Genomic DNA, 57,671 nt, shown 5'->3' on the forward strand with positions numbered 1-57,671 from the left:
ATCGCCGACCACATGAGCGCCCGCCATGGACAGGTCGTCGCTGAAAATCACGCCATCGAACTGCAACTCGCCGCGCAGGATGTCCTGCAACCAGCGACGGGAGAAGCCAGCGGGCTGGGAATCGACTTGTGGATAAATAACGTGGGCCGGCATGACCGCAGCCAGTTGCTTGCTCAGTTTGGCGAACGGCACCAGGTCGTTGGCGCGGATCTCATCGAGAGTGCGCTCATCATTCGGGATCGCCACATGAGAATCCGCTTCAGCCCAGCCGTGGCCGGGGAAATGCTTTCCGGTCGCCGCCATGCCCGCGCTGTTCATCCCGCGAATGAATGCACCGGCCAACAGGGCGGCACGCTCCGGATCACCCTCGAACGAACGGGTACCCACCACGGCGCTGCGCTGGTAATCGAGATCGAGCACCGGGGCGAAGCTCAGGTCCAGGCCAACGGCCAGTACTTCGGTCGCCATGATCCAGCCGCACTGTTCGGCCAGGTACTCGGCATTCGGGTTGTCGGCAATGGCGCGCATGGCGGGCAAGCGCACGAAGCCCTGGCGCAGGCGCTGCACGCGACCGCCCTCCTGATCCACAGCCAGCAACAAATCGGGACGGATGGCGCGAATGGCTGCACTCAGCTCGCGCACCTGCCGAGGATGCTCGATATTGCGAGCAAAGATGATCAAGCCGCCCACTTCGGGCTGGCGCAACAATTGGCGATCTTCAGCCGTCAGCCAGGTACCGGCGACGTCCACCATCAACGAGCCTTGCAAGCCAGCAGTCATAAGAATTCCTTGATAACAGAAAACCCGACCCACACGAATTCGCCGCCAAGGGCATGGCCCGGCAGATTGGCGAGTTCGATGGGGAACGGGTTCAGAACGAGAGTCGGCATGGGCGGCTAGCTTAGCGGATGTCGGCTGCCGCGCCCACCTGTGCGTGGTTAAACCTTGGCGGCAACCGGCGTCGATTTGCTGCGTGGACGCAACTGAGCCGTGGCCATGGCCGGATCAGTCACACCGGACTCGGCGCGCATGCCGGCAGCCAGGAACGGCACCATCAGGCGCATGACCTGCTCGATCGAGGTGTTCACGCCGAAGTCGGTTTCCGCAATTGCACGCAAGGCCTTGATACCGGACATGCTGAACGCCGCGGCACCGAGCATGAAGTGCACGCGCCAGAACAGCTCGATGGGAGGAATGCGTGGTGCCGCTTCGTTGACCAGCATCATGTAGCGGCGGAATACCTTGCCGTACATGTCTTCCAGATAACGACGCAGGTGCCCCTGGCTCTGACTGAACGCCAGTCCCAGCAAACGCATGAAGATAGACAGGTCGTTGCCACTGCGCGGCTGCACCACCAGGGCCTGCTCGACGAGGATCTCCAACAGCTCTTCGAGCGTCGGCCTGATTTCAGGCTTGGCCTGACGCCGCTCCAGCTCTTTATCGAGACTGAGGCAGAACGGTCCGAGGAACCGGGAGAAAACCGCCTGGATCAACGCCTTCTTCGAACCGAAGTGATAGTTCACCGCCGCCAGATTGACACCGGCCTTGCTGGTGATCAGGCGCAATGAGGTTTCGGCGAAACCTTTTTCCGCGAACAACTGCTCGGCTGCATCAAGAATGCGTTCAACGGTTTCCGACTGGGCCATGGCTACTCCGCCTGACAAACACTTGTTTGAAACATACGTTTCAACCTGTGCCTTGTCAAGTCTGGCAGTTCGTTTCGGGAATGGTCGGTCAGACATTTAACCACACAACGGCGAAGCTTCAATCCACTGACTGAATGACCGTCCGGCGGCCTTCGAAAAATGGAGCATTGCCAAGACCGCCTCACTGTATATAATCCCAGTCACTGTATAAAAAAACAGAGCGATCAACATGCTAAAACTGACGCCACGCCAAGCCGAGATTCTGGCCTTCATCAAACGCTGCCTGGAAGACAACGGCTACCCGCCGACCCGTGCGGAAATCGCTCAGGAGCTGGGATTCAAGTCGCCCAACGCCGCCGAAGAACACCTCAAGGCCCTGGCACGCAAGGGTGCAATCGAGATGACGCCGGGCGCCTCCCGTGGCATTCGCATCCCGGGCCTCGAAGCCAAGGCCGACGACTCCACCCTGCCGATCATTGGCCGGGTCGCAGCCGGCGCCCCGATTCTTGCTCAGCAGCACATCGAAGAGTCCTGCAACATCAACCCGGCATTCTTCCATCCGCGCGCCGACTACCTGCTGCGCGTCCACGGGATGAGCATGAAGGATATCGGCATTTTCGACGGCGACTTGCTGGCGGTCCACACCACCCGCGAGGCCCGCAACGGCCAGATCGTGGTGGCGCGAATCGGCGACGAAGTGACCGTCAAGCGCTTCAAGCGTGATGGCAGCAAAGTCTGGCTGATCGCCGAGAACCCCGAGTTCGCCCCTATTGAAGTGAACCTTCAAGACCAGGAACTGGTGATCGAAGGCTTGAGTGTCGGCGTCATTCGCCGCTAAAGGAGGCACCATGCAGTTCCCGCAGACATCACCACAGCAAACCCAACTGCCGTTGTTCGAAGCGTTCATGGCTCAGCCATTGGCGCCGATTCTGAAAGACGTGGTCGAGTCTCCCTGGAGCGCCGAACCCGACGTTTTCAGCGAGCTGTCACTGCGTGGTGCAGCCGGGAACTGCCTGAACCTTCTGGCGCCGATCCTCAGGGAATTGAGCCAGGACCAGGACGCACGCTGGCTGACACTGATCGCACCGCCCGCCAGCCTGACCCAAGCCTGGTTGCGAGATGCCGGCCTCAACCGCGAACGCATTCTGCTGCTGCAGCCGAGAGGCACCCAGAGTGCCCAGCAACTGACCTGCGAAGCCCTGCGCCTGGGCCGCAGCCACACTGTAGTCAGCTGGATCAATCTGCTGAGCCCCCAATCGCGACAACAACTGATCAGCGCCGCCCGGACCGGGGACGCTCAGAGCCTGAATATTCGCTTGGGCTAACTGACAGACAGGGCGCGAGCTTCACCCCGCGAGGCTTCTCCAAGGGCAGAGAAGCCGATGTGTAGCGAAAACGACGAACGGGGATCAATGAAGAACCCGCGTCCCCTCTTCCTTGTCGAATTCGCCTTCGACCAGGCGTCCCGCCATCTGAACACCAACACTCAACATTGCCTTGGCGACTTCCACGTGCTGCCCTTGCAGGAACGCTTTGGCGTCCTCGGAGAAATCCAAAGTAACCAGAGAACCCTCGTCCTCGGCCCTGCGCAGCTCGATACGGCCGTCTGGTAACTCGACAATTTCTAGAAAGGACGTTGGCATAAAGGACTGTTCTCCACGAAAGGCGGGGGATTATATAGGCATCGTTCGGGTTTCGCTTGGGATCTTGACCAGATGTCATGACCCAATCGCTTGTATCAGCACTCGTTCAACCCTTCACGAAACCGGATCGCCAGCGCTTTCAGGTTCTGACGCCAGCTCTCCAGCTCCTCCAGGCTCAGTTCCTCCGGCGCCTCTTCTTCATCCAGATTGACAGCCTGAATCAGCGGCTGGGTCACGTCCCCTTTCGGCTTGTGCGGCGCGCGAGGCGGCTGAAACAGCGCAGCATGAGCGGCCAATAGCTTGGCCAGCCAGGTTTCCGGGTTACTGGCCAGTTCGATCAGCTCAGCCATTTCCGGAATGGCGATGGTTTCCAGCACTTCGCGCGTCAGCAACAACTCTGCACGGGGCGCATTGGCCTGAGGCAGGCGATAGAAGCCAGCGATTTCATGACACAAGCCCAACAACGCACCATACAAGTGAAACAGCGCGGATTCGCGTCCGGCCTGGATCAGCGCCAGCGAATTCATCGCCCGCCCCTCTTCAGTACGGGCCAGGGCTTCCAGCGACAAGCCGGCGAAGTAAATCTTCTGATTGGTACGGGTATAAAGTTCGTGGGCCATAACGGCAGCCTCCACAACGAAATGATTGCTTCATGCAGGTTGGACAGTGTCGTGGATGAGCCGATCCGGTCGCAAGCCCAGCCACCCCCTGTAGGAGCGAGTTTACTCCGGGCGGCGCTCCGACGATGGTCGTTAACGATTACGCGGGATACCTGGTTTCCAGCGGCGCTCTCACGACCATCGCGAGTAAACTCGCTCCTACAGGTCAGTTAATCGCAAACACAAAAAAGGCCGCATGGTTGCATGCGGCCTTTTCGTTACAGTTAAGGCTTCGCGCCGGGGCGCTTGTCTTCGACCACCCACTTGCCGCCGTCGTAGAACGCTTTCCAGCCAGTCGGCTTACCATCGACTTCGGTCTGCACGTACTGCTCCTTGGTCTTGCGACTGTAACGAATCACAGCCGGGAGGCCATCGGGATCTTTCTTCGGCGCTTCGCAGAGGAAGTGATACTTCGGATCGATCTCATCCTTGTGCGGGATGATTTCCATCACCAGCGGAGCACGGGTCTCGCGGTTCTTCGGAAACTGGCTGGCCGCCAGGAACAGGCCGGAGGCACCATCGCGCAGGATGTAGGTGTCGTTGACCTTTTCGCATTTCAGCTCAGGCATCTTCACCGGATCCATCTTCGGCGGTGCTGCGTCACCGCTCTTGAGCAGCTTGCGAGTGTTCTTGCAGGTGGCATTGGTGCAACCGAAGAACTTGCCAAAACGACCCGTCTTGAGTTGCATCTCGCTGCCACACTTGTCGCACTCCAGGCTCGGACCTTCATAGCCCTTGATGCGATAAGTGCCCTCTTCGATTTCGTAGCCATCACAATCGGGGTTGTTCCCGCAGATATGCAACTTGCGCTTCTCATCGAGCAGGTAGGCATCCATCGCCGTGCTGCAGATCGGGCAGCGATGCTTGCCGCGCAGTACCAGCGATTCCGATTCACCCTCGTCATCCGCGGCGATTTCATCGCCCGGCACCAGGTTGACGGTGGCCTTGCAGCGCTCTTTCGGCGGCAGACTGTAGCCCGAGCAACCGAGGAACACGCCGGTCGACGCCGTACGGATCTGCATTGGACGACCGCAGGTGGTGCACGGAATGTCGGTCATCACCGGCTGGTTGGCACGCATGCCGCTTTCCGGGCTTTCGGCTACTTCGAGTTTGTTCTTGAAGTCGCCGTAGAACTCATCGAGCACGTTTTTCCAGTCGCGCTCGCCCTGGGCCACATCATCGAGATGCTCTTCCATGCCGGCGGTGAAGCCGTAGTCCATCAGGTTGGAAAAGCTTTCCGCCAGACGCTCGGTGACAATGTCACCCATCTTTTCCGAATAGAAACGACGGTTGTGCAGCGCCACGTAGCCGCGGTCCTGGATGGTCGAAATGATCGCTGCGTAGGTCGAAGGACGACCGATGCCGCGTTTTTCCATTTCTTTTACCAGGCTGGCTTCCGAGTAACGCGCCGGCGGCTTGGTGAAGTGCTGGGTCGGATCAAGCTTGATCAGCTTCATCGCGTCGCCCTGGGCCATGTCCGGCAGCACATCGTCGTCGCCTGGCTTGGCGATTTGCGGCATGACACGGGTATAACCGTCGAACTTCAGGATGCGGCCCTTGGCGCGCAGCTCGAAGTCACCAGCGCCCACAGTGACGGTCGTCGACAGGTATTGCGCCGGCAGCATCTGGCAAGCCAGGAACTGGCGCCAGATCAGCTCGTAGAGGCGCTCAGCGTCACGCTCCATGCCCGACAGCTTGCTTGGCTCGGTATTGGCATCGGACGGACGAATCGCTTCGTGGGCCTCTTGTGCGCCTTCCTTGCTGCTGTAGACGTTCGGCGTTTCCGGCAGGTACTTCTTGCCGAACTCGCTTTCAATATAAGTGCGTGCCATCGCTACGGCATCGACCGAGAGGTTGGTCGAGTCGGTACGCATGTAAGTGATGTAGCCGGCTTCGTACAGACGCTGGGCCATCATCATGGTTTTCTTCACACCGAAGCCCAGGCGGTTGCTCGCAGCCTGCTGCAGGGTGGAGGTGATGAACGGTGCCGACGGCTTGCTGCTGGTCGGTTTGTCTTCGCGCTTGACGATGCTGTAGCTGGAAGCCTTGAGCTTTTCCAGCGCGGCCATGGCCTGGGCTTCGTTGAGCGGCTTGAAGGCTTCGCCTTTTTCACGAGCGACGTCGAAACGCACGGCCGCGCCTTTTGCGGTGCCGAGGTCGGCGTGCACTTCCCAGTACTCTTCCGGGATGAATGCGCGGATTTCACGTTCGCGCTCAACCACCAGCTTCACGGCAACCGATTGCACGCGACCGGCGGACAAACCGCGAGCGATCTTCGCCCACAACAGCGGTGAAACCATGTAGCCCACGACGCGGTCGAGGAAGCGGCGCGCCTGTTGGGCATTGACGCGGTCGATGTCCAGCTCGCCCGGCTGGGAGAAAGCTTCCTGAATCGCCTTCTTGGTGATTTCGTTGAACACCACGCGCTTGTAGCGGCTGTCGTCGCCACCGATGGCTTCGCGCAGGTGCCAGGCAATGGCTTCCCCCTCGCGGTCCAAGTCGGTTGCGAGATAGATGGTGTCAGCATCCTTGGCGAGCCGGCGCAGCTCTTCGATGACTTTTTCCTTGCCCGGGAGGATCTCGTACTTGGCTTTCCAGCCATGATCCGGATCGACCCCCATGCGCGCGACCAGTTGCTTGCGCGCTTTTTCTTTCGGCGACAGTGCCGGCGCTTCACCCGCAGCAGCCTTGCCGCGCTTGGCGGCTGGCTCTTTGCTGGCGCTCGCCGAACCGCTGGTGGGCAGGTCTCGGATATGGCCGATACTCGACTTCACCACGTATTCGTTGCCCAAATACTTGTTGATGGTCTTGGCCTTAGCCGGGGATTCCACAATGACCAGCGATTTGCCCATGGATCGGAAAATTCCTGAATTCGAGAAGTGAAAGGCGATTGGCGCCTGACGCGGCACCGCTATATATAGTGGCAACAAGGTGAGGTCAAGCGCAGGGTATTGCGCGGACTCAGCTTATGGCTTCTTGAAAAGACTCTCTTCGGCCTGCACCAAAGCAAAGCGTGGCACCTGTTCGCCGTCAACCTCGACGGACTCCAGGAACATGCTCAAGGGACGCACCCAAAAGCCGTAATCGCCATACAGGGCTTGATAGAAGACCACTTCTTCTTCGGTTTCCGAATGCCGCGCGACACTGAATACGCGGTACTGCGGACCTTTGTAATGTTGGTAGAGCCCAGGTTGTATCGGCATGCTTTGGCCCTCGCTCAAATTTTTTAAAACAAAAAAGAAAATAAATCCGGAAAAACAAAAACCGGGGCACTTGGCCCCGGCTTCCATCGACGAGACGCTTAAACGCGTTCGAAGACGGTGGAGATGCCTTGGCCGAGACCAATGCACATGGTGGCCACCCCGAAGGTGCCGCCATTTTGCTTCATCACATTGAGCAAAGTGCCGGAGATACGTGCACCGGAGCAACCGAACGGGTGACCCAGGGCGATCGCGCCACCGTGCAGGTTAACCTTCTCGTTCATCTTGTCGAGCACTTTCAGATCTTTCAGCACTGGCAGGGCCTGTGCGGCGAAAGCTTCGTTGAGCTCGAAGAAGTCGATGTCGGAGATACCCAGACCCGCGCGCTTCAGTGCTTTTTGTGTGGCCGGTACTGGACCATAGCCCATGATTGCCGGATCCACACCTGCCACTGCCATCGAGCGAATCACCGCCATAGGCTGGATACCCAGGTCCTGTGCGCGTTGCGCCGACATCACGATCATGCACGAAGCACCGTCGGTGATCTGCGACGAGGTACCGGCTGTCACGGTGCCGCCCTTTGGATTGAACGCTGGCTTGAGTGCCGCCAGGCTTTCCAGGGTGGTTTCCGGACGAATGGTTTCGTCGTAGTCGAAGGTTTTCAGGAAACCGTTCTCGTCGTAGCCCTGCATCGGGATGATTTCGTCTTTGAACTTGCCTTCCACGGTCGCCTTGTGGGCGAGTTGGTGGGAGCGCAGGCCGAAAGCGTCCTGTTGTTCGCGGGTGATGCCGTGCATTTTGCCCAGCATTTCCGCGGTCAGGCCCATCATGCCCGAGGCTTTCGCCGCGTACAGCGACATGTGCGGGTTCGGATCGACACCGTGCATCATGCTCACGTGACCCATATGCTCGACGCCACCAACGACGAAAACGTCACCGTTGCCGGTCATGATTGCTTGCGCAGCGGTGTGCAGGGCGCTCATGGACGAACCGCAGAGACGGCTGACAGTCTGGCCGGCCGACGTGTGCGGGATCTGGGTCATCAGCGACGCCATGCGCGCGATGTTCCAGCCCTGCTCTAGGGTCTGGTTCACACAGCCCCAGATCACGTCTTCGACTTCGTTCGGGTCGACCTTGACGTTGCGTTCCAGCAGTTTGCTGATCAGGTGCGCCGACATGTCTTCAGCGCGGGTGTTGCGGTGCATGCCGCCCTTGGAGCGGCCCATCGGAGTACGACCGAAGTCGACAATCACGACGTCTCTAGGATTCAAGCTCATAAGTTCACTCTCACTCTGGTTGGGGGCGCTTAACCGAAGAAGCTCTGGCCATTTTTGGCCATTTCGCGCAGCTTCGCGGTCGGGTGGTACAGCGCGCCCAAATCAGCGTACTGGTCAGCCAGGGCAACGAACGCTGCCACACCGATCGAATCGATGTAGCGCAGTGCGCCGCCGCGGAATGGAGGGAAACCAATACCGTAGACCAGACCCATGTCGGCTTCGGCAGCGGTTTCGACGATGCCGTCTTCCAGGCAACGCACGGTCTCCAGGCACAGCGGGATCATCATCCAGTTGATGATGTCCTCGTCGGTGACTTCGCGCTGCTCGTAAACGATCGGCTTGAGCACTTCCAGCACCGAAGGATCGGCGACTTTCTTCTGCTTGCCCTTCTTGTCGGCCTCGTAGGCGTAGAAACCCTTGCCGTTCTTCTGGCCCAGGCGCTTGGCTTCGTAGAGCACGTCGACGGCCGAACGACGGTCGTCCTTCATGCGGTCCGGGAAGCCCTCGGCCATCACGTCACGACCATGGTGACCGGTGTCGATACCAACCACGTCCATCAGGTACGCCGGGCCCATCGGCCAGCCGAATTTCTCCATGACCTTGTCGATACGGACGAAGTCCACACCGGCGCTGACCAGCTTGGCGAAACCGCCGAAGTACGGGAACAGCACGCGGTTGACCAGGAAGCCCGGGCAGTCGTTGACGACGATCGGGTTCTTGCCCATTTTCTTGGCGTAGGCAACGGTGGTGGCTACCGCCAGCTCGCTGGACTTCTCGCCTCGGATCACTTCCACCAGCGGCATCATGTGCACCGGGTTGAAGAAGTGCATGCCGACGAAGTTTTCCGGATGCTTGAGGGCCTTGGCCAGCAAGGTGATGGAAATGGTCGAGGTGTTGGAGGCGAGGATAGTGCCCTCTTTGACCTGGGCTTCGACTTCGGCGAGTACGGCCTGCTTGACCTTCGGGTTCTCGACTACGGCTTCAACCACCAGGTCCACGTGACCGAAATCACCGTACGACAGGGTCGGACGAATGCCGTTGAGCACTTCAGCCATTTTCGCGGCGGTCATGCGGCCTTTATCGACGCGGCCAACCAGCAGTTTGGCGGCTTCGGCCAGCCCCTGCTCGATACCGTGCTCGTTGATGTCCTTCATCAGGATCGGCGTGCCTTTGGAAGCCGACTGGTAGGCGATACCGCCACCCATGATGCCGGCGCCCAGTACGGCGGCCTGCTTCACGTCCTTGGCGATTTCATCGTAGGCCTTGGCCTTTTTCTTCAGTTCCTGATCGTTCAGGAACAGGCCGACCAGGCTCTGCGCGGCAGAGGTCTTGGCCAACTTGACGAAACCGGCCGCTTCGATTTCCAGCGCCTTGTCGCGACCGAAGTTCGCAGCTTTCTGGATGGTCTTGATCGCTTCGACCGGCGCCGGGTAGTTCGGGCCAGCCTGGCCTGCCACGAAACCTTTGGCGGTTTCGAAAGCCATCATTTGTTCGATAGCGTTCAGCTTCAGCTTTTCCAGCTTCGGCTGGCGCTTGGCCTTGTAGTCGAACTCACCGGAAATGGCGCGCTTGATCAGTTCCAGCGCGGCCTCTTGCAACTTCTCTGGAGCAACCACTGCGTCGACAGCGCCGACTTTCAGCGCGTCTTCAGGACGGTTTTCCTTGCCCGCGGCGATCCACTCGATGGCATTGTCGGTACCGATCAGGCGCGGCAGGCGCACTGTACCGCCGAAGCCCGGGTAGATGCCCAGCTTGACTTCCGGCAGGCCGATCTTGGCATTGGTGGACATGACGCGGTAGTCCGCAGCCAGGCACATTTCCAGACCGCCACCCAATGCGATGCCGTTGATCGCGGCTACGGTCGGGACATTGAGGTCTTCGAAATCGCTGAAAATCCTGTTGGCTTCGAGATTGCCAGCAACCAGCTCGGCATCCGGCAGCTTGAAGTTGTCGACAAATTCGGTGATGTCGGCGCCGACGATGAATACGTCCTTGCCACTGCTGACGATCACGCCCTTGATCGAAGCATCTGCCTTGATGGTGTCTACGGCCTGACGCAGTTCGTTCAGGGTTAGACGGTTGAACTTGTTGACGGACTCACCCTTGAGGTCGAACTTCAGTTCGACGATGCCACTTTCAAGAGCCTTAACCGTGATGGCTTTACCTTCGTAAATCATCAACTGATCTCCACGATATGGAAGCTGAACAGTACACGTCGGACGCAGGCGATGGCTTGGCAGGGACGTTGATCGTCAATGCTACGCCTATCCACCCGGCACACCCGCCAACGCGATAGTCGGGATTCTGTAGGAGCGGTCTGAAATACAAACGCTCAATTCATACGCCCGTTTGATTTGGGTACGTCACCTTCACGGAATTTCCGACAATTGTCAATCGCCCAAAATGCGGGGTGAAACGCGACTTTGCGGTCATTTCTGTAGGACAACGACCTGAAACATGCGTTTGCATGCAGTGACATTCATAGGATCAATCATTAGAAAAGTCGCCCTAATTCGCTGCAGCCTTTGTTTGACAAGCTACGCTGGCGAAACCTCAGGGGAAATTTGAACGCTGCTGGCGAGCGCCAGGTGTGAGAGGACACAAAATCGAATTACCGGCCTGCCTGGCCATCCCGCCCGATGATGTTGTCGGGCTTTTTATTTGCTCAACCTGTAGGAGCGAGCATGCTCGCGATGGTCGTCAACGATGACGCGGGACGCCTGACACCCAGCGGTGTTCTTGCGTCCATCGCGAGCATGCCGCAAGCGGGCACCCGCTCCTACAGGGAACGGGGATCAGGCGAGCGCCTTGAGGGTGACATCGATTTGTTGGAGCACGTCGGCCTCGCCCTTTTCGCCCCAATACAAGGCGATCATTTGCTTGTCAGCCTCAACCTTGTAGACATTGCCCGGCAATTTTTCGAAATGATTGAGCAGCACCCGATCTTCACAGAGTTCCTGCCATTGGTTCACCCAGATACCCGGTGATTTTTGCCAGTAACTCCAGCACGCCGCCTGATTGCCACGCCGCGGGCGATGGTACTGGGCGCAAGGGTTAGGCGGCTCCTGGCTCAGCCAGTGCGGCCACTCCTGGGGTGCCAGTTGCATGGCCAGGCCAATGCGCCGGGCCTCCATCCGCAGGGCGATGCGCCCACTCTGGGCACGTGACGGGCGCAACCATGCCAGCGGGCTGAGTACCACCAGCAGGATTGACACCACTATCCAGACCGTCATATCTGTACTCCCGATTCTTGATGAGCCCATTGTGTCACTTTGGAACCAATGCGCTTGAAACCAGCCATACTTACCAATATTGCAACCCTCAGGAGGAGCACCTCATGCCCTACAACCATATTCTGGTCGCTGTAGATCTGACCGAAGAGTGCGACCCTGTCATCCACCGCGCTCGCGAACTGTCGGTGAGCAACGGCGCGAAATTGTCACTGGTGCACATTGTCGAACCGATGGCGATGGCCTTCGGCGGTGACGTGCCGATGGACCTGTCACAACTGCAACAGCAGCAGTTCGATCAGGCCAAGGAGCGCCTGGAGCGCCTCAAGCACAAATACGCCGAACTCGAAGGCGCCAACTGCCACCTGACCTACGGCCAGCCACGCCAGGAAATCCACCACCTGGCCAAGGAGCAAACCTGCGACCTGATCGTGGTGGGCAGCCATGGCCGGCATGGCCTGGCACTGCTGCTGGGTTCCACCGCCAATGACGTGCTGCATGGCGCGCCTTGTGATGTGCTGGCGGTGCGCCTGCAAAACAAAAGCTAAACGCTACCCCTGTAGGAGCGGGTGCCCGCTTGCGGCACGCTCGCGATGGACAACAGGGCACCGCGGGGTGTCAGGCATCCAGCGTCATCGTTGACGACCATCGCGAGCCTGCTCGCTCCTACAGGTCCAGGCCACGCATTCAAACGTGAAAAAGCCCGGCGCTCATCACTGAGCGCCGGGCTTTTTATTGCCAGATCAATCAGGCATCCAGCTCGGCCCAACGCTCGACCATCACGTCGAGCTCAGCCTGCAACTGCGACAGCTGGGCGATCACCGCAGTGGTTTCGGCAGCAGGACGCAGGTAGAAACCGGCATCCGCCATCTGCGCTTCAACAGCAGCGATCTGCTGCTCCATGTCGTCGATCTGCCCTGGCAACGCTTCCAGCTCACGCTGCAACTTGTAGCTGAGCTTCTTCTTCGCCGCCGGCGCTTCGACGACTGGCGCGACCGGTGCCGGCTCGGCCTTGACGATCGCGGAGTTCAGGTCGGCCTTGCCGGACTTGCTCTCGGTCACGCCCAGCAGACGCGGCGAGCCGCCCTGACGCAGCCAGTCCTGGTAACCGCCGACGTATTCGCGAACCTTGCCTTCACCTTCGAAAACCAGGGTACTGGTGACCACGTTGTCGAGGAATGCCCGGTCGTGGCTGACCATCAGTACGGTGCCGCTGAAGGTCAGTAGGACCTCTTCGAGCAGCTCGAGGGTTTCAACGTCAAGGTCGTTGGTCGGCTCATCGAGCACCAGCAGGTTCGCCGGCTTGCTGAACAGCCTGGCCAGCAACAGACGGGCACGCTCACCACCGGACAGCGCCTTGACCGGCGTGCGGGCACGCTGCGGGCTGAACAGGAAGTCGCCGAGGTAGCTCAGCACATGACGACTCTGGCCGTCGATTTCGATGAAGTCGCGACCTTCGGCCACGTTGTCGATCACGGTTTTTTCCAGATCCAGCTGGTGGCGCAACTGATCGAAGTAGGCAACGTCGATCTTCGTGCCCTCTTCCACCTTGCCGCTGGTCGGTTGCAGACCGCCGAGCATCAGCTTCAACAACGTGGTCTTGCCCGTACCGTTGGCGCCGAGCAGACCGATACGGTCGCCGCGCTGCAACACCATGGAGAAGTCCTTGATCAGGAACGGCCCGCCCGGGTGAGCGAAACTCACGTCCTCGAGCACCATCACCTGCTTGCCGGACTTTTCGGCGGTTTCCAGCTGAATATTGGCCTTGCCGGTACGCTCACGGCGTTCGCTGCGTTCGACACGCAAGGCTTTGAGCGCACGTACGCGGCCTTCGTTACGGGTGCGACGGGCCTTGATGCCCTGGCGAATCCACACTTCTTCCTGGGCCAGGCGCTTGTCGAACAGTGCGTTGGCGGTTTCTTCGGCTGCCAGCACGGCTTCCTTGTGGACGAGGAAGCTGGCGTAGTCGCCGTTCCAGTCGATCAGGCCGCCGCGATCAAGTTCAAGGATGCGGGTGGCCAGGTTCTGCAGGAAAGAACGGTCGTGCGTGATGAACAGCACGGCGCCCTGGAAATCCTTCAGCGCTTCTTCGAGCCAGGCGATAGCACCGATGTCCAGGTGGTTGGTCGGTTCGTCGAGCAGCAACAGGTCCGGCTCGGACACCAGAGCCTGGGCCAGCAGGACACGACGACGCCAGCCGCCGGACAACTCGGCCAGGGTCTTGTCGGCCGGCAGTTGCAGGCGGCTCAGGGTGCTGTCGACCAAGGTCTGCAGGCGCCAGCCATCGCGGGCTTCGAGGTCGTGCTGGACATGCATCAGCTTTTCCAGATCGGCGTCAGTGACGATGTTCTGGCTCAGGTGGTGATATTCGGCGAGCAACGCACCAACGCCGTCCAGGCCTTCGGCCACTACGTCGAAAACTGTCCGCTCGTCGGCCACCGGCAATTCTTGCGGCAATTCGCCGATCTTGAGCCCGGGTGCGCGCCAAACGGAGCCGTCATCGGGCTTCTGGTCGCCCTTGACGAGCTTCATCATGCTGGACTTGCCAGTGCCGTTGCGGCCGATGATGCACACCCGCTCTCCACGGGCGATCTGCCAGGACACCTTGTCCAACAACGGCATGGCGCCGAAAGCAAGGGACACATCGCTGAATTTGAGCAGGGTCATGAGCTTCTCCAAAAACCGGGCGCGCATTCTACCCGACTTGAGGCTTCAGGAGGCCGGCAATTTCACTGTCTCAGCACTCTGAACGACAAATGTTGCGAACTGATGCGGGAAGATCCGCAAAGCTTTCGCCGGCTGCTGGCAAAAGGCTAAGCTACAGACAATTCAGTGCGGGCCGTGGCCCGCACTTGTCATGATTTCTCTGCACGGATGTCTCATGCGCAGTCGCCTTTTCAATCTTTTGTCTGCTTTTTTACTGTCTGCCGCTGCCGTTCAATCCGCCCAGGCGGTGGACCTGTCCACCCAACGCCAGTATTACGATGAAGCCAAACGCGCACTGGCCAAAGGCGATAGCGGCCCGTACTTCCGTTACAGCCAGGCCCTTGCCGATTATCCGCTGGAACCCTACCTGGCTTATGACGAACTGACCGCACGCCTGAAATCCGCGAGCAACGCCGAAATCGAGAAATTCCTCGCCGAACACGGCGACCTGCCCCAGGCCAACTGGATGAAACTGCGCTGGTTGCGCTGGTTGGCGGATCGGGGCGACTGGGCGACCTTCGTCAGATATTACGACCCGAAGATGAACTTTACCGAACTGGATTGCCTGAATGCGCAGTACCAGATCAGCCACAACCTCAAATCCGAAGGTTACGCCAACGCCGAAAAGCTCTGGCTGACCGGCAAGTCCCAACCCGACGCCTGCGACGCCCTGTTCGGCATGTGGGCCGCCGATGGCCAGTTGACCGAGCAAAAACGCTGGCAGCGCGCCAAACTCGCCGCCCAGGCGCGCAACTACCCGCTGGCCAACAGCCTGGTCAACAGCATGACCACCCTCGCCCCTCGTGGCCGCTTGCTGGTGGACGTGGCACAGAAACCGGAACTGCTCAACCAGCCGTCACGCTTCACCCCGGCCGACGAGGCCATGGCCGACGTGGTCAGCCTCGGCCTGCGCCGCCTGGCCCGCCAGGACCCGGACAAGGCCATGGCCCTGCTCGACGGTTACGCCAACAGCATGCATTTCTCCCGGGATGAGAAAGTGGCGATCGCCCGGGAAATCGGCCTGACCCTCGCACGACGTTTCGACAGCCGCGCGCTGGACGTCATGACCAAATACGACCCGGAGCTGCGCGACAACACCGTTTCCGAATGGCGCCTGCGCCTGCTTCTGCGCCTGGCGCGCTGGGATGATGCCTATCAGTTGACCCGCCGCCTGCCCCAGGACCTGGCCACCACCAACCGCTGGCGCTACTGGCAGGCCCGTAGCCTGGAACTGGCGCAACCGCAGAACCCGGAAGCGCAGACGCTCTATAAAAACCTGGCCCGCGAACGCGACTTCTACGGTTTCCTCGCCGCCGATCGCTCACAGTCGCCCTACTCTTTGCTCAACAAGCCGCTGGTACTCAGCCAGGCCACCATCAACAAGGTGCGCAACACGCCTGGCGTGCGCCGCGCCCTGGAGCTGCACGCCCGCGGGCAGATCATCGATGGCCGGCGTGAGTGGTACTACGTCAGCCGTCACTTCAGTCGCGACGAAATGGTCGCCCAGGCCAAACTGGCCTACGACCTGAAATGGTACTTCCCGGCGATCCGCACCATCAGCCAGGCGCAGTACTGGGACGATCTGGACATCCGCTTCCCGATGGCTCACCGCAATACTCTGGTGCGTGAGGCGAAGAATCGCGGCTTGCACCCGAGCTGGGCGTTCGCCATCACCCGCCAGGAAAGCGCATTCATGGACGACGCCCGCTCCGGGGTCGGCGCTTCGGGCCTGATGCAACTGATGCCGGCCACCGCCAAGGAAACCGCACGCAAGTTCAGCATTCCCTATAGCTCGCCACAGCAATTGCTGGATCCGGACAAGAACATCCAGCTCGGTGCCGCCTACCTGAGCCAGGTGCACAGCCAGTTCAACGGCAACCGCGTCCTCGCCTCCGCCGCCTACAACGCCGGCCCCGGTCGCGTCCGCCAATGGCTGCGCGGTGCCGACCACCTGAGTTTCGACGTGTGGGTGGAAAGCATTCCGTTCGACGAAACCCGCCAATACGTGCAAAACGTGTTGTCGTACTCAGTGATCTACGGTGAAAAGCTCAATTCGCCACAACCGATCGTGGATTGGCATGAGCGGTTCTTCGACGATCAATGATTACTGTGTAGGAGCGAGCATGCTCGCGATGGTCGTCAACGATGACGCGGGATGCCTGACACCCAGCGGCGCTCTAATGTCCATCGCGAGCCTGCTCGCTCCTACAAGAGTTCCCCGGCGTTGATCAATCCATCGCTGAACTGCAATGCCGCCAACCGCGCATACAACGCATTGCTGGCAATCAGTTCCTGATGGGTGCCCACCGCCACTAGCTTCCCCTGGTCCATCACCGCGATCCGGTCGGCGTTTTTCACCGTGGCCAGGCGATGGGCGATGACCAGGGTGGTACGGTTTTTCATCAGGCTTGGCAGCGCCTGCTGGATCAGGTGTTCACTCTGGGCGTCGAGCGCACTGGTAGCTTCGTCGAGGAGCAGGATCGGGGCATCCACCAGCAACGCCCGGGCGATGGCCAGGCGTTGGCGCTGGCCACCGGACAAGCCGAGACCGCCATCCCCCAGATGCGTCTGGTAACCGTTGGGCATGGCCTCGATGAAGTCATGGGCGTAAGCGATTCTTGCCGCTTCCTGTACCTCGGCCAGGGTCGCCTTCGGATTGCCGTAGCGGAGGTTTTCTTCAATGCTGCCGAAAAACAGCGCCGGGGTTTGCGACACCAGGGCGAAGCAGCGGCGCAGATCCAGCGGATCAAGCTGAGTCAACGACACGCCGTCGAGCAGTATGTGCCCCTCGGCCGGGTCGTAAAAACGCAGCAGCAAGTCATACACCGTCGATTTGCCGGCCCCTGATGGCCCGACCAGCGCCAGCGTCTCACCGGCATTGACCGTCAGGCTCAAGCCGTCGACGGCATAGCTGTCCGGCCGCGACGGGTAGGAAAAACGCACATTTTGCAGCTGCAGATGGCCGTCGACCCGGTCCGGCAGTGTCACCCTGCCTGTCACCGGCGGCAGGATGATGTTTTCCGAACGCAGTAATTCGGCAATCCGCTCGGCTGCGCCGGCTGCCCGCTGCAGCTCGCCAATCACCTCGCTCAACGTGCCGAACGCACTGCCGACGATCAGGCTGTAGAACACGAACGCCGCCAACTCGCCCGCGGAAATTCGCCCGGCGATGACGTCCATGCCGCCAACCCAGAGCATCACCCCGACCGCACCCAGGACCAGCACGATCACCAGGGTAATCAGCCAGGCCCGCTGGAAGATGCGTTTGCGCGCGGTGTTGAACGCCTCCTCCACCGTCACGGCAAACCGGCGCTCATCCTGAGCCTGATGGTTGTAGGCCTGCACGGTCTTGATCTGTCCCAGGGTTTCCGACACGTAGCTGCCGATATCGGCAATCCGATCCTGACTCAGGCGTGAGAGATTACGCACCCGGCGCCCGAAGATCAGGATGGGTGCGATCACCAGGGGCAAGGCCACCACCACGATGCTGGTGAGCTTGGGGTTGGTGATGAACAACAGGACAATCCCGCCTATCACCATCAACAGATTGCGCAGGAACAACGACAGCGATGACCCGATGACCGATTGCAGCAACGTAGTATCGGCGGTCAGGCGGGACTGGATTTCGGAACTGCGGTTGTCTTCGTAGAACCCCGGATGCAGGTAAATCAGATGATTGAACACCTGGCGCCGGATATCCGCCACGCAGCGCTCGCCAATCCACGACACCAGGTAGAACCGCGCAAACGTACCGATTGCCAACCCCAGCACCAACAGCATGAACAGAGCGATGGATTGATTGAGCAGATGCGGTGACTGGGTCATGAACCCCTCGTCCACCAGCAGACGGATACCCTGCCCCATGGACAGGGTGATGCCTGCGGTGACGATCAACGCCAGCAACGCGCCAAAGGCCTGCCAGCGATACGGCGCAATGAAACGAATGGCCAGGCGAACAGCGCGGCGGTGACGGGCAGAGAACATCGCATTCATCCAGGACAAAGCAATCATCAGGGTCAGCCTATGCCGCTCAATGGGGTGGCTCGCTGCAAATCACAATGAGTCAGGTTAATTATGTCCACCCACACTAGAGGCTAGACGCTATTGGTCTAAAGTTCGGGTAGCCACGAGAAGGCATTTCTGCTGGACTGGTTCTGTCCCCCCCGGAAAGATCGCAGGGAGTTGTCACAGCCCGGTCACCTGGAGGTTCTACAGTAACCACACAACCTGATGAGGAGACAGGCCATGTCCTTGCAATACAGCAGCGACGACAAGATTCAAGTGATCCGCACGCATCCAGACCAGTCTCTGGGTTGCTCGATTATTGACGAGCAGGGTCGCGAAGTACCGATCACTGAAGAGATGATCCAGAAAGCTTGCAAAGAACTGGAAAAGCGCTTGGTCAAGCCTGCCGAACAAAAGTGATATAGCCACCGTCTTCATGACCCGGCCCATTGTTGGCCGGGTTTTTTATGTCTGCGTATCCAATCCGGGACCGTGGCACGCCCTTCGCGAGCAGGCTCGCTCCCACAAAGAATCCGGGCCACAACATTTGCATCCAGTATTGACCCCTGTGGGAGCGAGCCTGCTCGCGAAGGGGCCGCCACGCTCGATCAGATTGCCGTCGCCCCCAACGCCGCCACAATCCTGTGCAACTCCGGCGAATGACCCTCGATCCGCACCTGCAATCCGTCGATCTCCCGGCGCGACGGATACTGCTTGCGCAGCCTGTCGAATGCCGCTCGCTGCTCGCTGACACTGCCGACCAGGCTGCGACGGAAATCCGCATCGTCACGACGCGGGTCATACACGCCACGGCACAGCATCGCCAACGCCCAGGCCGGGTCGCTTTGCGCATTGAGGGTCACGTGCGACAGCCAGGGCGCCGGCAGCAAATCGTTCAGGCTGACACGGGGCGGTTGCCCGAGGAAGTCGCAATACGCGTCATAAATCTGCGCGGTTCCGCGCTGCTTGCCATCGAGGCTGTAACCGGCAATGTGCGGCGTTGCCAGCACGCACAGCTCGGCCAGCGCCAAGTCGACCTCAGGCTCGCCTTCCCAGACATCGAGCACCGCTTGCAGGTCTTCGCGCACCAACAATACATCGCGCAGGGCGGCATTGTTGACCACCGGCCCACGACTGGCATTGATCAGCCAGGTACCGGGCTTGAGTTGATTCAGACGTTTTTCATCGAACAAATGCCAGGTCGCTTGTTGGCCCTGCCTGGTCAACGGCGTATGCAGGCTGATGACATCGCACGCTTCGACGATCTGCTCAAGGCTGACGTAGTCTCCCCCTTCAGCGGCCTGCCGTGGCGGATCGCACACCAGCACCTTCCAGCCCAGGCCTTGCAGGACCTTGACCAGCCGCCCGCCCACTTCGCCGGCACCGACCACGCCGTAGGTACGCCGGGCCAGGTCGACACCCTCGATTTCGGCCAGGGTCAGCAAGCTGCCGAGCACATAGTCGACCACGCCGCGGGCATTGCAGCCCGGAGCGCTGGACCAGGTGATACCGGCTTGTTGAAAGTAATCCAGGTCCAGATGATCGGTGCCGATGGTGCAAGTACCGACAAAACGCACTTTGCTGCCTTCAAGCAGCGCGCGATTGACGTTGGTCACCGAGCGCACCAACAGCACCTCGGCCTGCTCGACCATCGCACGGTCAATGGCGCGCCCCGGCACCCGGCGGATTTCACCGAAGCCTTCAAAGAAGGCATCGAGCAGGGGAATATTTTCGTCGGCAACAATCAACATGGCGGGCTCCTTTGGCGGACCGGCAGTTTAGGCGCAGAATTCATTTCTGTGTAGGAGCGAGCATGCTCCGGGCGGCGTTCCGACGATGGTCGTCAACGATGACGCGGGATGCCTGAATGAACATGACATCCTTGCGTCCATCGTCGGAACGCCGCCCGGAGCTTGCTCGCTCCTACAGACAGAGGGTTGCTTACAAATCGGTAACACGGGTCTTTTCCTGACTGGCGCGTCAACGCGTAGAATGCGCGCCTGTGCTTCAAAACCTTTTGGACGTTTCGCCATTGAATCCTGTAATCGAAAATACCGCCGCCATTGCGCCTGCGCGGACAACACCCGTACGCCTGGAACTCAAGGGCCTGCTCGGACTGGCCCTGCCCATCATGATCGCGCAACTGGCCACCACGGCCATGGGCTTCGTCGATGCAGTGATGGCCGGGCGCGTCAGCCCTCGGGACCTGGCCTCGGTAGCCCTGGGCAATTCGATCTGGATTCCGATCTACCTGTTGATATCCGGCGTCCTGCTGGCTACCACACCCAAGGTCGCGCAACGCTTTGGCGCCGGGCAGTTTGACCAGATCGGACCGCTGGTACGCCAGGCACTGTGGCTCGCACTGTGTGTCGGCTTGATCGGCAGTGGCCTGCTGCTCGGCGCCGAGCCGATCCTGCACTGGATGAAAGTCGATCCGCAATTGATCGAGCCGAGCATGGGTTACCTGCACGGGATCGCTTTCGGATTTCCCGGCATGGCGTTCTATTACGTACTGCGCTGCTACAGCGATGGCATGGGGCGTACCCGTCCGAGCATGGTCATTGGCTTGTGCGGTCTGCTGCTGAATATCCCGCTGAACTATGCGTTGATCTACGGCCATTTCGGCGCACCAGCCCTGGGTGGCGTCGGTTGCGGCTGGGCCAGCGGCATCGTGATGTGGTTCATGGCGTTGAGCATGGCCGGCTGGACGTGCTGGGCCCCCTTCTATGCCCGCACCCGCGTACTGGTGCGCTTCGACCGGCCTGAATGGGCCGTGATCAAGCGCCTGGTCAGCATTGGCCTGCCGATCGGTATCGCCGTCTTCGCCGAGTCCAGCATCTTTGCGGTCATCGCCCTGTTGATCGGCAGTCTCGGGTCTACCGTGGTGGCAGGGCATCAAATCGCCCTGAACATCAGCTCGTTGCTGTTCATGATTCCTTACTCGCTGGGCATGGCCGTGACTGTGCGGGTCGGCCAGGCCCTGGGGGCCGGCAATCCCTGGCAGGCGCGCTTCGCGGCGAAGGTCGGCCTCGGCGCGGCACTGGTGTTCGCGGCGTTTTCAGCGAGCCTGATCCTTCTGTTGCGCGAACCGATCGCCTCGATCTACACGCCTGACCACAATGTGATCCAGATTGCGTCGATGCTGATTGTGTATGCCGCGCTGTATCAGTTTTCCGACGCCATCCAGGTGATCTGCGCAGGCGCGTTGCGTGGCTACCAGGACACCCGGGTGACGATGATCCTGACCTTGTTCGCCTATTGGGGCATTGGCCTGCCGGTCGGCTACGCGCTGGGACTGACCGACTGGTTCGCTCCGGCCAGCGGCCCGAGCGGGCTGTGGGAAGGGCTGATTGCCGGCTTGAGCTGTGCGGCGCTGATGCTGTCGATCCGCCTGACGCTCAGTGCGCGCCGGCGGATTCGTAACAGCCAGGGTTGAACGCCGCAACCCTGTAGGAGCGAGCAAGCTCGCGATGGACGACAGAGCGCCGCGGAGTATCAGGCAGTCAGCGGCATCGTTAACGTCCATCGCGAGCATGCTCGCTCCTACAGAGGTATTGGTTAAACAGGCTTCTTGCGGATCCAGTACAGGTAGGTGCCTTTCTCTTCGTGCTGTGCCACCAGTTCGTGGTCGAGAAACACACAGAACTTGGGAATGTCGCGACGGGTCGACGGGTCGGTGGCAATCACCTTGAGCAGGCCGCCGGGCACCAGGTCACGGATGTGCTGGTGCAGCATCATCACCGGCTCGGGGCAGTTGAGGCCGGTGGCGTCGAGGGTGCCGTCTACCGGCGTATCAAGCATTTCACTCATGATTCACTCCTGAAACTGGCCGGCATTGTCGCGCATTGCCGGGTGTAACGTCATCTGTGGCACCTGTGGGAGCGAGCCTGCTCGCGAATGCGGCGTGCCATTCAACAGGGATATTGACTGACCGGACGCTTTCGCGAGCAGGCTCGCTCCCACAAGGGGTCGCGTCAATCAGCGGGACTTGGGCTTCTTCACGTCCAGCCGACGCAAATGGCAGGTCACTTCCTCACGGTCGTGGTACAGCTGCTTGCAGCCGATCTCGACCTTGATGCCCCGCGCCTTGAATCCCTCGGCAATACGCTCGAGCAAACGCTTCACCTCGGCATAACGTTGCTTCATCGGCAGTTTGAGGTTGACCACTGCCTCGCGGCAATGACCGTCGCCGATCCACTCTTCCAGCATCGCGGCATTGCGCGCCGGTTTCTCGACGATGTCGCAGACCATCCAGTCCACCGGTTGCTTGGGCTTGAAGGTGAAACCGTCGGCCATCAAGTGTTGCACCAGGCCGGTGTCCATCAGGCTTTCGGCCATCGGGCCGTTGTCGATGGCGGTCACCAACATGCCGCGATTGACCAGTTGCCAGGTCCAGCCACCGGGAGCAGCCCCGAGGTCAACGCCGGTCATGTCACTGTGCAGGCGCTCATCCCACTGGTCGCGCGGAATGAAGTGGTGCCAGGCCTCTTCCAGTTTGAGGGTCGAGCGGCTCGGCGCCTCGCGGGGGAATTTCAAACGGGGAATGCCCATCGGCCACATGGCCGAGTTGTTCGGCTCAGCCAGGCCCATGAACACTTCGCGACCGCTCTTGAAGGTCAGCAACAGTCGCGGCTTGTGCGCATCTTCCAGCAGTTTGCCGGCGGCCATCAGCGCCTTGCGCAGGTGCACTTCGAATTTCTTGCAGAAGTTCGACAGTTCCTTGCCGTCGTTGGTGTCGACCATTTCCAGCCACAGGCTGCCGCACGGCGGAAAGTCCGCCATATGATCGAGGATCACGCTGATGCGGTCGGTTTCCGGCAGATCGATGAAAATCCCCCGGGCCCACTGGCGCGGAAAGATCAGCTCGGCGAAACGCTGTCCGTGCATCAGGCGCTCGGCGCCGTCTTCTTCGGTACAGACAAATTCGGCGCAGGCAGTTGCCGCCTTGGCCTTGGCATATCCGGCCACGTTCAGCCGAGCGGCAAGGTCGGAAATCTCGGAACAGACTTCGCCTTCGAAGCCCGGCCGGCAATGCATGAATAGGGTGTTCATTCTTACTCCTGGGCAATGGCGAGGAATTTCGGCCACTGCGCGATGCCCAGGCTTGCGTTGAAGCAAAGCCTGTCACGAAAACCGGCGCATGATAGCTGACTTCGGAACCTGGGGTCTGTCCATAGAGTCCAGTTATTAGCCAGCTACTTAAAACAGGGCTAGGTTTAAGGCTCTGTCCGTTCCCCCAGTCCGTAGCCGTGCGGACTCAAAGGAGTGATCGTAATGCCGTCCCTTGATAGCCTGAAAACACTCAAGACCCTGCAAGTCGGCAACAAGACCTACCACTACTTCAGCCTGCCCGAAGCCGCCAGAAGCCTGGGCGAGCTGGACAAGTTGCCGATGTCATTGAAAGTCCTGCTGGAAAACCTGTTGCGCTGGGAAGACGAAAAAACCGTCACCGGCGCCGACCTGAGGGCACTGGCCGCGTGGCTCAAGGAGCGTCGCTCCGACCGCGAAATCCAGTACCGCCCGGCGCGAGTGCTGATGCAAGACTTTACCGGTGTCCCCGCCGTAGTCGACCTGGCCGCCATGCGTGCGGCGATGGCCAGGGCCGGCGGCAATCCGCAGCGGATCAACCCGCTGTCGCCGGTAGACCTGGTGATCGACCACTCGGTGATGGTCGACAAATTTGCCAGCAGCAACGCTTTCGAGCAGAACGTCGACATTGAAATGCAGCGCAATGGCGAGCGTTATGCGTTCCTGCGCTGGGGCCAGAACGCCTTCGACAACTTCAGCGTGGTGCCGCCGGGAACCGGGATCTGTCACCAGGTAAATCTGGAATACCTCGGTCGCACGGTGTGGACCAAGGATGAGGACGGTCGCACCTATGCCTTCCCGGACACGCTGGTGGGCACCGACTCGCACACCACCATGATCAACGGTCTCGGCGTGCTCGGCTGGGGCGTCGGCGGAATCGAGGCGGAAGCGGCGATGCTCGGGCAACCTGTGTCGATGCTGATTCCGGAGGTCATCGGCTTCAAACTCACCGGCAAGCTCAAGGAAGGCATCACCGCCACCGACCTGGTGCTGACCGTGACCCAGATGCTGCGCAAGAAGGGCGTGGTAGGCAAATTCGTCGAGTTCTACGGCGATGGCCTCGCCGACCTGCCACTGGCCGACCGCGCGACCATCGCCAACATGGCCCCGGAATACGGCGCCACCTGCGGTTTCTTCCCGGTGGACGACGTCACCCTGGAGTACTTGCGCCTGTCAGGCCGCCCCCTCGAAACGGTGCAACTGGTCGAGACCTACAGCAAGGTCCAGGGCCTGTGGCGCCTGCCCGGCCAGGAACCGGCGTTCACCGACAGCCTGGCGCTGGACATGGGCAGTGTCGAAGCCAGCCTCGCGGGACCGAAACGTCCACAGGACCGGGTTTCGCTGCCGAACGTCGCGCAAGCGTTCAGTGACTTCCTTGACCTGCAATTCAAACCCACCAGCAAGGAAGAAGGCCGCCTGGAAAGTGAAGGCGGTGGCGGCGTCGCCGTCGGCAACGCCGATCTGGCCGGCGAAGCGGATTACCAACACGAAGGCCAGACCTATCGCCTGAAAAACGGCGCGGTGGTCATCGCCGCCATCACCTCCTGCACCAACACCTCCAACCCGAGCGTGATGATGGCGGCCGGGCTGGTGGCGAAGAAAGCCGTGGAAAAAGGCCTGAAACGCAAACCCTGGGTGAAGAGCTCGCTGGCCCCCGGCTCGAAAGTGGTCACCGACTACTATAAGGCGGCCGGCCTGGCCCATTACCTCGACGAATTGGGATTTGCCCTGGTCGGCTATGGCTGCACCACCTGCATCGGCAACTCCGGGCCGCTGCCGGAGCCCATCGAAAAAGCCGTCCAGCAATCCGATCTCACCGTGGCATCGGTGCTCTCGGGCAATCGCAACTTCGAAGGTCGGGTGCATCCGCTGGTCAAGTCCAACTGGCTGGCCTCACCGCCGCTGGTGGTGGCTTACGCACTGGCGGGCACGGTGCGCACCGATCTCAGCCGCGAGCCACTGGGCGAAGACAAGGATGGCAAACCGGTTTACCTGCGGGACATCTGGCCAGGCAGCAAGGAAATTGCCGAGGCGGTCAACCAGGTCAATACCGCCATGTTCCACAAGGAATACGCCGAAGTGTTCGCCGGTGACGAGCAATGGCAGGCGATCAAGGTCCCGCAGGCGGCGACCTATGAATGGCAGGACGACTCGACCTACATCCAGCACCCACCGTTCTTCGACGACATCGGCGGTCCGCCGCCAGTGGTCAAGGATGTCTGTGCAGCGAACATTCTCGCGCTGCTCGGCGACTCGGTGACCACCGACCACATCTCCCCGGCCGGTAACATCAAGGCCGACAGCCCGGCCGGACAATACCTGCGCGACAAAGGCGTGGAGCCGCGGGACTTCAACTCCTACGGTTCGCGACGGGGCAACCATGAAGTGATGATGCGCGGCACCTTCGCCAACATCCGCATACGCAACGAAATGCTCGGCGGCGAAGAAGGCGGCAACACCCGCTACATTCCCACCGGGGAGAAGATGTCGATCTACGACGCCGCCATGCGCTATCAGGCTTCGGGCACGCCGCTGGTGGTGATCGCCGGTCAGGAGTACGGCACCGGATCGAGCCGCGACTGGGCGGCCAAAGGCACCAACCTGCTGGGGGTCAAAGCGGTCATTGCCGAAAGTTTCGAACGGATTCACCGCTCCAACCTGGTGGGCATGGGCGTGCTGCCGTTGCAGTTCAAGCTGGATCAGAACCGCAAGAGCCTGAACCTCAATGGCAGTGAAACCCTGGACATCCTCGGCTTGACCGGCGTCGAGCTGACGCCACGGATGAACCTGACGCTGGTCATCACTCGCGAAGACGGCAGCCGCGAGAAGATCGAGGTGCTGTGCCGCATCGATACCCTGAACGAAGTGGAGTACTTCAAGGCCGGAGGGATTCTGCATTACGTGCTAAGGCAGTTGATTGCGGGATGAACCGCCCCTGTAGGAGCGAGCATGCTCGCGATGGCGGTGTGTCAGGCGATGTAGATGTTGGCGGTACCGCCGTCATCGCGAGCATGCTCGCTCCTACAGAAGCAAATCTGTGCATAGGTAAAACCCTGACGCCCCAGTCATTTTGCGACACGCTACTCATTGTTGAAAAATAATTTCAATATTTCGCCAGGCTTGCCGAAACCCTGTCAAAGCCTTGCGGAATGAAACAGCCATGCGTAACAACCAACCCATCACACAGCGCGAGCGGACGTTCCCGGCTCAGCAACGGTTGATTTCCACCACCGATGCCAAGGGCATGATCACCTACTGTAACGACGACTTCGTCGACATCAGCGGATATTCCCGAGAGGAACTGATCCGCGCACCGCACAACCTGGTTCGTCACCCCGACGTCCCGGCGGCGGTGTTCGCACACATGTGGGCCACGCTGAAACAAGGCTTGCCATGGATGGGCATTGTCAAGAATCGCTGCAAGAGCGGTGATCACTACTGGGTGAACGCCTATGTGACACCGATCTTCGAAGGCAATCAGGTGATCGGTTACGAGTCGGTGCGGGTCAAGCCCACCGCCGAACAGATCCGCCGCGCCGAAGCGCTCTACCAACGCATCAACCAGGGCAAGTCAGCCATTCCCTCCTCGGATAAATGGTTGCCGGTCCTGCAGGACTGGCTGCCGTTCATTCTGGTCAGCCAATTGAGCTTCATGATCGGTGCATCACTGAACTCCCAGTGGGGTTTTGCCCTGGCGGCCGGTCTTTCGGTGCCACTGGGCCTGATGGGCCTTCGCTGGCAACAGCGTGGCCTCAAGCGTTTGCTGCGCCTGGCCGAGCAGACTACGTCCGATCCGTTGATCGCTCAGATGTACACCGACAGTCGCGGCGATCAGGCACGACTGGAGATGTCCATCCTCAGTCAGGAAGCACGCCTGAAAACCTGCCTGACGCGCCTGCAGGACACGGCCGAACACCTGACCGATCAGGCCAGGCAATCCGATGCCCTGGCGCACAACAGCTCCAGTGGCCTGGAGCGTCAACGGGTCGAGACCGAGCAAGTGGCCACCGCGGTCAACCAGATGGCCGCGACTACCCAGGAAGTCGCCAGCCACGTACAACGCACCGCCGACGCCACCCAGGAAGCCAATCGCCTGACCGGTCGTGGTCGTGACATTGCCGGGGAAACCCGCGAAGCCATCCAGCGCTTGTCAGTGGTGGTGGGTGAAACCGGCGTGACCGTGACGCAACTGGCCAAGGACAGCAACGAAATCGGTGGCGTGGTCGACGTGATCAAAGGCATCGCCGACCAGACCAACCTGCTGGCCCTGAACGCCGCCATCGAAGCCGCCCGTGCCGGCGAGATGGGTCGCGGTTTTGCGGTGGTGGCCGACGAAGTCCGTCAACTGGCGCAACGCACCAGCGAGTCCACCGGACAGATTCATGCGCTGATCGCCAAGCTCCAGCAAACCGCCGGCACCGCCGTGCAGACCATGGAAGCCGGCCATCGTCAGGCTGAAGAAGGCGTGGCGCGGGTACTGGAAGCGGACCAGGCTCTGGTGGGGATCAGCGAGGCGGTGGCCAACATCACCGACATGACCACCCAGATCGCTGCCGCGACCGAAGAGCAAAGTGCCGTGGCTGAAGAAATCAGCCGCAACATCAGCAATATCTCGGAGCTGGCGGACCAGACTTCGGAGCAGGCGCAGAACTCGGCGTTGCTCAGCGAAGAACTGACCAAGACAGCGAACACCCAGTATTCGTTGGTGGAGCGGTTCAACCGCTGATTTGTGATGTTGCCTGGCAGATCGTATTCGCGAGCAGGCTCGCTCCCACAGTGGACCCGGGCGGCACACAAACTCCTGTGGGAGCGAGCCTGCTCGCGAAGAGGCCCTCACTGGCACTACAAACCTCACTGGAGAAACGCAGCAACCCTCCCCGCCGCAGCCACCAAATGCTGCTCATGGGTAAACCCGGAAGCCTTCAATGGCTTCAAGTCATGATCCCCCGCCGTCAGCCACAACAACTCAATGCTCGGCGATAGCGCATACCCCTCCACCGTCTCACGATTGCCCAGCGCATCGCGCTCACCCTGCACGATCAAGGTCCGGGTTTTCAGCCCCGCCAGATGTTCGACCCGTGGCTTTTCCGGCTTGCCCACCGCATGGAACGGATACCCCAGGCACACCAGCGCATCCGCTCCCAGTTCATCGGCCAGCAGACTGGCCATGCGCCCACCCATGGACTTGCCGCCAATGGCCAAAGCCCCAGTGACATGGCGTCGCACCTGGCTGTACACCTCACGCCAGCATTCCAGCAGTTTCGGCGCCGGGTTTGGCGGGCGTTTACCGCCGTCGATGCGCCGTTGCGCCATGTACGCAAACTCGAAGCGCAATACGTTCACGCCCTGTGCAGCAAGGCGTGCAGCCATGTCGCTCATCCAGTCGCTGTCCATCGGTGCGCCGGCGCCATGGGCGAGGATCAGCGTCACCGAAGCCTTGCCAGCGGCGGCATTCCACAACCATCCATGATCCCGCACGCACTGCGCCCATTGATCCCCGTCAATACTGGCCTTGTGCTCTTTGTCCATGCTTGCCTCGCTTTCAGTCTGCCTATAACTCCGGCCGAAGGGTGCGTTGCCTTGCGCTGCGCGCTCACTTCTTCGGCTGAACCGTGGATGGGGAACCATGAACACTTCTATCAGTACCGCCTACAACTACAAGGTGGTCCGCCAATTCGCCATTATGACGGTGGTGTGGGGCATCGTCGGCATGGGGCTCGGGGTTTTTCTCGCGGCCCAATTGGTCTGGCCCGAACTCAACTTCAATTTGCCGTGGACCAGCTTCGGTCGCTTGCGCCCGCTGCACACCAACGCGGTGATCTTCGCCTTTGGCGGCTGCGCGTTGTTCGCCAGTTCGTTCTATTCCGTGCAACGCACCTGCCAGACGCAGCTGTTTGCGCCGAAAATCGCCGCGTTCTGCTTCTGGGGCTGGCAGCTTGTGATTCTCCTGGCGGCCATCAGCCTGCCGCTGGGCTACACCAGCTCCAAGGAGTATGCCGAGCTGGAATGGCCGATCGACATCCTGATCACCATCGTCTGGGTCGCCTACGCCATCGTGTTCTTCGGCACGATCATGCAGCGCAAGACCAGGCACATCTATGTCGGTAACTGGTTCTTCGGCGGGTTCATCATCACCGTGGCGATCCTGCACATCGTCAACAACATGGAGTTGCCGGTCAGCCTCACCAAGTCCTACTCGCTGTACTCCGGCGCCACCGATGCGATGGTGCAATGGTGGTACGGGCATAACGCCGTAGGCTTTTTCCTCACCGCCGGTTTCCTCGGGATGATGTATTACTTCGTGCCGAAACAGGCCGAGCGCCCCGTGTACTCCTATCGCCTGTCGATCGTGCACTTCTGGGCGCTGATCACCTTGTACATCTGGGCCGGCCCGCACCACCTGCACTACACCGCGCTGCCGGACTGGGCGCAGTCGCTGGGCATGGTGATGTCGCTGATCCTGCTGGCGCCGAGCTGGGGCGGGATGATCAACGGCATGATGACCCTGTCGGGCGCCTGGCATAAGTTGCGCAGCGACCCGATCCTGCGCTTCCTCGTGGTGTCGCTGGCGTTCTACGGCATGTCGACCTTCGAAGGGCCGATGATGGCGATCAAGACGGTCAACGCCCTCTCCCACTACACCGACTGGACCATCGGCCACGTACACGCCGGCGCGCTCGGCTGGGTGGCGATGATTTCCATCGGTGCGCTGTACCACATGATCCCGAAAGTCTTCGGACGCGAGCAGATGCACAGCATCGGCCTGATCAACGCGCACTTCTGGCTCGCCACCATCGGCACGGTTCTGTACATCGCTTCGATGTGGGTCAACGGCATTGCCCAGGGCCTGATGTGGCGTGCGGTGAACGAGGACGGCACGCTGACTTACTCCTTCGTCGAAACCCTGGTGGCCAGCCACCCTGGCTTCGTCGTGCGGCTGGTAGGCGGTGCGATCTTCCTCAGCGGCATGTTCCTGATGGCCTACAACACCTGGCGCACCGTGCGGGCCTCGCAGCCTGCCGAAATCGCCGCTGCCGCGCAGATGGCCTGAGGAGTCCGCCATGAAACACGAAACTATCGAGAAAAACGTCGGCCTGTTGCTGCTGCTGATGGTCCTGGCCGTGAGCATCGGCGGCCTGACCCAGATCGTCCCGCTGTTCTTCCAGGACGTGACCAACAAACCGGTGGAAGGCATGAAGCCCTACACCGCGCTGCAACTGGAAGGTCGCGACATTTACATCCGCGAAGGCTGCGTCGGCTGTCACTCGCAGATGATCCGCCCGTTCCGTGCCGAAACCGAACGTTACGGCCACTACTCGGTGGCTGGCGAAAGCGTCTGGGATCACCCGTTCCTGTGGGGGTCGAAACGCACCGGGCCGGACCTCGCCCGGGTCGGCGCGCGCTACTCCGATGACTGGCACCGTGCGCACTTGTACAACCCGCGCAACGTCGTGCCGGAGTCGAAGATGCCGGCCTATCCGTGGCTGGTGGCCAATCAGCTCGACAGCAGCCACACCGAAACCAAGCTGCGCGCCATGCGCACCCTCGGCGTGCCGTACACCGACGACGACATCACCGGCGCCGTGGCCTCGCTCAAAGGCAAGAGCGAGATGGACGCACTGGTCGCCTACCTGCAAGTGCTCGGCACTGCCATCAAGAGCAAGAGGTGAGCCATGGTTGTTGAGATGAGCACTGGAATGATCCGCGGCCTGGGCACCGTCGTTGTCTTCATCGCCTTCGTCGGCCTGACCCTGTGGGCGTTCAACGGCAAGCGCAATCCGCAATTCGCCGAAGCGAGCCTGTTGCCGTTCGCCGACGAGCCACAACCCGACATCACCGAAGAATCTGCCACAAGGAGTACCCGGCCATGACCACCTTCTGGAGTACGTGGATCTGCGTACTGACCATCGGCAGCCTGATCGGCCTGACCTGGCTGCTGATCGGCACCCGCAAGGGTGAAACCAAGGGCAGTGTCGACCAGACCATGGGCCACAGCTTCGACGGCATCGAGGAGTACGACAACCCGTTGCCACAATGGTGGTTCATGCTATTCGCCGGCACGCTGGTGTTTGCCGTCGGCTACCTGATCCTTTATCCGGGCCTGGGTAACTGGAAAGGCATCCTGCCTGGTTACGAGAATGGCTGGACCGGTGTGCATGAATGGGAAAAGGAGATGAACAAGGCCGATGCCAAATTCGGACCGATCTTCGCCAAATTCGCCGCCATGCCCGTGGAAGAAGTGGCCAAGGACCCGCAGGCACTGAAAATGGGCGGCCGCCTGTTTGCCTCCAACTGCTCGGTGTGCCACGGCTCGGACGCCAAGGGCGCATTCGGCTTCCCCAACCTGACCGACAGCGACTGGCGCTGGGGCGGCACGGCCGAAACGATCAAGACCACCATCATGGGTGGCCGGATGGCGATGATGCCGGCCTGGGGCGAAGTCCTGGGCGAAGCCGGTGTGAAGAACGTCGCCGCTTATGTGCGCCATGAACTGGCCGGCCTGCCGTTGCCTGCCGACAGCAAAGCCGACGTGCAGGCCGGACAGCAGGCATTCAGTACCACCTGCGTCGCCTGTCACGGGGCGAACGGCCAGGGCACTGAAGCCATGGGCGCGCCGAACCTGACGCACCCGGCCGGTTTCATTTACGGCACCAGCCTGACGCAGCTTGAACAAACGATTCGCCATGGTCGCCAGGGCCATATGCCGGCGCAGAACGAACTGCTCGGCAATGACAAGGTGCAACTGCTCGCGGCTTACGTGCTCAGCCTTTCGAAAAGTGATGAGCAGTTGAGCGGCAAGCTTCAAGCTACAAGCGGCAAGTAAAAGCAACAGCAGAAGCCGCAAGCACGGGCTCTAACTTGGAGCTTGTAGCTTGCGGCTGGCAGCTGCTTCTTTTTGTCGCACCCTCTCTGGCTGTTCCTTTCGGTTCCCCGTATTCAGGTCTAAGCTTGCTCCGATGCGGACCGGCAAGCACCGGTTCCAGGCCGACCTGAAGCGAGGTGTTCGACGATTCCGCCCGATGACAGGCCGCAAAGGCCGGTAATACCGGCTGTCGCGCCATTTGCCATTGGTCACCCGATCGTTGCGTTTCAACACACCTCGTTACATGTGACCTGAACCCCTCGCCTTTCGAGTTCGCCGGGACATTTTGCCCACGGGCAATTTTGTCCCTACGCGGCGCATGGAAAGGCCGCAGAATCAGCATTTGAAAGCATTGACCCAGGTCATGGCGCGTTGCAATGACCCCTTGCTTTCTCCATACTTGCGGCCGATTTTTAATCCTAATAAAACACCCAAACCGTGGAACCTTAGAATGAGCACAGCAATCAGTCCGACTGCTTATAACTATAAGGTAGTCCGCCAGTTCGCCATCATGACGGTGGTCTGGGGGATCCTTGGCATGGGGCTCGGTGTCTTCATCGCCTCGCAACTGGTCTGGCCGGAGTTGAACTTCGGTCTGCCATGGACGAGCTTTGGACGCCTGCGCCCGTTGCACACCAACCTGGTGATTTTCGCCTTCGGTGGATGTGCACTGTTTGCCACTTCTTATTACGTCGTGCAGCGAACCTGCCAAACGCGACTGATTTCCGACAGCCTCGCCGCCTTCACCTTCTGGGGATGGCAAGCGGTGATCGTCGGCGCGATCATTACCTTGCCGATGGGTTTCACCACCACCAAGGAATACGCGGAACTGGAATGGCCCCTGGCCATCCTGCTGGCCATTGTCTGGGTCACCTACGGTCTGGTGTTCTTCGGCACCATCGTCAAGCGCAAGACCAAGCACATCTATGTGGGTAACTGGTTCTACGGCGCGTTCATCGTCGTGACCGCGATGCTGCACATCGTCAACCACATGTCGCTGCCGGTCAGCCTGTTCAAGTCCTACTCGGCCTACTCGGGTGCGACGGACGCGATGATCCAGTGGTGGTACGGCCACAACGCCGTGGGCTTCTTCCTGACCACCGGCTTCCTGGGGATGATGTACTACTTCGTGCCGAAACAGGCCGAGCGTCCGATCTACTCCTATCGCCTGTCGATCGTGCACTTCTGGGCACTGATCACCCTGTACATCTGGGCCGGCCCGCACCACCTGCACTACACCGCGCTGCCGGACTGGGCTCAATCGCTGGGCATGGCGATGTCGATCATCCTGCTGGCTCCGAGCTGGGGCGGCATGATCAACGGCATGATGACCCTGTCGGGCGCCTGGCATAAGCTGCGCACCGACCCGATCCTGCGCTTCCTCGTGGTGTCGCTGGCGTTCTACGGCATGTCGACCTTCGAAGGCCCGATGATGGCCATCAAGACCGTGAACTCGCTGTCGCACTACACCGACTGGACCATCGGCCACGTACACGCCGGCGCTCTGGGCTGGGTGGCGATGATCTCGATCGGCGCCATCTACCACATGATCCCGAAACTGTTCGGTCGTGCGCAGATGCACAGCACCGGCCTGATCAACGCCCACTTCTGGCTCGCGACCATCGGTACCGTTCTGTACATCGCTTCGATGTGGGTCAACGGCATCACCCAAGGCCTGATGTGGCGTGCAATCAACGACGACGGCACCCTCACCTACTCGTTCGTCGAAGCGCTGCAGGCCAGCCACCCGGGCTTCATCGTTCGCGCCCTGGGCGGTGCGTTCTTCGCCACCGGCATGCTGTTCATGGCCTACAACGTCTACCGTACCGTACGCGCCTCGAACCCGGCTGAAGCCGAAGCCGCCGCCAAGATTGCCGTAGTTGGAGCTCACTGATGAAGCATGAAGCAGTCGAGAAGAATATTGGCCTGCTGGCCTTCTTCATGGTCATCGCCGTCAGCGTCGGCGGCCTGACCCAGATCGTTCCGCTGTTTTTCCAGGATGTCACCAACAAGCCGGTCGAGGGCATGAAGCCTCGCACCGCCCTTGAACTGGAAGGCCGGGACGTTTACATCGCCAACGGTTGTGTCGGCTGCCACTCGCAGATGATCCGTCCGTTCCGTGCCGAAACCGAACGCTACGGCCACTACTCGGTCGCCGGTGAAAGCGTCTGGGACCACCCGTTCCTGTGGGGTTCCAAGCGTACCGGTCCGGACCTGGCCCGTGTCGGCGGTCGTTACTCCGATGACTGGCAGCGTGCGCATTTGTACAACCCGCGCAACGTCGTGCCCGAGTCGAAAATGCCGGCCTACCCGTTCCTCGTGGAAAACAAGCTCGACGGCAAGGACACCGCGAAGAAAATGGAAGTCTTGCGCACGCTCGGCGTCCCTTACACCGACGAAGACATCGCCGGTGCCAGGGATGCCGTGAAGGGCAAAACCGAAATGGACGCGCTGGTGGCCTATCTGCAAGGCCTGGGCACCATCATCAAAAGCAAACGGTGATCTGGATGGATATCGGGATGATTCGTGGCCTGGGCACCGTTGTCGTGATGGTGGCCTTCATCGGACTGGCACTGTGGGTGTTCAGTCCCAAGCGCAAGTCGGAGTTTGAAGACGCGACCTTGCTGCCTTTCGCGGATGATCCCGAAGCCATCAAGCACGTCGAGCAAGCTTCTAGGAGTAACAAAGAATGACTACATTCTGGAGTCTGTACGTCACAGTCCTCAGTCTCGGTACGATCTTTTCCCTGACCTGGCTGCTGCTGTCGACCCGCAAGGGCCAGCGCGCAGAGCAGACAGACGAGACGGTCGGGCATTCCTTCGACGGGATCGAGGAGTACGACAACCCGCTGCCGAAATGGTGGTTCATGCTGTTCGTGGGCACCATCATCTTCGCACTGGGCTACCTGGCGCTGTATCCGGGCCTGGGCAACTGGAAAGGCCTGCTGCCGGGTTACGGCTACCTCGACAACGAGAAGCAGACCCCGTTCGCCAACGGCCAGACCGGCTGGACCGGCGTTCACGAGTGGGAAAAGGAAATGGCCAGGTCGGACGCCAAGTTCGGTCCGATCTTCGCCAAGTTCGCCGCCATGCCAATCGAAGAAGTGGCCAAGGACCCGCAAGCACTGAAGATGGGTGGCCGCCTGTTCGCCTCCAACTGCTCGGTTTGCCACGGTTCCGACGCCAAGGGCGCCTATGGCTTCCCTAACCTGACCGACGCCGACTGGCGCTGGGGCGGCGAGCCGGAAACCATCAAGACCACCATCATGGGCGGTCGTCATGCCGTGATGCCTGCCTGGGCTGAAGTGATCGGCGAGCAAGGCGTGGCCGACGTAGCCGCGTTTGTCCTGACCAACCTCGATGGCCGCAAGCTGCCGGAAGGCACCAAGGCTGATCCGGCCAACGGCCAGAAGTTGTTCGCCGCCAACTGCGTGGCTTGCCATGGTCCGGAAGGCAAAGGCACCCCGGCAATGGGTGCACCCAACCTGACCCACCCTGCCGCGTTCATCTACGGTTCGAGCTTCGCTCAACTGCAGCAGACCATCCGTTACGGCCGTCAGGGCCAGATGCCTGCGCAAGAGCAGATGCAGGGTAACGACAAGGTTCACCTGCTGGCCGCTTACGTCTACAGCCTGTCGCATGGCGAGAAGGCAGCGGCGGAAGATGCCCAGTAAGGCAGACACCTTGAGCATTTGAAACCAGGTCGCGCTTCACAAAAAATCCGATGCCAGTTCCCTGGCATCGGATTTTTTTTATGCCTCCACACGCGTGCCCCCTGTAGGAGCGAGCAAGCTCCGGGCGGCGTTCCGACGATGGATGCCCAGCCACCGCGGGGCATCAGACAGCCAGCGTTATCGTTGACGATCATCGCGAGCGTGCTCGCTCCTACAGGGTCTGTGAATGGTGAGCAACAACACGGAATGGAGGGTGATTGAACCCTCCCTTCCCAAAACCGGCCATAATTTACAAGTCAATTGATACAGGTCATTACACGGTCATTTGATTTCCACCAACGTGACCAAAGGTCGCACCCTTGAGCCAGAGCGACAGGCGTATCATTGAGCCACTGCAACACCCCTTTTTGACCGCGGTCGGCACGTACTGACCGAGGCACTTTTCCACTGCCGTGGGACGCAATGATGAGCAACCAGATTCCGGTACACGACATCACTCCACCCAGCAAGAACGCGAACAACAGCGTCGACCTCTACGCCTCCAGGGAAAAAATCTACACCCGCGCCTTCACCGGCCTGTTTCGCAACCTGCGGATGACTGGCGGTGCCGTGTTGTTCCTGCTGTATTTCGGCACGGTGTGGCTGAACTGGGGTGGCCATCAGGCCGTCTGGTGGAACCTTCCGGAGCGCAAGTTCTTCATTTTCGGCGCCACCTTCTGGCCCCAGGACTTCATTCTGCTGTCCGGCATGTTGATCATCGCCGCGTTCGGCCTGTTCTTCATCACGGTCTATGCCGGTCGGGTCTGGTGCGGCTATACCTGCCCGCAAAGCGTCTGGACCTGGATCTTCATGTGGTGCGAAAAAGTCACCGAAGGGGACCGTAACCAACGCATCAAGCTCGACAAGGCGCCAATGAGCGCCAACAAGTTCCTGCGCAAGCTCAGCAAGCACACCCTGTGGCTGTTGATCGGCTTCGTCACCGGCATGACCTTCGTCGGCTACTTCTCGCCGATCCGCGAACTGGTGTTCGACTTCTTCACCGGCCAGGCGGATGGCTGGTCGTACTTCTGGGTCGGGTTCTTCACCCTCGCCACTTACGGCAACGCCGGCTGGTTGCGCGAACAGGTGTGCATCTACATGTGCCCGTATGCACGCTTCCAGAGCGTGATGTTCGACAAGGACACCCTGATCGTTTCCTACGACCCGCGCCGTGGCGAAGGCCGTGGCCCGCGCAAGAAAGGTGTCGACTACAAGGCCCAGGGCCTGGGTGACTGCATCGACTGCACCATGTGCGTCCAGGTCTGCCCGACCGGTATCGATATCCGCGACGGACTGCAAATCGAATGCATCGGTTGCGCCGCCTGCATCGATGCCTGCGACGCCATCATGGACAAGATGGAATACCCGCGCGGGCTGATCAGCTACACCACCGAGCACAACCTGTCGGGGCAGAAAACCCATAAACTGCGTCCGCGCCTGATCGGCTATGCCGTGGTGCTGCTGGCGATGATCAGCTTGCTGGTGACCGCATTCTTCATGCGTTCGCTGGTGGGGTTCGATGTCAGCAAGGACCGCGTGCTGTACCGCGAGAACGCCGAAGGCCGGATCGAAAACGTCTACAGCCTGAAAATCATGAACAAGGACCAGCGCGACCATACCTACCTGCTCGAAGCCTCTGGCTTGCCGGATCTCAGATTGCAGGGCCGGCGCGAGATCAAGGTCGCGGCCGGCGAGATCGTCAGCCAGCCCGCCGAGCTGTCCGTCGCACCGGAAAAACTGCCGTCGAGCACCAACGAGGTGAAATTCATCCTCAAGGATGCCGATGACGACAGCGTCCACGTTGAAGCCAAGAGCCGGTTCATCGGCCCACAAAATCGTTGAGAGAACTGAACATGCCCGCAGCAACTGCCGCAAGCCCCTGGTACAAGCACCTCTGGCCCTGGATCATCATCGGGATCCTGGCTTGCTCGGTGACCCTGTCCTTGTCCATGGTGGCCATCGCGGTGAAGAACCCGGACAACCTGGTCAACGACAACTACTACGAGGCCGGCAAAGGCATCAACCGTTCCCTGGACCGTGAGCTGCTGGCCCAGACCCTGAAAATGCGCGCCAGCGTTCATCTCGATGGCATGACCGGCGAGGTTGACCTGCGCCTGAGCGGCGACAGCCAACCCAGGACCCTGGAACTGAACCTGATCTCGCCAACCCAGCCAGAGAAGGATCGCAAGATCACCCTGAGCCGCAGCGAAACCGAACAGGGCCGCTACATCGGCCAGTTGGGCGACAAGGTCGAAGGCCGGCGTTTTGTCGAATTGCTTGGCACTCAGGACGAGCACATCTGGCGCATGTTCGAAGAGGAACAGGTCAGCCACGATAAAGATCTGTTGCTGGGCGACGAACCGCTGCAAGGTGCCGAAGACCTGAAAAAGTAAAGGCTGCGCTCCGCGCATTCGCGAGCGGGCTCGCTCCCACAGTGGATCTCCTGTGTACCCGAATCCTGTGCTCGACACCGATCAACTGTGGGAGCGAGCCTGCTCGCGATGACGCCCTCCCGGACGATGTAGACTCCACCTCATGACCACCCCACTCCCCTGCTACCACTGCGCCCTGCCCGTCCCGACCGGCAGCCGCTTCACCGCCGTCGTGCTCGGGGAGTCCCGCGAGTTCTGCTGTCCGGGTTGCCAGGCCGTGGCCGAGGCCATCGTCGCCGGCGGCCTGCAGAGCTATTACCAACACCGCAGCGAGGCCTCGGCCAACCCCGAAGCGCTGCCGGTGCAACTGGTGGACGAGCTGGCGCTGTACGACCGCGCCGATGTCCAGCAGCCCTTTGTTCGCCACGATGGCGAACTCGCCGAAACCACGCTGTTGATGGAAGGCATCAGTTGCGCCGCCTGTGGCTGGCTGATCGAAAAACACCTGCGCACCCTGCCGGCGGTGGCCGAAGCACGCCTGAACCTGTCCAACCATCGCCTGCACGTACGCTGGAGCGATGCGCAATTGCCGCTAAGCCAGATCCTCAGTGAACTGCGCCAGATCGGTTACGCCGCACACCCGTATCAGGCCGACCGCGCCAGCGAACAACTGGCCAGCGAAAACCGCCTGGCCCTGCGCCAGCTCGGCGTGGCCGGGCTGCTGTGGTTCCAGGCGATGATGGCGACCATGGCCACCTGGCCGGAATTCAACATCGACCTCAGCCCTGAACTGCACGCCATCCTGCGCTGGGTCGCCCTGTTCCTCACCACCCCGATTGTGTTCTACAGCTGCGCGCCGTTTTTCAAAGGCGCCATGCGCGATCTGCGTACCCGCCACCTGACCATGGACGTTTCCGTGTCGCTGGCCATCGGTAGCGCCTACATTGCCGGGATCTGGACGTCGATCACCGGGGCCGGCGAACTGTATTTCGATGCCGTCGGCATGTTTGCCCTGTTCCTGCTCGCCGGGCGCTATCTGGAGCGACGCGCCCGGGAACGCACGGCTGCCGCCACCGCGCAGCTGGTGAATCTGTTGCCCGCCTCGTGCCTGCGATTGATGGATGACGGCCAGAGCGAACGCATCCTGCTCAGCGAGCTGCTCGTCGGCGACCGGGTGCTGGTTCATCCGGGCGCTGTTCTCCCGGCGGACGGCAAGATCCTCGACGGTCAGTCGAGTGTCGACGAGTCGCTGCTGACCGGCGAATACCTGCCACAACCGCGCACGCTCGGCGATGCGGTCACTGCCGGCACCCTGAACGTCGAAGGCGCGCTGACCGTCGAGGTTCAGGCCCTGGGCCAGGACACGCGCCTCTCGGCCATCGTGCGCCTGCTCGATCGCGCCCAGGCCGAAAAGCCGCGCCTGGCGGAAATCGCCGACCGCGCCGCGCAATGGTTCCTGCTGTTGTCGCTGATCGCTGCCGTTGCGATTGGTCTGCTGTGGTGGCAACTGGATGCCTCGCGAGCCTTCTGGATTGTGTTGGCGATGCTCGTGGCGACCTGCCCGTGCGCCCTGTCACTGGCGACGCCGACCGCCCTCACCGCTGCCACCGGCACCTTGCACAAACTCGGCCTGCTGCTGACCCGCGGCCATGTGCTGGAAGGCCTGAACCAGATCGACACGGTGATTTTCGACAAGACCGGCACCCTCACCGAAGGACGCCTGGCGCTGCGCTCGATCCGCCCGCTCGGCACGCTCGACAGTGATCAATGCCTGAGTCTCGCCGCCGCCCTGGAAAATCGCTCCGAACACCCTATCGCCCGAGCGTTCGGACGCGCGCCGATGGCTGCCGAAGAAGTCCATGGCACCCCTGGTCTTGGCCTGGAGGGGCTGGTTGACGGGCGACGCGTGCGCATCGGCCAACCGGGATTCGTTTGCGAGCTCAGTGGCGTCGGGGTGCCGTCGATGCCCGAAGAAGCCGGCCAATGGCTGCTGCTCGGCGACAGCCAGGGCGCGCTGGCCTGGTTTGTCCTCGATGATCGCTTGCGTGCCGATGCGCCTGCGCTATTGGCCGCGTGCAAGGCACGTGGCTGGCGCACGCTGCTGTTGTCTGGCGACAGCTCACCGATGGTCGCCAGCGTGGCGGCGCAGCTGGGTATCGATCAAGCACGGGGCGGATTGCGTCCGGACGATAAACTGCAGGTCCTGCAACAACTGCACAAAGAAGGTCGCAAGGTGTTGATGCTGGGTGACGGGGTCAATGACGTGCCGGTGCTGGCGGCTGCGGACATCAGTGTCGCCATGGGCTCGGCCACCGACCTGGCGAAGACGAGTGCCGATGCCGTGCTGCTGTCCAACCGCCTCGACGCGCTGGTGCAAGCCTTCAGCCTGGCGCGGCGCACCCGTCGGGTCATTATCGAGAACCTGTTGTGGGCCGGGCTGTACAATGGCCTCATGTTGCCCTTCGCCGCCCTCGGCTGGATCACTCCGGTCTGGGCCGCGGTGGGCATGTCGATCAGTTCGTTGACCGTGGTGTTGAACGCGCTGCGCCTGACTCGCATGCCGAGCGCGCCCGCCCTCTGCGCCACGCCAGAAACCCGCCCTCTGCCGGCCTGAGCCGCGCGGGCATGGAGTCCAGATGCCAGCTCTTTACGTGATGATTCCCGCTGCGCTGCTGATCGTGGCCATCGCCGTCTATATCTTCTTCTGGGCGGTCGACAGCGGGCAGTACGACGACCTCGACGGCCCGGCCCACAGCATCCTGTTCGACGACCAGGACCCGAACCACACCGCCGCCGTCGATGAGGCCAGCGGCCAACCGACCAAGCCGCAAGACAAGGCCCCGCCCCATGCTTGACCTGGCGCCACTGCTACTGTCGGCGGTGATCCTCGGTTTGCTCGGCGGCGGTCATTGCCTGGGCATGTGCGGCGGCCTGATAGGCGCGCTGACCCTGGCAATTCCCAAGGAACAACGCAGCCGCCGCTTTCGCCTGCTGCTGGCCTACAACCTGGGACGGATTCTGAGTTATGCCTGCGCCGGACTGTTGATCGGCCTGGCCGGGTGGGCCGTGGCCAGCAGTCCGGCAGCGATGTTCCTGCGCATCCTCGCCGGCTTGCTGCTGATTGCCATGGGCCTGTACCTGGCCGGGTGGTGGAGTGGCCTGACCCGTATCGAAAGCCTCGGTCGCGGCTTGTGGCGGCACATCCAGCCAGCCGCCAACCGCTTGCTACCGGTGTCGAGCGTGCCACGTGCGTTGTTGCTGGGTGCGCTTTGGGGCTGGCTGCCGTGCGGCCTGGTCTACAGCACCTTGTTATGGTCGGCCAGCCAGGGCAACGCGCTGGACAGCGCATTGTTGATGCTCGCCTTCGGGCTCGGCACCTGGCCGGTGCTGCTGGCGACCGGCCTCGCCGCCGAACGCATCACCGCACTGTTACGCAAGCGCAGCGTGCGGATGGCGGGCGGGATGCTGGTGATGTTGTTTGGTCTCTGGACCTTGCCGGGGCCGCATCAGCATTGGCTCATGGGGCATTAGGCCGGCGGCGCGCCCATCGCGAGCGTGCTCGCTCCTACAGGTTTTATGTACACAGCGACTCCCCTGAGCGGCGCCACCGTTGCTCCTGAGCCTTGATGCAAATCAAGATGTTATGCCCTTCCTTCGCATAAAGTGGCTGACACTGCCAGCCAATCCGGGGGAATGCCCGCATGATGCTCGACGCCATTCGTTGGGACACCGATCTGATCCGCCGTTATGACCTGGCGGGACCCCGCTACACCTCGTACCCGACCGCGGTGCAATTCCACAGCCAGGTCGGCACCTTCGACCTGTTTCATGCCCTGCGCGACAGCCGCAAGGCCCAACGCCCGTTGTCGCTGTACCTGCATGTGCCGTTCTGCGCGAACATTTGCTACTACTGCGCCTGCAACAAGGTCATCACCAAGGATCGCGGCCGGGCGCAACCCTATTTGCAGCGCCTGGAGCAGGAAATCCAGTTGATCGCCTGCCACCTCGATCCCGCGCAGAAAGTCGAGCAATTGCACTTCGGTGGCGGCACGCCGACCTTTCTCAGCCACGATGAACTGCGCCAGGTGATGGCGCACTTGCGCAAACACTTCAATTTGCTGGACGACGATTCCGGCGACTACGGCATCGAGATCGACCCGCGCGAGGCCGACTGGTCGACCATGGGCCTGCTGCGCGAATTGGGTTTCAACCGGGTCAGCATCGGCCTGCAAGACCTCGACCCGACAGTACAGCGCGCGGTCAATCGCCTGCAAAGCCTGGAAGAAACCCGCGCGGTCATCGACGCCGCCCGCACTTTGCAGTTTCGTTCGATCAATATCGACCTGATTTACGGCCTGCCGAGACAGACGCCGGAGAACTTTGCCCGCACGGTCGATGAGGTCATCCGTCTGCAACCGGACCGGTTATCGGTGTTCAACTATGCCCACCTGCCGGAGCGCTTCATGCCGCAACGGCGCATCGACGGCAATGAACTGCCGACGCCCGCGCAGAAGCTGGAAATGCTGCAGCGCACCATCGAGCAACTGATCAGCGCCGGTTATCGCTACATCGGCATGGACCACTTCGCCCTGCCTGACGATGAACTGGCGATTGCCCAGGAAGAATCGACCCTGCAACGCAATTTCCAGGGCTACACCACCCATGGTCATTGCGACTTGATCGGGCTCGGCGTCTCGGCGATCAGCCAGATCGGCGACCTGTACTGCCAGAACAGCAGCGACCTGAGCGAATACCAGAACGTCCTCGCCTCAATGCAACCGGCCACCAGCCGCGGCCTGCTGTGCAACGCCGATGACCGGCTGCGGCGGGCGGTCATCCAGCAACTGATCTGCCATTTCAGCCTTGAGTTCGCTGATATCGAACAGGCCTTCAACATCGATTTCCAGGGCTACTTCGCCAAACTCTGGCCCCAACTGCAGGACATGGCCAAAGACGGGCTGATCGAACTCGATCGCGACAGGATCACTATCCTGCCCGCCGGGCGGCTGTTGGCGCGCTCGGTGTGCATGGTGTTCGACGCGTACCTGGAGCAACACAGTCGCCAGCGCTTTTCACGGGTAATCTAATTGTGCAAGCAAGCGCCCCGGACTGGCTCCGATATCCTTTGGTGAGTTACCCTTACGTCTTATGTGTGAATTCCCACAAGGATTGAAGAAATGTCCGAGCCAGTAAAACTGCGCGCTCATAATCAAGCCCATTGCAAGGACTGCAGCCTGGCCCCTCTTTGCCTGCCACTTTCGCTCAATCTGGAAGACATGGACGCACTGGACGAAATCGTCAAACGCGGTCGACCGCTGAAAAAAGGCGAATTTCTGTTTCGCCAGGGCGATACCTTCGATTCTGTTTACGCAGTCCGTTCCGGTGCCCTCAAGACCTTCAGCCTGAGCGACATTGGCGAAGAACAGCTCACCGGCTTCCACCTGCCGAGCGAACTGGTCGGGCTGTCGGGCATGGACACCGAAAAGCACCCAGTGTCGGCGCAAGCCCTGGAAACCACTTCGGTGTGTGAAATCCCCTTTGAACGCCTCGACGAACTGGCCCTGCAACTGCCGCAGTTGCGCCGTCAGTTGATGCGCGTGATGAGCCGCGAAATCCGTGACGACCAGCAGATGATGCTGCTGTTGTCGAAGAAGACCGCCGACGAACGCATCGCGACCTTTCTGGTCAACCTCTCGGCACGTTTCCGCGCCCGGGGTTTTTCCGCCAATCAGTTCCGCCTGAGCATGTCACGCAACGAGATCGGCAACTACCTGGGCCTGGCGGTGGAGACCGTGTCCCGCGTCTTCACGCGCTTCCAGCAAAACGAACTGATCGCGGCAGAAGGCAAGGAAATCCGGATTATCGACCCGATCCAACTCTGTGCCCTGGCGGGTGGCTCGCTGGAAAGCTGATACAAATCGTTGCGGCTGAGCGAAACGGTTCAGCCGCCGTTATACTGCGTCGTTTGCAGCCCTGCCAGGACACCACGACGATGGCCTTCGACTCCTTCGACATCAAATCCCTCATCCGCCCGGTCATCGACTTCCCGAAACCGGGTGTGATCTTTCGCGACATCACCCCGCTGTTCCAGTCGCCCACAGCCCTGCGCCTGGTGATGGACAGCTTCGCTCACCGTTACGTCGAGGCTGACTTCACCCACATCGGTGCGATGGACGCCCGTGGCTTCCTGATAGGTTCGGTATTGGCCTATCAGTTGAACAAGCCGCTGGTGCTGTTCCGCAAGCAAGGCAAGTTGCCAGCCGATGTACTGGCCGAGGGCTATGCGACCGAGTACGGCGAAGCCTTCCTGGAAGTGCACGCCGACAGCCTGTGCGAGGGGGATTCGGTGGTGATGTTCGATGACCTGATCGCGACCGGCGGCACCCTGATTGCCGCCGCCAACCTGATCCGCCGCATGGGCGCCCGGGTTCACGAAGCGGCGGCGATCATCGACCTGCCGGAACTGGGGGGCTCGCAGCGCCTGGAGGACATGGGCATTCCTACGTTCTGCCTGACGCAGTTTGCCCTGACCGACAAGTAAGCGGCGCCATTCGCGAGCAGGCTCGCTCCCACATTCGACCGCGTTCTGTCAGGAAGAATGCAATCCATTGTGGGAGCGAGCCTGCTCGCGAAAGCGTCAGCCGCTGCACCGCCAAACTCAGAGCCCCATCTGCTTGCTGATGATCTCGTTCATCACTTCCCGCGTCCCGCCGCCAATCGACAGGATCCGGTTATCGCGGTACAGCCGCTCCACCAAGCTTTCACGCATGTAACCCAGACCTCCGAGTATCTGCACCGCATCGGTCACGATCCGGTCCGCCGTATCCGTCGCAAAATTCTTGGCCATGGAAATTTCCTTGATCACACTCTGCCCCGCCGCCATTTTCGCAGCCTGGCGGTAGGTGAACTCCCGGGACACTTCCAGCGCGGTTGCCATTTCGGCGAGGCGGTGCTTGATCACCTGAAACCTGCCGATCGGTTTGCCGAAGGCTTCGCGTTGGCGCGCCCACTTCAGGCTCTCCTCCAGCGCAAGCTGTGCGGTCATGTTGGCCATCAACGCCAAGGCCAGGCGTTCGCTCTGGAAATTACCCATGATGCAGGCGAAACCCATGTTCTCGGCGCCGATGAGGTTTTCCATGGGCACCCGGCAATCATCGAAGAACAGTTCAGCGGTATCTGACGCCCACCAGCCCATTTTCTTCAACTGCCGACCTACGGTGAAACCGGGCGTGCCCTTCTCGATCAGTAACAGGCTGATGCCGGCGAAACCGGGCTCGCCCGTACGCACCGCAACGGTATAAAAATCCGCGCGTACGCCACTGGTGATGAAGGTCTTGCTGCCACTGACCCGATAGAAATCGCCATCGCGCACGGCACGGGTTTGCAGGTTGGCGACGTCGGAGCCGCCGCCAGGCTCGGTGATGGCCAGGGCGCTGATCTTCTCTCCCGACAGAACCTGCGGCAGAACACGATCACGCACTTCGGGGCGAGCCCACTTGAGAATGGGCGGCAAGCCGATATCCAGCGAACCCAGGCCGGCAACCAACCCGCCTGAGCCGCAGCGCATCAACTCCTCACTGGCGGCAACCTTGGCGAACAGATCCCCCTCATGGCTGCCTCCGTAAGCCTGCGGATAACCGATGCCGAGAATCCCCGCCGCACCGGCCTTGAGGTAAAGCTCGCGAGGAAAACTTTCGGCTTCTTCCCACTGCTCGATATCAGGAAGAATCTCGCGCTCGACGAAACGTCTGACGCTGTCGCGGACCAACTGGTGGTCGGGGTCGAAGTATTCCTGAAAGGCAGACATCGGCGAGCTCCACTGAAGAGGGTCAGTGAAGTTAACCGAGCGCTTGCTTGGTTTTCAACAGGATTGTGTACGTCGGTGGACCGAGGCGCCTTTATCGCAAGCCTGCTCGCTCCTACAGGGTAATCGGCTTACGCCCGGCAAACGAATGCGCCAGCGTCCCGCCATCCACCAGTTCCAGTTCACCACCCAGCGGCACGCCATGGGCGATGCGCGAGGCGATCAGGCCTTTGCTGGCGAGCAATTGAGCGATGTAATGCGCCGTGGCTTCGCCTTCCACGGTCGGGTTGGTGGCCAGGATGACTTCGCTGAACGTGCCGGCCTCTTCGATGCGCGCCATCAATTGCGGAATGCCAATGGCTTCCGGCCCCAGGCCGTCGAGCGGCGACAAATGGCCCTTGAGCACGAAATAGCGCCCGCGGAAACCGGTCTGCTCCACCGCATAGACATCCATCGGGCCTTCCACCACGCAGAGCAAGGTGTCGTCGCGACGGGTATCGGCGCATTGCGGGCACAGATCATCTTCCGTCAGCGTACGGCACAAACGGCAGTGACCGACCCCCTCCATGGCCTGGCTCAAGGCCAGCGCCAGTCGCGAGCCGCCGCTGCGGTCACGCTCGAGCAACTGCAACGCCATGCGCTGGGCGGTTTTCTGACCCACGCCGGGCAAAATGCGCAGGGCGTCGATCAGTTGGCGAATCAAAGGGCTGAAGCTCATGGTGGGAAAGTCCGACAAAACAACGAGACGCGGTTTATACCCGCGCCTCGGTTTAGCGTCAAATTGCAGCGTCGATTACTCAGTCTCGGGATACCCGCACCACCAACTTGCCGAAGTTGCGTCCCTCCAGCAGGCCGATGAACGCATCAGGGGCCTGCTCCAGGCCGTCGACTACATCTTCACGAAACTTCACCTTGCCATCGCGTACCCAGGGCGCCATGGCACTGAGAAACTCCGGCTGGCGATCGCCATAGTCGTCAAACACGATGAAACCCTGGATGCGCACTCGCTTGGTCAACAGGGTGCGCTGCAACAATGGCAGGCGATCCGGCCCACTCGGCGCTTCATGGGCGTTATATGAGGCGATCAGGCCGCAGAGTGGAATCCGTGCCTTCGGATTGAGCAACGGCACCACGGTGTCGAACACCTTGCCGCCGACGTTTTCATAATAAATGTCGATGCCTTTGGGACAGGCCTGCGCCAGTTCGTCAGCAAAGTCCGGGCTCTTGTGATCGATACAGGCGTCGAAGCCCAGTTCGTCGACCACATAACGGCATTTTTCCGCGCCACCGGCCACGCCGACCACGCGCAGCCCCTTGATCTTCGCCACCTGGCCGACCACAGAGCCCACCGCGCCGGACGCGGCCGCCACCACCAGGGTTTCGCCGGCCTCGGGCTGGCCGATGTCCATCAGGCCCATGTACGCGGTCATACCGGGCATCCCCAGCACACCAAGGGCCAACGAAGGACTGGGCAGGCCTTTGGGCACCGGAATGATACTGCGCCCGTCATTGATGCTGTGGCTTTGCCAACCAGTGGCACCGACCACCAGATCACCTTCCTGAAACTTCGGATTAAGCGATCGCTCGACACGACTGACCGCGCCTCCGGTCATGACTTCACCGATCTCCACCGGCGCGGCGTAGGACGGAGCATCACTCATGCGCCCGCGCATGTAGGGATCCAGCGACAGGAAAACGGTCTTGAGCAGCACCTGACCGTCGACCAGATCCGGCAGCGCCACCCGTTCCATGCGGAAATTTTCCGGCGTTGGCGCGCCTACCGGGCGAGAAGCCAGGACAATGCGTTGATTGAGGGTCATGGGGTCGGACATGGCAGCGTCTCCTTTGATCGATGGGGTTCGGTGATATAGGGAGCAGACCTTTGTGACGCTATGGCGTTCGATGTTTATTCAGTTGCGCTGGGGGTGAACCCTTCGCGAGCAGGCTCGCTCCCACATTTGGAATGCAATCCGCATCCCGCAGCCAGAAACAAAAATGCCAGGCGCGATGCCTGGCATTTTTGTAGCTCATCTGCCGCCTGAAGGCGAATCAGAATGGCAGTTTCATGCCCGGCGGCAGTTGCATGCCGGCGGTCATGCTGCCCATTTTGTCCTGGCTGTTGGCTTCGATCTTGCGCACGGCATCGTTGACCGCGGACGCGATGACCGCTTCGAGCATTTCCTTGTCGTCTTCGCTCATGCCTTCAACCAGGCTTGGGTCGATGGTCACGCTCTTGACGTCATGACGACCGGTCATCACCACGGTGACCATATCGCCACCGGCTTTACCGGTGACTTCGGCGTTGGCCAGTTCTTCCTGCATCTTGGCCATTTTTTCCTGCATCTGCTGCGCCTGCTTCATCAGGCCGGCCATGCCACCTTTCATCATGGTAATCACCTCAAAAGTACTTGGATCAAAACAGCGCCCGGCCCGAGCGGCCGGGCGCCTTCAGTTATTAGCCCTGAGTGACCAGGGTGTCGACAGGTTCAATAGTATCGTTACGGACCACCGCACCGAACTGTTGCATCATTTGCTGGATGAACGGATCGCCGTGGATCGATTCCTCCGCTTCCCGCTGGCGGTTGGCGCGCCGGCGTGCAGCCGCCTGCGCCGGGGTTTCCTGCTCGGGCTTGATCAGCTCGATGCTCAGGGTCAGCGTGCGCTGGTGATACTGGTTCAGCGCATCGTTGAGGCGACGCTGCTGAGTGGCGTTGAACAAGGCACTGTGGGCCGGGTCCAGATGCATAAGCCAATTGTCACCATCCACCGCGATCAGCGTGCAGTTGGCGGCGATGCTGCCGGTCATGCCGGAAATCGGCAATTGCGGGAACAGTTCCAGCCATTGCAGGGCCAGACCGGTGGCCGGCATTGCCGCAGGTTCCGGCTCGGGTTCGGGAGCCGGGTCGGCGGCATGCTCGCTGGCCAGTTCGTCGAGGTAACTGTAGGCCGAATCCATGTCAGGTTCGATGTAATCCTCGTCCAGCGGCGGCTCGTCATCCAGGTCCATGCCCGGCGTCGCCGCATCGACCTCGGCCACCGAAGGTTCCGGGATCGGCGCGGCGGCCCATTCCGGTGCGTCCGGCACCGCGCTGTCCGGCGTCGGCAACGGCATCGGCGGTAATTCGGGTTGTTCGCTGGCGGTTTCCAGCACCGGCGCCACCGCCGGTTGCTGAACGGGCGCTGGCTCGACCGGATCATTCCACGGCAGGTCGATAACCTCTTCGACCACCACCGCTTCGACCACAGGCGCAGGTTCTGGCTCATCGACCGGCGCAACCGGCTCAGGTACAGGCACTGGAGTCGCCACTGGCTCAGCCGCCACGGGCGCAACAGCGACGGCGACTACCGGCGCAACAACCGACGCGGCAGCCACTGAGTTTGCGGAATCAACTGTGGCCTGGCTGATCCCCACTGGCTTTAGCGGCTGCCTTGGGGCATCCGCGGTGTCTGCGGGCCGGAACGCCAGCATCCGCAGCAACACCATTTCAAAACCGCCCCGGGGATCCGGCGCCAGCGGCAGGTCGCGGCGGCCGATCAGGCCCATCTGGTAGTAGAACTGCACGTCTTCGGCCGGCAAGGCCTGGGCCAGCGCCAGCACGCGATCACGGTCGCCATGGCCGTTATCGACACCTTCCGGCAAGGCCTGGGCGATGGCGACGCGGTGCAGCACATTGAGAATTTCCGATAGCACGCCGTTCCAGTCCGGACCTTGTTCGGCCAGGCGGCGGACGGCTTCGAGCAGCGCCTTGGCATCGCCTTCGAGCAATGCATGCAGGACGTCGTAGACCTGCCCGTGATCGAGGGTCCCGAGCATTGCCCGCACATCGGCGGCCATGACCTTGCCCTCACCGAAGGCAATCGCCTGGTCAGTCAGGCTCATGGCGTCACGCATCGACCCGTCGGCGGCACGCCCCAGCAACCACAGCGCATCGTCTTCGAACGGGACGTTCTCGACACCCAATACATGGGTCAAGTGCTCGACCACGCGCTCCGGCGTCATGTTCTTCAGGGAGAACTGCAAACACCGCGACAGGATCGTTGCAGGAAGTTTCTGCGGATCGGTGGTGGCCAGGATGAACTTGACGTAGGGTGGCGGCTCTTCGAGGGTTTTGAGCAGCGCGTTGAAGGAATGGCTGGAGAGCATGTGCACTTCGTCGATCAGGTAGACCTTGAAGCGCCCGCGGCTCGGGGCGTACTGCACGTTGTCGAGCAGTTCGCGAGTGTCTTCGACCTTGGTGCGGCTCGCGGCGTCGATCTCGATCAGGTCGACAAAGCGGCCTTCGTCGATTTCACGGCACACCGAGCACTCGCCACAGGGCGAAGAAGTGATGCCTGTTTCGCAGTTGAGGCACTTGGCGATGATCCGCGCGATGGTGGTCTTGCCGACCCCGCGAGTACCGGTGAACAGGTACGCGTGGTGCAGCCGCTGGCTGTCCAAGGCATTGATCAGAGCCTTGAGCACATGGGTCTGGCCGACCATTTCGCGGAACGAGCGCGGACGCCATTTACGTGCAAGAACCTGATAACTCATCGAAAACCGTCGCAGCGAAGGAAGCAGAAGCGGCTAATGCTAGCGGAGCAAGGCACAAATTGCATCCGGTGCGCTCGTGTATTCTGGCTAAGCTGCATATCGGAGGGCTTTTAACGGAGTGTTTATGCGGTTGGCCTTGGGGGCATTGCTGTTGATCAACCTGGATGGCGTAGCCGCTGAAGCGCCTTTGCGCTTCGCGATTACCGACAGCTGGACCATGCCCATGGTGCAACTGGAACAGGGCAAGCCGACCCAGGGCATCCTGTATGACGTGATGCTCAGCCTCGCGACCCAGGTCGGCCTACCAGCCGAATTCCATGTGCTGCCCCGCGCACGGGTGCAAAATGCCATGGAACACGGCGAAGTCGATGTCCGCTGTTATGCCGCGCAATCGTGGCTGCCCCACCAGATCGGCGACGTCCTCTGGAGCATCCCGCTTTTTATCCAGCCCGACCTGCTGATCGCCAGGCGTGCGGAGCCCGCCGTCGTCAATCCGGCGGATTTGTCGAATCAGACCATCGGCACCGTACTGGGCTATAGCTACCCAACCCTGCAACCGCTGTTCGAAACCGATCAATTGCTTCGTGACGATGCGCGCAACCAGGAACTGGTCCTGGAAAAACTGCTCGCCGGGCGCAACCGTTATGCCGTCAGCAATCAATGGAGCCTGGACTGGTTCAATCAACGCCTGCTACCGGCGCAACAGCTGCACAGCGTGGCGGTGTTGCAGGAACAGAATATCGGCTGCTACGTGCGCAACGACCCGCAAGTACCGGTACAGCGCATTCTGAGCACCCTTGCCCGAATGAAGATGTCCGGGGAAATCGACGAGATCGTCCGGCTGTATATCGGGGGCGAGCCTGCTGCCGACAAATCGGAAACGACAAAAAACCGCCTTGGGCAAAACCCTGGCAGCTGACAAGAAGTCATTTCAGAAAATAACGCGAGAGAACACTCGCGTGGCGTTAAGGTGGTAACCCTACCAGCCACACCCCGGCACACAATGTCACCGCTGCGGCTGCTCCCTTCCAGGCCTGACCGGGTTCACGGCTGATCGTTGCGGGGGGACCGATAGGGTCACCATAACGACACTCACCTGTCGGCGAGCCGCGCCATTGTACCTATCTGAGGCGAAGTTACAACCGTTGGTTGGGATAAAAAACATGAGGGGGCTCAAGCACTTGCCAATGTACTTGGAGCGCCTCGCCCGCCCTGCCTTCCTCGTGCCGGATGGTCACTGCCAGCGGCAATACAGGCTGTGCCGCACACAAGCCGCGTACAACCCTCTGTGGCGAGGAAGCGGGAACAAGCGACCTCACCACAGGTCATGGCATCAGACGGAAATGCCATGATCTTTCAGGAAGCCGACAAACGCCTCTTCATCCAGCACTTTCAACCCCAAATCATTGGCCTTGGTCAACTTCGACCCCGCACCCGGCCCCGCCACCACGCAATGGGTCTTGGCCGACACCGAACCCGCGACCTTGGCGCCAAGGCTTTCCAGTTTGTCCTTGGCTACATCACGGCTCATCAGCTCCAGCGAACCGGTGAGCACCCAGGTCTGCCCTGCCAGCGGCAGGCCTTCGACGACTTTCTTCTCGCTCTGCCAGTGCATGCCGAAATCGGCCAATTGTTTTTCGGCCGCTTCGGCCAATTGGCGATTGGCCTCGACCGCAAAGAACTCGCGCACCGAATTGGCCTGTTTCTCCGGTAGCGCCTGGCGCATATCGAGCCAGTCCGCGCCAATTACCGCCTGCAGCGAGCCGAATTTGTCCGCCAGTTTCTGCGCGCCCCCCGGACCGACCAATGGAATATGCAGCTTGTCGAGGAAACCACCCAGCGTGGTGCTCGCCGAAAACTCGGCGCCCAACTCGCCCTGATCCTGAATCTGCAAACCATGCTTGAGCAAATCAGCGATCACCTGCCGGTTATGGGCATCCTCGAAGAAGCTGTGGATCTCGAACGCGACTTCCAGGCCGACATCCGGCAAGTACGTCAGCACCTGCGGCAAGGCCTGCTGCACCCGCTCCAGCGAACCCAGGGAGCGCGCCAGCACCTTGGCCGTCTCCTCGCCGACATCGGGAATCCCGAGGGCGTAGATGAATCGCGCCAGGCCCGGTTTCTTGCTGTCTTCGATGGCGCCGAGCAGATTTTTGCTCGACAGCTCGGCAAAGCCTTCCAGGTCGACGATCTGCTCGAACGTCAGGGCGTACAGATCGGCCGGCGAGCTCACCAGGCCTTCGTCGACCAGTTGCTCGACACTCTTCTCACCCAGGCCCTCGATGTCCATGGCGCGACGGGAAACGAAGTGAATGATGGCCTGCTTGAGTTGCGCGCCGCAGGCCAGACGCCCGACGCAGCGATACACCGCCCCTTCACTGACCGTCTCGCGGCCTTTGCTGCGCTTGATCAGTTGCGTGCGCTCGACATGGGAGCCGCATACCGGGCACTGCTCGGGAATCTGCACCGGCCGGGCGTTTTCCGGACGACGCTCCATGACCACTTGCACCACTTGCGGAATCACGTCACCGGCACGGCGAATGATCACGGTGTCGCCGATCATCAGCCCCAGACGCGCCACTTCATCCATGTTGTGCAGCGTGGCATTGGCCACTGTGACACCCGCGACCTTGACCGGCTTCAAGCGCGCCACCGGCGTCACCGCCCCGGTACGGCCGACCTGGAATTCCACATCGAGCAGCTCGGTGAGCTCTTCCATCGCCGGGAACTTGTGAGCGATGGCCCAACGCGGCTCACGGGCGCGGAAGCCCAGTTCGCGCTGGGAGGCAATGCTGTTGACCTTGAACACCACGCCATCGATTTCATACGGCAGCGCGTTGCGCCGCTCACCGATGTCGCGGTAGTAATCCAGGCACTCGGCGATGCCCTGCGCCCGTTTCAGCTCATGACTGATCGGCATGCCCCAGGCCTTGAGTTGCTGCAGGTTGCCGATGTGCGAATCGGCAATCTCCGCAGACACCTGGCCGATGCCGTAGCAGCAGAATTCCAGTGGACGGTTGGCGGTGATCTTCGAATCCAGCTGGCGCAAACTGCCGGCTGCGGCGTTGCGCGGGTTGGCGAAGGTCTTGCCGCCGACCTCCAGCTGTGTGGCATTGAGCCGCTCGAAGCCGGCCTTGGACATGAACACTTCGCCGCGCACTTCCAGGGTCGCCGGCCACCCAGTGCCGTGCAACTTGAGCGGGATGTTGCGCACGGTGCGCACGTTGACGCTGATGTCTTCGCCGGTCGTGCCATCACCGCGGGTAGCGCCGCGCACCAGGACGCCATCCTGATACAGCAGGCTGACGGCCAGGCCATCGAGCTTGGGTTCACAGCTGTATTCAACGATTGCGCCGCCACCGAACAGGTCGCCCGCCGGCAAATCCAGGCCTTCGGTCACCCGGCGGTCGAACTCGCGCATGTCGGTTTCTTCGAAGGCGTTGCCGAGGCTGAGCATCGGCACTTCGTGACGCACCTGGGTAAACGCCGACAGCGCCGCGCTTCCCACTCGCTGGGTCGGCGAGTCGCTGGTGATCAGCTCTGGGTTGGCCGCTTCCAGCGCCTTGAGCTCATTGAACAAGCGGTCGTATTCGGCGTCCGGAATGCTCGGCTCGTCCAGCACGTGGTAGCGATAGTTGTGCTGATCCAGCTCAGCGCGCAGCTCTAAAATACGGTTCTTGGCGGCGGTCATGGGTGTTCTCTCATAAAGCAAAAGAGCAGCCGAGGCTGCTCAATTTTCATATTTCGGCCCGGCAAGGGGCTGCATTTGTGGCGAGGGGGCTTGCCCCCGTTCGGTGGCGAAGCCGCCGTAAATCCTGCAATCGCGCTGAAGCTGACACAACGAGGGGGATGGTTTTGGGGCCGCTTTGCAGCCCAACGGGGGCAAGCCCCCTCGCCACAAGAGCCCGCTCCAGCCATTTCAATCAACGTTTCTGGGTCAATGCGCGGCGTTCGAATTCGACGATGCGCTGACGGTAGTGCTCGATCGTCTGGGCGGTCAGCACGCTGCGCTGGTCGTCCTTCAGTTCGCCGTTGAGCTCCTGGGACAATTTACGCGCCGCTGCCACCATCACGTCGAAGGCCTGCTTCGGATGGCGAGGGCCTGGCAGCCCCAGGAAGAAGCTCACCGCCGGCGTGCTGAAGTGGTCGATGTCGTCCAGGTCGAATACGCCTGGCTTGACGGCGTTGGCCATGGAGAACAGCACTTCACCGTTGCCCGCCATGCTTTCGTGGCGGTGGAAAATATCCATCTCGCCGAAACGCAGGCCGCTTTCGAGAATGTTCTGCAACAGCGCCGGGCCCTTGAACCCGGCAGCGTCGCGGCAAATCACACTGATCACCAGCACTTCTTCAGCTTGCGGCTGATCTTTGTCGCCGAGCGATGGCGAGGACTTGCCGTCAGCCGGGAAGTCGTCGTCGCGACTGCTCAAGCTTGGCCCGCCGTCCAGATCCAGGCTGAGGTTCATGTCGCCCTGGGAAGGCTCGCTATGGCCACGCTTGCCGCGTTTGGAACCCGACTCGCGAGGTTCACGGGCAGGCATGCTCACCGACGGCAGATCCTGCTCGTCCAGTTGCGGTTCTTTTTGTGTGTCCAGCACTCGCGACGGGCCCAGCAACTCGGCGCTGCTGTCCTCGTCCGGCAGGTTGGACAGACTTCGGTCAAGACGGAACTTCAATTTGCCCTTGCCGCCGCGCATCCGGCGCCAGCCATCAAAAAGAATACCGGCAATGACAATAATGCCGATGACGATCAGCCACTCGCGCAGACCGATTTCCATGTAATCCCGTGCCTCTATAAAAAATGCTGAAAAATAAGGGGTTTACAACCTGCAAACCGCTTTAAAACGTGGCGCCAACTCTATGTTCTGACAGGCGTTTTGCCCACGTATACGAAAAATTGACATTAAACTAGCACGACCAAAGGCAACTTTACAGGGCTGCGCAGCTTCAAGCTTCAAGCTTCAAGCTTCAAGCTTCAAGCTGCCTTACTTGCAGCTTGTAGCTCGCCGCTAGGCGTCCACCATCGCCATCGCCTCCTCCACGTCCACCGCCACCAGACGTGAACAACCGGGTTCGTGCATCGTCACACCCATCAGTTGCTCGGCCATTTCCATGGCGATCTTGTTGTGGGTGATATAGATGAACTGCACTGTCTGTGACATTTCTTTTACCAACCGCGCGTAGCGTCCAACGTTAGCGTCATCCAGTGGCGCGTCAACTTCATCGAGCATGCAGAACGGCGCCGGATTCAACTTGAAGATCGCAAAAACCAGAGCCAGTGCGGTCAGCGCTTTTTCGCCACCGGAGAGCAAATGGATGGTGCTGTTCTTCTTTCCTGGCGGCTGCGCCATGATCGTTACCCCTGTATCGAGTAGATCTTCGCCCGTCAGTTCCAAATACGCGCGCCCTCCACCGAAAACTTTTGGGAAAAGCGCCTGTAAACCGCCGTTGATCTGATCAAAGGTATCCTTGAAACGGTTACGGGTTTCCTTGTCGATCTTGCGAATCACGTTTTCGAGGGTTTCGAGTGCTTCGACCAGGTCGTCGTTCTGCGCATCCAGATAACGTTTACGCTCCGATTGTTGCTGGTACTCATCGATGGCCGCCAGGTTGATCGCACCGAGGCGCTGAATCCTCGCAGCGATGCGCTCGAGCTCCTCCTCGGCATCCTTCTCGCTGGCTTCGGCAGTCAAGGTCGCGAGCACGCCATGGAGATCGTAGCCGTCTTCCAGCAACTGGTCCTGCAAGGTCTTGCGGCGCACGGTCAGGGCTTGCCATTCCATGCGCTGGGTTTCGAGCTGGCTGCGAATCAACTGGGATTGCTGCTCGGCCTGGCTGCGGCGCTTCTCGGCCTCGCGCAATTCGCGGTCGGCATCTTCGAGGGCGATCTGTGCGGTCTTGAGTTCCTCATCGACGGTCATGCGCTTGTCGAGCAGCTCTTCGAGTTTCAGACGCAGCTCTTCCAGTGGCGCTTCGCCCTCTTCCAGATTGAGGCTCAACTGTTCGCGCTTTTCAGTCAGGCGCTCGGACTGCATCTCCAGACGCTCCAGGGCCTGGCGCGTGGAATCGTGCTGCGCCCTGAGCGAGCCCAGACGCACCGCCAACTGGTGGGCGTGATCCTTGTGCTGTCGCGCTTCCTGACGTACCCGATCCAGACGCTCACGCAAGCTGTCGCGTTGCGCCAACAGCAATTCACGCTGCTCGGTGTCCTGGGCCATGCTGTCGAGGGCTTCCTGCAATCGCAGACGCGCTTCACCGATGTTTTCGTGCTCCAGCGCCCGCTGTTCGTCCAGTTCGGTGAGCTCTTCGTCGAGACGGGTGCGGCGCAAGTTCAATTGCTCGGCCTTGGCTTTGCCGGCGGAGAGTTGCGCTTTCAGTTCACCTTGCTGGCGGGCTTCGTCCTGCAGCAAACGGCGCAGATGTTCGCGACCGTTTTCCTGCTGACGCTGCTGCGCCCTGAGATTTTGCAGCTGGGTTTCCAGGGTTTCGACGGTGGCTTCGCGCTCTTCGCGCTCAAGGCCCAGTTGCTGGATTTCCTGGCCCCGGGCGAGCACGCCGCTTTCGGCTTCACTGGCCCGGCGTACACGCAAGAAGTGCCGGCCGACCCAGTAACCGTCACGGCTGATCAGGCTCTGCCCGGCAGCCAATTGACTGCGCAAGGCCAAGGCCTGCTCGAGACTGTCCACCGGCTTGACCTGCCCCAGCCATGGCGACAGATCGATCTGCGCCTCGACCTTGTCCAGCAGGCTGCCCGGCACCCGTACGCCATCGTTGGCCGGGCTGAGCAAACGCAGGTCGCCCTGGGCAAAACCCGACAGATCGAAACCGTTGAAATCATCCACCAACACCGCTTGCAGGTCGGCGCCGAGCACGGTTTCCACCGCCAGTTCCCAGCCGGCCTCGACTTTCAGGCCTTCGGCCAGGCGCGGGCGACT

General features: G+C 60.9%; 48 protein-coding genes and 1 other RNA gene (2 of these 49 only partly in view). 25 read left to right on the forward strand and 24 right to left on the reverse strand.

Annotated features, from left to right (window positions below):
• Together nagZ and CAG47_RS01035 are read right to left on the reverse strand one after the other, a co-directional pair.
• On the reverse strand, positions 1–780 hold the 5' portion of the coding sequence (nagZ, locus tag CAG47_RS01030; RefSeq protein WP_085723073.1) for a beta-N-acetylhexosaminidase. 231 nt of this gene lie to the left of the window's left edge; only the first 780 of its 1,011 coding nucleotides appear in the window; its start codon is at positions 778–780; the stop codon falls past the left edge of the window.
• A gap of 158 nt (positions 781–938) precedes the next feature.
• On the reverse strand, positions 939–1,646 hold the full coding sequence (locus CAG47_RS01035) for a TetR/AcrR family transcriptional regulator (RefSeq protein ID WP_085723074.1): 708 nt from the start codon (positions 1,644–1,646) through the stop codon (positions 939–941).
• A 229-nt stretch (positions 1,647–1,875) separates the two neighbouring features.
• On the opposite strand from CAG47_RS01035, the gene lexA reads away from it, so the two are divergent.
• The gene (lexA, locus tag CAG47_RS01040; RefSeq protein WP_085723075.1) at positions 1,876–2,484 is read left to right on the forward strand and encodes a transcriptional repressor LexA; all 609 of its coding nucleotides are present in this window, start codon (positions 1,876–1,878) and stop codon (positions 2,482–2,484) included.
• A 10-nt stretch (positions 2,485–2,494) separates the two neighbouring features.
• Entirely contained in the window at positions 2,495–2,971 is a 477-nt protein-coding gene (gene sulA / locus CAG47_RS01045) for an SOS-induced cell division inhibitor SulA (RefSeq protein ID WP_085723076.1), read from the forward strand.
• An 84-nt stretch (positions 2,972–3,055) separates the two neighbouring features.
• On the opposite strand, the gene CAG47_RS01050 is transcribed toward sulA, so the two are convergent.
• From CAG47_RS01050 to CAG47_RS01080, 7 genes are all read right to left on the reverse strand, one after another.
• A complete protein-coding gene (locus CAG47_RS01050) occupies positions 3,056–3,289 on the reverse strand; it encodes a hypothetical protein (RefSeq protein ID WP_008023011.1) in 234 nt (77 codons plus the stop codon).
• Between the two features lie 95 nt (positions 3,290–3,384).
• Positions 3,385–3,909 carry a DUF6586 family protein gene (locus tag CAG47_RS01055; RefSeq protein WP_085723077.1) on the reverse strand — a complete coding sequence of 175 codons (525 nt, stop codon included), beginning with the start codon at positions 3,907–3,909 and terminating at the stop codon, positions 3,385–3,387.
• A gap of 263 nt (positions 3,910–4,172) precedes the next feature.
• Complete coding sequence (gene topA, locus CAG47_RS01060; protein WP_085723078.1) at positions 4,173–6,800, reverse strand: type I DNA topoisomerase; 2,628 nt, start codon at positions 6,798–6,800, stop codon at positions 4,173–4,175.
• Between the two features lie 114 nt (positions 6,801–6,914).
• A complete protein-coding gene (locus tag CAG47_RS01065) occupies positions 6,915–7,151 on the reverse strand; it encodes a DUF1653 domain-containing protein (protein ID WP_085723079.1) in 237 nt (78 codons plus the stop codon).
• Between the two features lie 98 nt (positions 7,152–7,249).
• Complete coding sequence (gene fadA / locus CAG47_RS01070; RefSeq protein WP_085723080.1) at positions 7,250–8,425, reverse strand: acetyl-CoA C-acyltransferase FadA; 1,176 nt, start codon at positions 8,423–8,425, stop codon at positions 7,250–7,252.
• Positions 8,426–8,454: 29 nt separating this feature from the next.
• On the reverse strand, positions 8,455–10,602 hold the full coding sequence (fadB, locus tag CAG47_RS01075; protein WP_085723081.1) for a fatty acid oxidation complex subunit alpha FadB: 2,148 nt from the start codon (positions 10,600–10,602) through the stop codon (positions 8,455–8,457).
• A 618-nt stretch (positions 10,603–11,220) separates the two neighbouring features.
• Entirely contained in the window at positions 11,221–11,658 is a 438-nt protein-coding gene (locus CAG47_RS01080; protein WP_085723082.1) for a hypothetical protein, read from the reverse strand.
• A gap of 104 nt (positions 11,659–11,762) precedes the next feature.
• Between CAG47_RS01080 and CAG47_RS01085 the strand changes: the two genes are divergently transcribed.
• Positions 11,763–12,203, forward strand: coding sequence for a universal stress protein (locus CAG47_RS01085; protein ID WP_085723083.1), 441 nt, complete (start codon positions 11,763–11,765; stop codon positions 12,201–12,203).
• 199 nt (positions 12,204–12,402) lie between these two features.
• Here CAG47_RS01085 and CAG47_RS01090 read toward each other — a convergent pair whose 3' ends face one another.
• Entirely contained in the window at positions 12,403–14,322 is a 1,920-nt protein-coding gene (locus tag CAG47_RS01090; protein WP_085723085.1) for an ATP-binding cassette domain-containing protein, read from the reverse strand.
• 214 nt (positions 14,323–14,536) lie between these two features.
• Between CAG47_RS01090 and CAG47_RS01095 the strand changes: the two genes are divergently transcribed.
• Positions 14,537–16,465 (forward strand): transglycosylase SLT domain-containing protein, encoded by a 1,929-nt coding sequence (locus CAG47_RS01095; protein ID WP_085723086.1) that lies wholly within the window; start codon positions 14,537–14,539, stop codon positions 16,463–16,465.
• Positions 16,466–16,566: 101 nt separating this feature from the next.
• On the opposite strand, the gene CAG47_RS01100 is transcribed toward CAG47_RS01095, so the two are convergent.
• Entirely contained in the window at positions 16,567–18,354 is a 1,788-nt protein-coding gene (locus CAG47_RS01100) for an ABC transporter transmembrane domain-containing protein (RefSeq protein ID WP_177408906.1), read from the reverse strand.
• Positions 18,355–18,606: 252 nt separating this feature from the next.
• Here CAG47_RS01100 and CAG47_RS01105 point away from each other — a divergent pair, with 252 nt between their 5' ends.
• The gene (locus CAG47_RS01105; protein WP_085723087.1) at positions 18,607–18,786 is read left to right on the forward strand and encodes a PA1571 family protein; all 180 of its coding nucleotides are present in this window, start codon (positions 18,607–18,609) and stop codon (positions 18,784–18,786) included.
• Positions 18,787–18,974: 188 nt separating this feature from the next.
• Here CAG47_RS01105 and pdxB read toward each other — a convergent pair whose 3' ends face one another.
• Positions 18,975–20,117 carry a 4-phosphoerythronate dehydrogenase PdxB gene (pdxB, locus tag CAG47_RS01110; protein WP_085723088.1) on the reverse strand — a complete coding sequence of 381 codons (1,143 nt, stop codon included), beginning with the start codon at positions 20,115–20,117 and terminating at the stop codon, positions 18,975–18,977.
• Between the two features lie 281 nt (positions 20,118–20,398).
• On the opposite strand from pdxB, the gene CAG47_RS01115 reads away from it, so the two are divergent.
• Positions 20,399–21,802 carry an MATE family efflux transporter gene (locus tag CAG47_RS01115; RefSeq protein WP_085723437.1) on the forward strand — a complete coding sequence of 468 codons (1,404 nt, stop codon included), beginning with the start codon at positions 20,399–20,401 and terminating at the stop codon, positions 21,800–21,802.
• Positions 21,803–21,924: 122 nt separating this feature from the next.
• On the opposite strand, the gene tusA is transcribed toward CAG47_RS01115, so the two are convergent.
• Both tusA and rlmM read right to left on the reverse strand, forming a co-directional pair.
• Complete coding sequence (gene tusA / locus CAG47_RS01120; protein ID WP_085723089.1) at positions 21,925–22,176, reverse strand: sulfurtransferase TusA; 252 nt, start codon at positions 22,174–22,176, stop codon at positions 21,925–21,927.
• A 168-nt stretch (positions 22,177–22,344) separates the two neighbouring features.
• Entirely contained in the window at positions 22,345–23,418 is a 1,074-nt protein-coding gene (gene rlmM, locus CAG47_RS01125; RefSeq protein WP_085723090.1) for a 23S rRNA (cytidine(2498)-2'-O)-methyltransferase RlmM, read from the reverse strand.
• Between the two features lie 222 nt (positions 23,419–23,640).
• On the opposite strand from rlmM, the gene acnA reads away from it, so the two are divergent.
• Both acnA and CAG47_RS01135 read left to right on the forward strand, forming a co-directional pair.
• Positions 23,641–26,382, forward strand: coding sequence for an aconitate hydratase AcnA (gene acnA / locus CAG47_RS01130; protein ID WP_085723091.1), 2,742 nt, complete (start codon positions 23,641–23,643; stop codon positions 26,380–26,382).
• A 232-nt stretch (positions 26,383–26,614) separates the two neighbouring features.
• Positions 26,615–28,180, forward strand: coding sequence for a PAS domain-containing methyl-accepting chemotaxis protein (locus CAG47_RS01135; RefSeq protein ID WP_085723092.1), 1,566 nt, complete (start codon positions 26,615–26,617; stop codon positions 28,178–28,180).
• 125 nt (positions 28,181–28,305) lie between these two features.
• Here the strand turns inward: CAG47_RS01135 and CAG47_RS01140 are convergent, their stop codons facing one another.
• Positions 28,306–28,983: an alpha/beta family hydrolase gene (locus tag CAG47_RS01140; RefSeq protein ID WP_085723094.1), complete on the reverse strand. Its 678-nt coding sequence runs from the start codon at positions 28,981–28,983 to the stop codon at positions 28,306–28,308.
• Positions 28,984–29,080: 97 nt separating this feature from the next.
• On the opposite strand from CAG47_RS01140, the gene ccoN (CAG47_RS01145) reads away from it, so the two are divergent.
• From ccoN (CAG47_RS01145) to CAG47_RS01220, 16 genes are all read left to right on the forward strand, one after another.
• Positions 29,081–30,505 (forward strand): cytochrome-c oxidase, cbb3-type subunit I, encoded by a 1,425-nt coding sequence (ccoN, locus tag CAG47_RS01145; RefSeq protein WP_085723095.1) that lies wholly within the window; start codon positions 29,081–29,083, stop codon positions 30,503–30,505.
• Between the two features lie 10 nt (positions 30,506–30,515).
• The gene (gene ccoO, locus CAG47_RS01150; RefSeq protein ID WP_085723096.1) at positions 30,516–31,124 is read left to right on the forward strand and encodes a cytochrome-c oxidase, cbb3-type subunit II; all 609 of its coding nucleotides are present in this window, start codon (positions 30,516–30,518) and stop codon (positions 31,122–31,124) included.
• Positions 31,125–31,127: 3 nt separating this feature from the next.
• Positions 31,128–31,325: a CcoQ/FixQ family Cbb3-type cytochrome c oxidase assembly chaperone gene (locus CAG47_RS01155; RefSeq protein ID WP_085723097.1), complete on the forward strand. Its 198-nt coding sequence runs from the start codon at positions 31,128–31,130 to the stop codon at positions 31,323–31,325.
• Positions 31,322–32,278, forward strand: a complete 957-nt coding sequence (gene ccoP / locus CAG47_RS01160) for a cytochrome-c oxidase, cbb3-type subunit III (protein ID WP_085723098.1) — start codon at positions 31,322–31,324, stop codon at positions 32,276–32,278. The genes CAG47_RS01155 and ccoP (CAG47_RS01160) overlap by 4 nt, the downstream gene beginning before the upstream one ends.
• A 490-nt stretch (positions 32,279–32,768) precedes the next feature.
• Positions 32,769–34,211: a cytochrome-c oxidase, cbb3-type subunit I gene (gene ccoN, locus CAG47_RS01165; protein ID WP_085723099.1), complete on the forward strand. Its 1,443-nt coding sequence runs from the start codon at positions 32,769–32,771 to the stop codon at positions 34,209–34,211.
• Complete coding sequence (ccoO, locus tag CAG47_RS01170) at positions 34,211–34,819, forward strand: cytochrome-c oxidase, cbb3-type subunit II (RefSeq protein WP_011333287.1); 609 nt, start codon at positions 34,211–34,213, stop codon at positions 34,817–34,819. The genes ccoN (CAG47_RS01165) and ccoO (CAG47_RS01170) overlap by 1 nt, the downstream gene beginning before the upstream one ends.
• Positions 34,820–34,824: 5 nt before the next feature.
• Positions 34,825–35,010 carry a CcoQ/FixQ family Cbb3-type cytochrome c oxidase assembly chaperone gene (locus CAG47_RS01175; protein WP_003175465.1) on the forward strand — a complete coding sequence of 62 codons (186 nt, stop codon included), beginning with the start codon at positions 34,825–34,827 and terminating at the stop codon, positions 35,008–35,010.
• The gene (gene ccoP / locus CAG47_RS01180; RefSeq protein WP_085723100.1) at positions 35,007–35,990 is read left to right on the forward strand and encodes a cytochrome-c oxidase, cbb3-type subunit III; all 984 of its coding nucleotides are present in this window, start codon (positions 35,007–35,009) and stop codon (positions 35,988–35,990) included. The genes CAG47_RS01175 and ccoP (CAG47_RS01180) overlap by 4 nt, the downstream gene beginning before the upstream one ends.
• A gap of 465 nt (positions 35,991–36,455) precedes the next feature.
• On the forward strand, positions 36,456–37,871 hold the full coding sequence (gene ccoG, locus CAG47_RS01185) for a cytochrome c oxidase accessory protein CcoG (protein ID WP_085723438.1): 1,416 nt from the start codon (positions 36,456–36,458) through the stop codon (positions 37,869–37,871).
• An 11-nt stretch (positions 37,872–37,882) separates the two neighbouring features.
• Positions 37,883–38,422 carry a FixH family protein gene (locus tag CAG47_RS01190; protein ID WP_085723101.1) on the forward strand — a complete coding sequence of 180 codons (540 nt, stop codon included), beginning with the start codon at positions 37,883–37,885 and terminating at the stop codon, positions 38,420–38,422.
• Positions 38,423–38,564: 142 nt separating this feature from the next.
• Complete coding sequence (locus tag CAG47_RS01195) at positions 38,565–41,015, forward strand: heavy metal translocating P-type ATPase (protein ID WP_085723102.1); 2,451 nt, start codon at positions 38,565–38,567, stop codon at positions 41,013–41,015.
• A gap of 22 nt (positions 41,016–41,037) precedes the next feature.
• Complete coding sequence (ccoS, locus tag CAG47_RS01200) at positions 41,038–41,256, forward strand: cbb3-type cytochrome oxidase assembly protein CcoS (protein ID WP_046041335.1); 219 nt, start codon at positions 41,038–41,040, stop codon at positions 41,254–41,256.
• Positions 41,249–41,932 (forward strand): sulfite exporter TauE/SafE family protein, encoded by a 684-nt coding sequence (locus tag CAG47_RS01205; protein ID WP_085723103.1) that lies wholly within the window; start codon positions 41,249–41,251, stop codon positions 41,930–41,932. Before ccoS ends, CAG47_RS01205 begins: the two co-directional genes overlap by 8 nt.
• A 173-nt stretch (positions 41,933–42,105) precedes the next feature.
• Entirely contained in the window at positions 42,106–43,488 is a 1,383-nt protein-coding gene (gene hemN / locus CAG47_RS01210; protein WP_085723439.1) for an oxygen-independent coproporphyrinogen III oxidase, read from the forward strand.
• Positions 43,489–43,578: 90 nt separating this feature from the next.
• Complete coding sequence (gene fnr, locus CAG47_RS01215; protein WP_085723104.1) at positions 43,579–44,313, forward strand: fumarate/nitrate reduction transcriptional regulator Fnr; 735 nt, start codon at positions 43,579–43,581, stop codon at positions 44,311–44,313.
• 80 nt (positions 44,314–44,393) lie between these two features.
• The gene (locus CAG47_RS01220; protein WP_007985920.1) at positions 44,394–44,942 is read left to right on the forward strand and encodes an adenine phosphoribosyltransferase; all 549 of its coding nucleotides are present in this window, start codon (positions 44,394–44,396) and stop codon (positions 44,940–44,942) included.
• A gap of 117 nt (positions 44,943–45,059) precedes the next feature.
• Here CAG47_RS01220 and CAG47_RS01225 read toward each other — a convergent pair whose 3' ends face one another.
• The 5 genes from CAG47_RS01225 to dnaX all read right to left on the reverse strand — a co-directional run bounded on the left by CAG47_RS01225 (position 45,060) and on the right by dnaX (position 50,736).
• The gene (locus tag CAG47_RS01225) at positions 45,060–46,208 is read right to left on the reverse strand and encodes an acyl-CoA dehydrogenase family protein (protein ID WP_085723105.1); all 1,149 of its coding nucleotides are present in this window, start codon (positions 46,206–46,208) and stop codon (positions 45,060–45,062) included.
• Between the two features lie 112 nt (positions 46,209–46,320).
• Positions 46,321–46,923: a recombination mediator RecR gene (recR, locus tag CAG47_RS01230; protein ID WP_085723106.1), complete on the reverse strand. Its 603-nt coding sequence runs from the start codon at positions 46,921–46,923 to the stop codon at positions 46,321–46,323.
• 79 nt (positions 46,924–47,002) lie between these two features.
• On the reverse strand, positions 47,003–48,037 hold the full coding sequence (locus CAG47_RS01235) for an NADP-dependent oxidoreductase (RefSeq protein ID WP_085723107.1): 1,035 nt from the start codon (positions 48,035–48,037) through the stop codon (positions 47,003–47,005).
• A 217-nt stretch (positions 48,038–48,254) separates the two neighbouring features.
• Positions 48,255–48,593 carry a YbaB/EbfC family nucleoid-associated protein gene (locus tag CAG47_RS01240; protein ID WP_007971455.1) on the reverse strand — a complete coding sequence of 113 codons (339 nt, stop codon included), beginning with the start codon at positions 48,591–48,593 and terminating at the stop codon, positions 48,255–48,257.
• Positions 48,594–48,660: 67 nt separating this feature from the next.
• Entirely contained in the window at positions 48,661–50,736 is a 2,076-nt protein-coding gene (gene dnaX / locus CAG47_RS01245; RefSeq protein WP_085723108.1) for a DNA polymerase III subunit gamma/tau, read from the reverse strand.
• Between the two features lie 124 nt (positions 50,737–50,860).
• Here dnaX and CAG47_RS01250 point away from each other — a divergent pair, with 124 nt between their 5' ends.
• Positions 50,861–51,655: an ABC transporter substrate-binding protein gene (locus CAG47_RS01250; protein ID WP_085723109.1), complete on the forward strand. Its 795-nt coding sequence runs from the start codon at positions 50,861–50,863 to the stop codon at positions 51,653–51,655.
• Positions 51,656–51,713: 58 nt separating this feature from the next.
• On the opposite strand, the gene ffs is transcribed toward CAG47_RS01250, so the two are convergent.
• The 4 genes from ffs to smc all read right to left on the reverse strand — a co-directional run.
• Positions 51,714–51,810: signal recognition particle sRNA small type (gene ffs / locus CAG47_RS01255), an RNA gene on the reverse strand.
• A gap of 259 nt (positions 51,811–52,069) precedes the next feature.
• Complete coding sequence (ligA, locus tag CAG47_RS01260; RefSeq protein ID WP_085723110.1) at positions 52,070–54,427, reverse strand: NAD-dependent DNA ligase LigA; 2,358 nt, start codon at positions 54,425–54,427, stop codon at positions 52,070–52,072.
• 232 nt (positions 54,428–54,659) lie between these two features.
• Positions 54,660–55,514, reverse strand: coding sequence for a cell division protein ZipA (gene zipA, locus CAG47_RS01265; protein WP_085723111.1), 855 nt, complete (start codon positions 55,512–55,514; stop codon positions 54,660–54,662).
• 231 nt (positions 55,515–55,745) lie between these two features.
• A protein-coding gene (gene smc, locus CAG47_RS01270; RefSeq protein ID WP_085723112.1) for a chromosome segregation protein SMC crosses the window boundary here: on the reverse strand, positions 55,746–57,671 show its 3' portion. It continues 1,563 nt past the right edge of the window; 1,926 of the gene's 3,489 nt are visible here — the last part of the coding sequence; the start codon falls outside the window, past its right edge; it ends in the stop codon at positions 55,746–55,748.

Source organism: Pseudomonas sp. R37(2017) (assembly GCF_002113375.1).
In the GTDB taxonomy this organism is placed as follows: domain Bacteria; phylum Pseudomonadota; class Gammaproteobacteria; order Pseudomonadales; family Pseudomonadaceae; genus Aquipseudomonas.

Bases quoted from the DNA above. Each gene is read 5' to 3' on its own strand.
- CAG47_RS01225 (WP_085723105.1), bottom strand. From the start codon at position 46,208: ATGTCTGCCTTTCAGGAATACTTCGACCCCGACCACCAGTTGGTCCGC.
- acnA (WP_085723091.1), top strand. From the start codon at position 23,641: ATGCCGTCCCTTGATAGCCTGAAAACACTCAAGACCCTGCAAGTCGGC.
- ccoP (WP_085723100.1), top strand. From the start codon at position 35,007: ATGACTACATTCTGGAGTCTGTACGTCACAGTCCTCAGTCTCGGTACG.
- fadB (WP_085723081.1), bottom strand. From the start codon at position 10,602: ATGATTTACGAAGGTAAAGCCATCACGGTTAAGGCTCTTGAAAGTGGC.
- ccoG (WP_085723438.1), top strand. From the start codon at position 36,456: ATGAGCAACCAGATTCCGGTACACGACATCACTCCACCCAGCAAGAAC.
- hemN (WP_085723439.1), top strand. From the start codon at position 42,106: ATGCTCGACGCCATTCGTTGGGACACCGATCTGATCCGCCGTTATGAC.
- recR (WP_085723106.1), bottom strand. From the start codon at position 46,923: ATGAGCTTCAGCCCTTTGATTCGCCAACTGATCGACGCCCTGCGCATT.
- ccoS (WP_046041335.1), top strand. From the start codon at position 41,038: ATGCCAGCTCTTTACGTGATGATTCCCGCTGCGCTGCTGATCGTGGCC.
- sulA (WP_085723076.1), top strand. From the start codon at position 2,495: ATGCAGTTCCCGCAGACATCACCACAGCAAACCCAACTGCCGTTGTTC.
- CAG47_RS01065 (WP_085723079.1), bottom strand. From the start codon at position 7,151: ATGCCGATACAACCTGGGCTCTACCAACATTACAAAGGTCCGCAGTAC.
- CAG47_RS01220 (WP_007985920.1), top strand. From the start codon at position 44,394: ATGGCCTTCGACTCCTTCGACATCAAATCCCTCATCCGCCCGGTCATC.
- CAG47_RS01100 (WP_177408906.1), bottom strand. From the start codon at position 18,354: ATGAATGCGATGTTCTCTGCCCGTCACCGCCGCGCTGTTCGCCTGGCC.
- fnr (WP_085723104.1), top strand. From the start codon at position 43,579: ATGTCCGAGCCAGTAAAACTGCGCGCTCATAATCAAGCCCATTGCAAG.
- ccoO (WP_011333287.1), top strand. From the start codon at position 34,211: ATGAAGCATGAAGCAGTCGAGAAGAATATTGGCCTGCTGGCCTTCTTC.
- ccoP (WP_085723098.1), top strand. From the start codon at position 31,322: ATGACCACCTTCTGGAGTACGTGGATCTGCGTACTGACCATCGGCAGC.
- CAG47_RS01175 (WP_003175465.1), top strand. From the start codon at position 34,825: ATGGATATCGGGATGATTCGTGGCCTGGGCACCGTTGTCGTGATGGTG.
- CAG47_RS01035 (WP_085723074.1), bottom strand. From the start codon at position 1,646: ATGGCCCAGTCGGAAACCGTTGAACGCATTCTTGATGCAGCCGAGCAG.
- CAG47_RS01085 (WP_085723083.1), top strand. From the start codon at position 11,763: ATGCCCTACAACCATATTCTGGTCGCTGTAGATCTGACCGAAGAGTGC.
- CAG47_RS01055 (WP_085723077.1), bottom strand. From the start codon at position 3,909: ATGGCCCACGAACTTTATACCCGTACCAATCAGAAGATTTACTTCGCC.
- zipA (WP_085723111.1), bottom strand. From the start codon at position 55,514: ATGGAAATCGGTCTGCGCGAGTGGCTGATCGTCATCGGCATTATTGTC.
- CAG47_RS01140 (WP_085723094.1), bottom strand. From the start codon at position 28,983: ATGGACAAAGAGCACAAGGCCAGTATTGACGGGGATCAATGGGCGCAG.
- CAG47_RS01195 (WP_085723102.1), top strand. From the start codon at position 38,565: ATGACCACCCCACTCCCCTGCTACCACTGCGCCCTGCCCGTCCCGACC.
- dnaX (WP_085723108.1), bottom strand. From the start codon at position 50,736: ATGAGTTATCAGGTTCTTGCACGTAAATGGCGTCCGCGCTCGTTCCGC.
- CAG47_RS01050 (WP_008023011.1), bottom strand. From the start codon at position 3,289: ATGCCAACGTCCTTTCTAGAAATTGTCGAGTTACCAGACGGCCGTATC.
- tusA (WP_085723089.1), bottom strand. From the start codon at position 22,176: ATGAGTGAAATGCTTGATACGCCGGTAGACGGCACCCTCGACGCCACC.
- CAG47_RS01240 (WP_007971455.1), bottom strand. From the start codon at position 48,593: ATGATGAAAGGTGGCATGGCCGGCCTGATGAAGCAGGCGCAGCAGATG.
- ligA (WP_085723110.1), bottom strand. From the start codon at position 54,427: ATGACCGCCGCCAAGAACCGTATTTTAGAGCTGCGCGCTGAGCTGGAT.
- CAG47_RS01105 (WP_085723087.1), top strand. From the start codon at position 18,607: ATGTCCTTGCAATACAGCAGCGACGACAAGATTCAAGTGATCCGCACG.
- CAG47_RS01190 (WP_085723101.1), top strand. From the start codon at position 37,883: ATGCCCGCAGCAACTGCCGCAAGCCCCTGGTACAAGCACCTCTGGCCC.
- CAG47_RS01095 (WP_085723086.1), top strand. From the start codon at position 14,537: ATGCGCAGTCGCCTTTTCAATCTTTTGTCTGCTTTTTTACTGTCTGCC.
- ccoO (WP_085723096.1), top strand. From the start codon at position 30,516: ATGAAACACGAAACTATCGAGAAAAACGTCGGCCTGTTGCTGCTGCTG.
- fadA (WP_085723080.1), bottom strand. From the start codon at position 8,425: ATGAGCTTGAATCCTAGAGACGTCGTGATTGTCGACTTCGGTCGTACT.
- lexA (WP_085723075.1), top strand. From the start codon at position 1,876: ATGCTAAAACTGACGCCACGCCAAGCCGAGATTCTGGCCTTCATCAAA.
- rlmM (WP_085723090.1), bottom strand. From the start codon at position 23,418: ATGAACACCCTATTCATGCATTGCCGGCCGGGCTTCGAAGGCGAAGTC.
- CAG47_RS01135 (WP_085723092.1), top strand. From the start codon at position 26,615: ATGCGTAACAACCAACCCATCACACAGCGCGAGCGGACGTTCCCGGCT.
- CAG47_RS01155 (WP_085723097.1), top strand. From the start codon at position 31,128: ATGGTTGTTGAGATGAGCACTGGAATGATCCGCGGCCTGGGCACCGTC.
- CAG47_RS01090 (WP_085723085.1), bottom strand. From the start codon at position 14,322: ATGACCCTGCTCAAATTCAGCGATGTGTCCCTTGCTTTCGGCGCCATG.
- CAG47_RS01250 (WP_085723109.1), top strand. From the start codon at position 50,861: ATGCGGTTGGCCTTGGGGGCATTGCTGTTGATCAACCTGGATGGCGTA.
- topA (WP_085723078.1), bottom strand. From the start codon at position 6,800: ATGGGCAAATCGCTGGTCATTGTGGAATCCCCGGCTAAGGCCAAGACC.
- CAG47_RS01235 (WP_085723107.1), bottom strand. From the start codon at position 48,037: ATGTCCGACCCCATGACCCTCAATCAACGCATTGTCCTGGCTTCTCGC.
- ccoN (WP_085723099.1), top strand. From the start codon at position 32,769: ATGAGCACAGCAATCAGTCCGACTGCTTATAACTATAAGGTAGTCCGC.
- ccoN (WP_085723095.1), top strand. From the start codon at position 29,081: ATGAACACTTCTATCAGTACCGCCTACAACTACAAGGTGGTCCGCCAA.
- CAG47_RS01205 (WP_085723103.1), top strand. From the start codon at position 41,249: ATGCTTGACCTGGCGCCACTGCTACTGTCGGCGGTGATCCTCGGTTTG.
- CAG47_RS01080 (WP_085723082.1), bottom strand. From the start codon at position 11,658: ATGACGGTCTGGATAGTGGTGTCAATCCTGCTGGTGGTACTCAGCCCG.
- pdxB (WP_085723088.1), bottom strand. From the start codon at position 20,117: ATGTTGATTGTTGCCGACGAAAATATTCCCCTGCTCGATGCCTTCTTT.